Origin of the sequence: Streptomyces candidus, assembly GCF_014207445.1 — a bacterium.
In the GTDB taxonomy this organism is placed as follows: Bacteria; Actinomycetota; Actinomycetes; order Streptomycetales; family Streptomycetaceae; genus Streptomyces; species Streptomyces candidus.
On record NZ_JACHEM010000017.1, the window covers coordinates 55,967 to 96,440 of the forward strand.

Annotated in this window: 43 protein-coding genes and 2 pseudogenes (1 of these 45 only partly in view); 32 read left to right on the top strand and 13 right to left on the bottom strand. The window is 68.5% G+C overall.

The window, feature by feature from the left end; translation table 11 throughout:
• From HNQ79_RS27555 to HNQ79_RS34075, 14 genes and pseudogenes are all read left to right on the top strand, one after another.
• Positions 1-413, top strand: partial view of a DUF6919 family putative SAM-binding protein gene (locus HNQ79_RS27555; RefSeq protein WP_185035584.1) — the 3' portion only. It extends 187 nt beyond the left edge of the window; the window shows 413 of its 600 coding nt (coding positions 188-600); the start codon falls outside the window, past its left edge; its stop codon occupies positions 411-413.
• A 96-nt stretch (positions 414-509) separates the two neighbouring features.
• Complete coding sequence (locus HNQ79_RS27560) at positions 510-1,199, top strand: hypothetical protein (protein WP_185035585.1); 690 nt, start codon at positions 510-512, stop codon at positions 1,197-1,199.
• A 91-nt stretch (positions 1,200-1,290) separates the two neighbouring features.
• Positions 1,291-1,860: a hypothetical protein gene (locus HNQ79_RS27565; RefSeq protein ID WP_185035586.1), complete on the top strand. Its 570-nt coding sequence runs from the start codon at positions 1,291-1,293 to the stop codon at positions 1,858-1,860.
• 89 nt (positions 1,861-1,949) lie between these two features.
• Entirely contained in the window at positions 1,950-2,252 is a 303-nt protein-coding gene (locus HNQ79_RS27570; protein ID WP_185035587.1) for a hypothetical protein, read from the top strand.
• 88 nt (positions 2,253-2,340) lie between these two features.
• Positions 2,341-3,018: a GGDEF domain-containing protein gene (locus tag HNQ79_RS27575; RefSeq protein ID WP_185035588.1), complete on the top strand. Its 678-nt coding sequence runs from the start codon at positions 2,341-2,343 to the stop codon at positions 3,016-3,018.
• Complete coding sequence (locus tag HNQ79_RS27580; RefSeq protein ID WP_185035589.1) at positions 3,015-3,470, top strand: ASCH domain-containing protein; 456 nt, start codon at positions 3,015-3,017, stop codon at positions 3,468-3,470. Before HNQ79_RS27575 ends, HNQ79_RS27580 begins: the two co-directional genes overlap by 4 nt.
• Positions 3,467-4,027, top strand: a complete 561-nt coding sequence (locus HNQ79_RS27585) for a WhiB family transcriptional regulator (RefSeq protein ID WP_185035590.1) — start codon at positions 3,467-3,469, stop codon at positions 4,025-4,027. The genes HNQ79_RS27580 and HNQ79_RS27585 overlap by 4 nt, the downstream gene beginning before the upstream one ends.
• A gap of 4 nt (positions 4,028-4,031) precedes the next feature.
• Positions 4,032-4,871 carry an Lsr2 family DNA-binding protein gene (locus tag HNQ79_RS27590; protein WP_185035591.1) on the top strand — a complete coding sequence of 280 codons (840 nt, stop codon included), beginning with the start codon at positions 4,032-4,034 and terminating at the stop codon, positions 4,869-4,871.
• A gap of 3 nt (positions 4,872-4,874) precedes the next feature.
• The gene (locus HNQ79_RS27595) at positions 4,875-5,354 is read left to right on the top strand and encodes a hypothetical protein (RefSeq protein WP_185035592.1); all 480 of its coding nucleotides are present in this window, start codon (positions 4,875-4,877) and stop codon (positions 5,352-5,354) included.
• Positions 5,355-5,361: 7 nt separating this feature from the next.
• Complete coding sequence (locus HNQ79_RS34070; protein ID WP_229923746.1) at positions 5,362-6,078, top strand: hypothetical protein; 717 nt, start codon at positions 5,362-5,364, stop codon at positions 6,076-6,078.
• 64 nt (positions 6,079-6,142) lie between these two features.
• Positions 6,143-6,733, top strand: coding sequence for a hypothetical protein (locus HNQ79_RS27605; protein ID WP_185035593.1), 591 nt, complete (start codon positions 6,143-6,145; stop codon positions 6,731-6,733).
• A 439-nt stretch (positions 6,734-7,172) separates the two neighbouring features.
• A complete protein-coding gene (locus HNQ79_RS27610; protein ID WP_185035594.1) occupies positions 7,173-7,826 on the top strand; it encodes a hypothetical protein in 654 nt (217 codons plus the stop codon).
• 31 nt (positions 7,827-7,857) lie between these two features.
• The gene (locus HNQ79_RS27615) at positions 7,858-8,445 is read left to right on the top strand and encodes a hypothetical protein (protein ID WP_185035595.1); all 588 of its coding nucleotides are present in this window, start codon (positions 7,858-7,860) and stop codon (positions 8,443-8,445) included.
• A gap of 706 nt (positions 8,446-9,151) precedes the next feature.
• Positions 9,152-9,325, top strand: a pseudogene (locus tag HNQ79_RS34075) (IS256 family transposase); the annotation flags it as partial.
• Between the two features lie 192 nt (positions 9,326-9,517).
• On the opposite strand, the gene HNQ79_RS27620 reads toward HNQ79_RS34075, so the two are convergent.
• Genes HNQ79_RS27620 through HNQ79_RS27630 form a run of 3 tightly spaced genes read right to left on the bottom strand, consistent with a single transcriptional unit; the run spans position 9,518 to position 12,051 of the window.
• Complete coding sequence (locus HNQ79_RS27620) at positions 9,518-10,522, bottom strand: ParB/RepB/Spo0J family partition protein (RefSeq protein WP_185035596.1); 1,005 nt, start codon at positions 10,520-10,522, stop codon at positions 9,518-9,520.
• Positions 10,519-11,667, bottom strand: a complete 1,149-nt coding sequence (locus HNQ79_RS27625; protein ID WP_185035597.1) for a ParA family protein — start codon at positions 11,665-11,667, stop codon at positions 10,519-10,521. The genes HNQ79_RS27620 and HNQ79_RS27625 overlap by 4 nt, the downstream gene beginning before the upstream one ends.
• Before the next feature lie 51 nt (positions 11,668-11,718).
• Positions 11,719-12,051 (bottom strand): hypothetical protein, encoded by a 333-nt coding sequence (locus HNQ79_RS27630; RefSeq protein WP_185035598.1) that lies wholly within the window; start codon positions 12,049-12,051, stop codon positions 11,719-11,721.
• Between the two features lie 531 nt (positions 12,052-12,582).
• On the opposite strand from HNQ79_RS27630, the gene HNQ79_RS27635 reads away from it, so the two are divergent.
• The 4 genes from HNQ79_RS27635 to HNQ79_RS27650 all read left to right on the top strand — a co-directional run bounded on the left by HNQ79_RS27635 (position 12,583) and on the right by HNQ79_RS27650 (position 15,184).
• On the top strand, positions 12,583-12,729 hold the full coding sequence (locus HNQ79_RS27635) for a hypothetical protein (RefSeq protein WP_185035634.1): 147 nt from the start codon (positions 12,583-12,585) through the stop codon (positions 12,727-12,729).
• A gap of 560 nt (positions 12,730-13,289) precedes the next feature.
• Positions 13,290-13,520 (top strand): hypothetical protein, encoded by a 231-nt coding sequence (locus tag HNQ79_RS27640; protein ID WP_185035599.1) that lies wholly within the window; start codon positions 13,290-13,292, stop codon positions 13,518-13,520.
• The gene (locus tag HNQ79_RS27645; RefSeq protein ID WP_185035627.1) at positions 13,513-14,637 is read left to right on the top strand and encodes a response regulator; all 1,125 of its coding nucleotides are present in this window, start codon (positions 13,513-13,515) and stop codon (positions 14,635-14,637) included. Before HNQ79_RS27640 ends, HNQ79_RS27645 begins: the two co-directional genes overlap by 8 nt.
• Before the next feature lie 352 nt (positions 14,638-14,989).
• Complete coding sequence (locus tag HNQ79_RS27650; protein WP_185035600.1) at positions 14,990-15,184, top strand: hypothetical protein; 195 nt, start codon at positions 14,990-14,992, stop codon at positions 15,182-15,184.
• Between the two features lie 53 nt (positions 15,185-15,237).
• On the opposite strand, the gene HNQ79_RS27655 is transcribed toward HNQ79_RS27650, so the two are convergent.
• Both HNQ79_RS27655 and HNQ79_RS27660 read right to left on the bottom strand, forming a co-directional pair.
• A complete protein-coding gene (locus tag HNQ79_RS27655) occupies positions 15,238-15,585 on the bottom strand; it encodes a DUF6233 domain-containing protein (protein ID WP_229923747.1) in 348 nt (115 codons plus the stop codon).
• A gap of 4 nt (positions 15,586-15,589) precedes the next feature.
• The gene (locus HNQ79_RS27660; protein WP_185035601.1) at positions 15,590-15,952 is read right to left on the bottom strand and encodes a DUF8825 domain-containing protein; all 363 of its coding nucleotides are present in this window, start codon (positions 15,950-15,952) and stop codon (positions 15,590-15,592) included.
• 182 nt (positions 15,953-16,134) lie between these two features.
• On the opposite strand from HNQ79_RS27660, the gene HNQ79_RS27665 reads away from it, so the two are divergent.
• From HNQ79_RS27665 to HNQ79_RS27680, 4 genes are all read left to right on the top strand, one after another.
• Positions 16,135-16,383: a hypothetical protein gene (locus tag HNQ79_RS27665; RefSeq protein WP_185035602.1), complete on the top strand. Its 249-nt coding sequence runs from the start codon at positions 16,135-16,137 to the stop codon at positions 16,381-16,383.
• Between the two features lie 29 nt (positions 16,384-16,412).
• Positions 16,413-17,345 carry a non-homologous end-joining DNA ligase gene (gene ligD, locus HNQ79_RS27670; RefSeq protein ID WP_185035603.1) on the top strand — a complete coding sequence of 311 codons (933 nt, stop codon included), beginning with the start codon at positions 16,413-16,415 and terminating at the stop codon, positions 17,343-17,345.
• A 720-nt stretch (positions 17,346-18,065) separates the two neighbouring features.
• Positions 18,066-18,566 (top strand): hypothetical protein, encoded by a 501-nt coding sequence (locus HNQ79_RS27675; protein WP_185035604.1) that lies wholly within the window; start codon positions 18,066-18,068, stop codon positions 18,564-18,566.
• Positions 18,567-19,324: 758 nt separating this feature from the next.
• The gene (locus HNQ79_RS27680) at positions 19,325-20,968 is read left to right on the top strand and encodes a replication-relaxation family protein (protein WP_185035605.1); all 1,644 of its coding nucleotides are present in this window, start codon (positions 19,325-19,327) and stop codon (positions 20,966-20,968) included.
• A gap of 209 nt (positions 20,969-21,177) precedes the next feature.
• Here the strand turns inward: HNQ79_RS27680 and HNQ79_RS27685 are convergent, their stop codons facing one another.
• The 3 genes from HNQ79_RS27685 to HNQ79_RS27695 form a co-directional block, all read right to left on the bottom strand.
• Positions 21,178-22,548: a hypothetical protein gene (locus tag HNQ79_RS27685; RefSeq protein WP_185035606.1), complete on the bottom strand. Its 1,371-nt coding sequence runs from the start codon at positions 22,546-22,548 to the stop codon at positions 21,178-21,180.
• Positions 22,549-23,269: 721 nt separating this feature from the next.
• Positions 23,270-23,686: an ester cyclase gene (locus HNQ79_RS27690; RefSeq protein WP_185035607.1), complete on the bottom strand. Its 417-nt coding sequence runs from the start codon at positions 23,684-23,686 to the stop codon at positions 23,270-23,272.
• Positions 23,687-23,817: 131 nt separating this feature from the next.
• Entirely contained in the window at positions 23,818-24,609 is a 792-nt protein-coding gene (locus tag HNQ79_RS27695; protein WP_185035608.1) for an MBL fold metallo-hydrolase, read from the bottom strand.
• 93 nt (positions 24,610-24,702) lie between these two features.
• Here HNQ79_RS27695 and HNQ79_RS27700 point away from each other — a divergent pair, with 93 nt between their 5' ends.
• From HNQ79_RS27700 to HNQ79_RS27730, 7 genes and pseudogenes are all read left to right on the top strand, one after another.
• A complete protein-coding gene (locus HNQ79_RS27700; protein ID WP_185035609.1) occupies positions 24,703-25,311 on the top strand; it encodes an ABATE domain-containing protein in 609 nt (202 codons plus the stop codon).
• Between the two features lie 817 nt (positions 25,312-26,128).
• The gene (locus HNQ79_RS27705; protein WP_376699999.1) at positions 26,129-29,500 is read left to right on the top strand and encodes an RHS repeat-associated core domain-containing protein; all 3,372 of its coding nucleotides are present in this window, start codon (positions 26,129-26,131) and stop codon (positions 29,498-29,500) included.
• 745 nt (positions 29,501-30,245) lie between these two features.
• Complete coding sequence (locus HNQ79_RS27710) at positions 30,246-30,575, top strand: hypothetical protein (protein WP_185035610.1); 330 nt, start codon at positions 30,246-30,248, stop codon at positions 30,573-30,575.
• Between the two features lie 250 nt (positions 30,576-30,825).
• Positions 30,826-31,029: pseudogene (locus HNQ79_RS34840) on the top strand (TIGR02391 family protein); the annotation flags it as partial.
• Between the two features lie 74 nt (positions 31,030-31,103).
• Entirely contained in the window at positions 31,104-31,361 is a 258-nt protein-coding gene (locus HNQ79_RS27720; protein WP_185035611.1) for a hypothetical protein, read from the top strand.
• Between the two features lie 8 nt (positions 31,362-31,369).
• Complete coding sequence (locus HNQ79_RS27725; protein WP_185035630.1) at positions 31,370-31,738, top strand: hypothetical protein; 369 nt, start codon at positions 31,370-31,372, stop codon at positions 31,736-31,738.
• A 160-nt stretch (positions 31,739-31,898) separates the two neighbouring features.
• Positions 31,899-33,026, top strand: coding sequence for a hypothetical protein (locus HNQ79_RS27730; RefSeq protein ID WP_185035612.1), 1,128 nt, complete (start codon positions 31,899-31,901; stop codon positions 33,024-33,026).
• A 34-nt stretch (positions 33,027-33,060) separates the two neighbouring features.
• On the opposite strand, the gene ku is transcribed toward HNQ79_RS27730, so the two are convergent.
• Entirely contained in the window at positions 33,061-33,996 is a 936-nt protein-coding gene (gene ku, locus HNQ79_RS27735; protein WP_185035613.1) for a non-homologous end joining protein Ku, read from the bottom strand.
• A 299-nt stretch (positions 33,997-34,295) separates the two neighbouring features.
• On the opposite strand from ku, the gene HNQ79_RS27740 reads away from it, so the two are divergent.
• The 3 genes from HNQ79_RS27740 to HNQ79_RS27750 all read left to right on the top strand — a co-directional run bounded on the left by HNQ79_RS27740 (position 34,296) and on the right by HNQ79_RS27750 (position 36,594).
• Positions 34,296-35,414 carry a DNA polymerase Y family protein gene (locus tag HNQ79_RS27740; RefSeq protein ID WP_185035614.1) on the top strand — a complete coding sequence of 373 codons (1,119 nt, stop codon included), beginning with the start codon at positions 34,296-34,298 and terminating at the stop codon, positions 35,412-35,414.
• On the top strand, positions 35,411-35,617 hold the full coding sequence (locus HNQ79_RS27745) for a hypothetical protein (protein ID WP_185035615.1): 207 nt from the start codon (positions 35,411-35,413) through the stop codon (positions 35,615-35,617). The genes HNQ79_RS27740 and HNQ79_RS27745 overlap by 4 nt, the downstream gene beginning before the upstream one ends.
• A gap of 302 nt (positions 35,618-35,919) precedes the next feature.
• A complete protein-coding gene (locus HNQ79_RS27750; protein WP_185035616.1) occupies positions 35,920-36,594 on the top strand; it encodes a hypothetical protein in 675 nt (224 codons plus the stop codon).
• Between the two features lie 146 nt (positions 36,595-36,740).
• Here the strand turns inward: HNQ79_RS27750 and HNQ79_RS34615 are convergent, their stop codons facing one another.
• From HNQ79_RS34615 to HNQ79_RS27775, 4 genes are all read right to left on the bottom strand, one after another.
• A complete protein-coding gene (locus HNQ79_RS34615) occupies positions 36,741-37,484 on the bottom strand; it encodes a DUF6193 family natural product biosynthesis protein (RefSeq protein WP_185035617.1) in 744 nt (247 codons plus the stop codon).
• Positions 37,485-37,656: 172 nt separating this feature from the next.
• Positions 37,657-38,400: a MucR family transcriptional regulator gene (locus HNQ79_RS27765; protein WP_229923801.1), complete on the bottom strand. Its 744-nt coding sequence runs from the start codon at positions 38,398-38,400 to the stop codon at positions 37,657-37,659.
• A complete protein-coding gene (locus tag HNQ79_RS27770; protein ID WP_185035618.1) occupies positions 38,397-38,813 on the bottom strand; it encodes a hypothetical protein in 417 nt (138 codons plus the stop codon). The genes HNQ79_RS27765 and HNQ79_RS27770 overlap by 4 nt, the downstream gene beginning before the upstream one ends.
• A gap of 202 nt (positions 38,814-39,015) precedes the next feature.
• On the bottom strand, positions 39,016-40,380 hold the full coding sequence (locus HNQ79_RS27775; RefSeq protein ID WP_229923800.1) for a tetratricopeptide repeat protein: 1,365 nt from the start codon (positions 40,378-40,380) through the stop codon (positions 39,016-39,018).
• Positions 40,381-40,474 lie beyond the last annotated feature (94 nt).

Consider the following 40,474-nt stretch of genomic DNA (forward strand, 5'->3'; position numbering starts at 1 on the left):
TCAACCGGGCCGGGTTCCTCACCGGTTTCTCCCAGCCCGGACTCACCAGCGCGGACGGCACCTGGTTACAGGCCGCCGCGGTGGAGGGAGTCGTCGCCGACTCCGCACTGCTGGAGCAGCTGACCGAGTCGGCCCGCCGGGCCGGACTGCAGGTCATCCTCAGCAACCTCCGGGACGGCGGCGAAGACTACGGGCCCGGCGTCGTCGTCACCTTCCGGGACGGCGACCCCTTCACCCGCGTCGGCCGCGCCCTCTCGCTCCAGGACCTGGACGTGCTGTGGCACGGCGTCCCCGTCGCCCGCGACATCGTCGCCCGCGCCAGGCAAGTCACGGTCATCGAACCGGACTTCGGACCGAGCACCCGCCTGTGGGACGTCCTCGCTGAAGCCGCCGCACATCCGGTCGGCCGCTGAACGCCCGGGGCGGCCGCAGGCATCGAACCCGGCCGCCCCGGAGCAACACCCCCTCCCCTCCCAGAGCGCACTGACAGAAGAAGGAGCTCCCCCATCATGACCGCAACCCTGCGCCAGACGGCCAACACCGTCGCCAACTCGATGATCGAAGGCGCCAGCATGGCGTCCGCGCTGATCGGCGGCGCGGCCGGTGCCTACCTCGGCTACCAGCTCGCCCCCGCCGCATGGTCGGACGGAGCCCGCATCCTGTTCGCCGGGGCGGTCGCCGTCGTCGGGGCCGTCGCCATCGACGGGCTTGCCGAACTCGTCCTCGCCCCGATGCGCCGACTGATGCGGCGCACTCCGTTCCATGTCACCCGCGCATCGGCCCCGGCCCCGGCCGACAACCTGGACGACGCCCTCGCCCAGGTCGCCACCGCCACCGAGGCCGACGCCGCGTACCGCGCTGCCGGTGCCGCCTTCTCCATTGACCAGGGCGACAACTTCCTGCGGGACGAGGACCGGTGGCGCGGCTACGAGGACGGCGAGGCGTCCTTCTACCTCGCTCCCGGCGTCTGGCTCCACCACCGCAGCGAGCTGGGCACGTACGGGCGAGAGCACCACTTCACGCTGCTGACCGGCGACGGCGAGCAGCCGGTGACCATCACCGGCATGGAGCAGATCCGCCACCACCTCGCCGCCCGCGCCGCCGGCCTTCCCGCCGCCCCGGTGACCGCCGACCGGGACATCGACGGTGACAAGGACGACGTCCTGGACGACGACCTCACCGGCATCCACGCGGTCTGACGGACTGCCCGTTCCGCCCCGGCCCACGCGGCCGGGGCGGTGCGGTGGCCAATCAGCCCACCCCGTGATCCGCGAGAGGACCGCATCGACCATGCCCGCGACCAAGAACAAGCCCTCCCAGCTCAGCGTCCTGCGCTACGGCGCGTTCGTCTCCCGCACCGCCGAACAGCGCGTCACCTCCTACGCGCCGACCGTCCGTAACCTGGTCCACGACCACTTCGGACGCCGCCCGCTGGGCTCGGTCACGATCATCCTGACCAAGCCGCGCCTGCTGCTCCCTCTCGCCAACGAGGCGCAGGGCGAGGCCGCCGGCGTCCCGGAGAACACGTGGAAGTCCGTCGGCGTGCAGCAGAGCATCATCGACAAGCCCCACACCGTCCGCGTTGCCACGGTGATCGCCCCCAAAGGCGCGATGTGGATGCTGATCAGCGTTCCGAAGGTGCGGGACTCCAAGCAGCTCAAGCTGAGCCTGCTGCGCGGCTTCGTCGAGGTCGACCAGCTCATCCGCTCCGGCGCCCGCGAGAACCGCGTCACCTGGGTCCGCCACGAGATGAACGTCAACCCGCTCAGCAAGCGGCAGGCGAACAAGCTGAAGGCGCAGATCCTCGCCGACGAAGCCGAAGCCGAACGCATCACCGCGGACCTCGCCCGGCGCCTGTGACCTGACGCGCCGCCGTGCCGCCCCGGCCTCACCCGGCCGGGGCGGTCGCGGTGTTCCGCCCCGACCAGCAACAGAAAGGAGTGGGCGTCATGCGCCGCACCGAACAGTACGAAGTGGACGTCCCCATACACACCTACGACCGCGCTCTGCACGGAGTGCACGTGTTCACCGGCAGGGCGACCTCGGTGACCGAGGCCGTGCAGCGCGCTCACGAGGCCGTTGACGCTGCGTTCGCCGCGCGGCAGGCCGGACGTGAAATCCCCGGACAGCAGGACGGCGGCTGGGGCGCGCGGGGGGTCCGCGACGGCTGGGAGCTGGACTGGGCGGCGGCGAAGGCCGGCCCCTGGTCCAACCCGTTCAGCTGGACCCGCAAGGAGCTCTACGAGCTGTAGATACGCCCCGAGGCAGACGCACACGGCCTGGTAACCGACGCCTGCCTCGGGCCACCCATCCCGTACAAGACGAGAGGGAGAGACCAGTATGGCCTCCACCGTGCGCGTACAGGCCCCGTTCGGGCAACGTGCCTTGTTCTTCACCACCCTCGTGCCGCTGACCGGCTGGACCGTGCACGCGCTCACGCTGCACCGGAAGCTGTCTGCCGCCCGCCGCGACCCGCTGACGGGCCTGCTCGGACGCGACGGCTTCACCTCCCGGGCCCGGCAGATCACCGACCGGTACGGCAACAGCGCCCTGGTGGTCCTGGTGGACCTGGACCACTTCAAGCAGATCAATGACGGGCCCGGCGGTCACGCCGCCGGCGACCGGGTCCTTGCCGCCACCGCGACCCGGCTTACCGCCTGGGCGGGCAGCCGCGGAGCGGTCGGCCGGCTCGGAGGCGACGAATTCGCCGTCGCAGCCCGGATCGGGACCACCCGCCGTGAACTGCGGCTCGCCCAGCTCACGCGGCTGCTCGCGCAGCCCGTCCAGGTCGACGACGGCGCCCTGGTCGACGTCGCGGCATCGGTCGGCGCCGCCTCCCCCGACGTCCTCGGCACGACGGACCTGGGACTGCTGCTGCGGGCAGCCGACGCCGCGATGTACGCCGGCAAGCACACCGGCCGTGCGGTCCTCGCCGCACCGCAGCACACCGCGGTGCCCTCCATCAACGGCCGTCGCGTCGGACGGCCGGGCACCAGCACCCTGGGGCGGGCGGCATGAGCGAGGCCACCGCCGACCCGGGCACCTGGATCCGGGGCATCACGATCCGCCAGCCCTGGGCGGCCTGCATCCTCGCCGGGAAAGACGTGGAGAACAGGCCGGCCCCCTGGTCCTGGCGCGGCTGGCTGCTGCTGCACGCCGGACGTACCACCGAACGGGCCCCGATGCGCGACCCGCTGGTCGCCACCGCGATCCGCGGCCGCGCCCTGCACACCCGGGCCGTCATCGGCGTCGCCCGCCTCACCGACTGCCACCAGGACCCCGCCCACGCCGCCCTCTGCTCCCGCTGGGCACAGCCCGACACGCACCACCTGGTCCTCGCCGACGTCTACGAACTCGCGCTCCCCATCCCGTGGCTGCACGGACAACTCGGGCCCTGGCGCCCGACCCAGGACCTCGTGGACCAGGTCCTCCTCCAGCTCCCCCACCTCGCCCCGGAGGGCACCTCATGAATGGCAACCGCACCGGCGTCCCCAACCCGCCGGTCATCATTGCGGCCGACAACCGGGTTCCCTTCCCCCACACCGACCAGAAGCTGCGCTGCCGCACGGAACCCGTCCTGTTCGCCATCGAGGACATCCACGACTCGGACGCCGACCGGCGCACCCGGGAGAAGGCGATCGCCGAGGCCCGGCGCGACTGCTCCGGCTGCCCGATCGTCGTCGGCTGCCTCAAGTGGGCGCTCGCCAACCCCGACCTCACCCCACACGGCATCTGGGCGCCGACCATGCCACGCGAACGCACAGAGCTGCGCGAGAAGCTCGTGGCCCGCCTCGGAGAGGACTGGGTCGGCGTCGTCGCCGCACAGGAGCGCCGCCGCAAGGATCAGGAGCGGGCCGCCCGGTTCGCCCCGCCGACCGTGCGCGATCCCGCGCTGGCCCGCCTCGAGCGGGAAGCCATCCCCACCCGGCCCACCCCGTACAACCGCTGGAAGCAGCCCATCACCCCGGCGCAGGCGGCGTCCCACCGCCACGTGCTGGAGCTGGTCGCCAGCGGCAAGGCGGCGTAAAGCCGTGTTCACCGACTGGACCGAAGCACTCGAAGCCGAGTCGCTGCCCCTGGAACCGACCCCGGCACAGGAACTCGCCGCCGCGGCCCGGGTCACCGCCCGCAGCTCCCGCGACAAGAACGACCTCGGACTGCTCCTGGACGTCCTCGCTCTACCCACCGACCCAGACACCCTCACCGCCCTGCTCCCCCTCCTCCCGGAAACCGGAGACGCACCCACCATGACGCACACTCCCGCCGCCCCGGCCCTGTCCGCGCACGAGGCCATGGCAATCTCCATGCACCACAACGGCGACAGCCAGCAGACCATCCGCGAGGCCACCGGCCTGAGCGAGACCGAACTCAGCGACCTCATCGCCGACCAGGCCCTCGGACTGCCACGCACGGCCGCCACCGCCCCGACCATCGACGTCCCCGTCATCTCGCTGCCCCTCTCCAACGAGGTGCAGCAGCTACTCGACTGGGCGACCGCGCACCCGGCCGCCTCGGTCCGCAGCCGCGCCGCCCGCATCACCGCCGACCTCTCCGAGCTCTCCGAGCGCCGCGGCAGCGAGGCCGCGCAGCGCGAGGCCGAAGAGAAAGTCGCCAAGGCCAAGGCCGAACTCGAACGCGCGCAGGAGGAACTGCGCACCGTGAAGGCCGGCACCCGCACGACGGCGGCCGCGACCGCGCCCACCCCGATCCGTACGGGCCTGGGCAGCGGCCGCACCCGCGAGGAACTCGCCGCCATCAGGACGTGGGCGCGGGCCAATGGCCACCAGGTCGCCGACGCGGGCATGGTGCCCAAGCGGGTGCTGGAGGCGTACGACGCCGCGCACCAGGCGCCGGTCCGGAAGGCCGGCTGACCCATGGCCGACGCGATAGCCCTGGACGGCTTTCTGTACGAAGAGACCATGCCCGGCGACGTGCACGAGTCGACGGCGCGGTTCCGGGTCATCGTCTCCCCGACGGACGAGCGGACGGACGAAATGATCCTGCCGTGCAGCGTCGCCGACCCCGCGCTGGCACATACCGTCATCCACGACCTGGTCCCCGGCGACAAGCTCCGCGTCACCGGCTGCCTGCGGCTCCCCCGCACCCCGGGCGAGCCGATGCAGTTCGTCGTCAACGCGCTGACGGTCCTGCAGACAGCCCTCCAGCTCACCGATGGTGCCTACGAATCGGTACTTGAACGGTGCGGCACCTACCTGCACTACATCGACGGCGATACCGGCCAGGTGCAGGTGTGGACCGAGCACGGCAGTTGGGTCGGCTGGGCAGAGCAGCCCGATGAACTGGCCGCCCTGGTCGCCGCGTTCGAGCACGGCCAAGCCCCTGGCGGCGAGTGACACCGCCGTGCCCATCCGTCCCGAGAACCTCCACCGGTACCCGCGCGACTGGCCCCAGATCAGTGCCCGGATCCGGTTCCAGCGGGCGGGCGGCCGTTGCGAGTGCACGGGCCACTGCGGCCTGACGCACCCCGGCGGCCGCTGCCCCGCTGTCCACGACCAGATCCACCCCGACACCGGCTCCGTGGTCTGCCTCACCACCGCCCACCTCAACCACACCCCAGAAGACGTGCGAGACGAGAACCTGCTCGCCGCCTGCCAGCTCTGCCACCTGCGGATCGACCACGGACACCACCGGGTCACCCGCTCCCTCACCCTCGCCGCCCGCGCGGCCGCCGCCGGACAGCTCGGACTCCTCCCCGAGACCACGCTCACCCGCACAGAGCCACCCACCCCACCGCGCCCCACCCGGGACCGCGCCCCCGCGGCCGCGCTCCACCAGTTGCCCTTCCCCGAACCCGAACAGGAGACGACACCCATGGCCCGCATCAGCGTGAAGATCACCCCGCTCCACCCGGACGGCACCGAATGCACCCACGCCGTCCGGCCCTCCGGCAAACCCCGCGACGCCGACTCCGGTTGCGCCGGGCGCCGCAACTACGCCGTGGTGTGCAACGCCTGCGGCCCGGTCGGCGAACCGCACGGCCTGCGCGTCCTGGCCGAACCGGCGCAGAGCGCGCACCGCGACCACCACAAGGCCGCCCTCGCCCCGGCCTCCCGCTGACCCCCACCCGCTCCGGCCGCCGGGACCACCACGGTCCCGGCGGCCCCGTCGAATGGGAGGGCCGATGCCCACCACCGTCTTCGACCAGTTCACCCGCCGCACCGCCGACGTCACCGCCCAGCTCACCGCCCTCGGCATCCCGCTCACCGCACCGCCGCTGCCGCCCGCCGCTGACCCCGCCGACCTGTGGGCCAGCAACTACCCCATCCCGGTCGACCGCTCCACCCTCGCCTGGTGCACCGCCGCCCGGATGCTCGCCGACCACCACCACACCGGCATCGACCGCCAGGTCCTCGCCGCCGACGCCCTGCTGCGCGAGCTCGGAGTCCGCGGCCTCGCCCAGCTCCACTCCGACCTCCACGCAGGCGCCCCCGTCGACTACCGCTTCACCCGCTGCCCGTACTGCTCCGGCATCGGCGTGGACCCCACCCAGCCGACGTGCGCAGAGGTCGGCTGCGCGCCGTGGCTCGAGTTCGCCGGCCACGACCACCCGTGCCCGGTCTGCCCCGGCGACTACCAGCCCGAGTGGTTCGCCGAAGAGCGGTTGACCGTCCTCGATGAGCTGCTCGCCGACGCCATTGAGGAGCGCGAGGAGCGCGCCTCGCTCCGCTACCGGCTCGGGACGCTGCTGCGTCGCCGGGGGATGCGCTCGTGACGGCCCGCGTCGTCGACGGCAAACCCTGGACCGGGCGCATGCGCACTGCGGCGCTCCGGCAGGGCCTGGTCCGGCCTGCCGAGTTCTCCACGTGGGCCGGTGCCCGCCGGTACCACGAGCGGCACAGGCGGGACCGCCAGGTGCTGGAGAAGCTTCCATGGGGGCGGCCGTTGCCGAGCGGCGAGCATGGCCCGGAAACAGGCCGCTGCGAGCGCCGCAGCGTGTGCACTGCGGCATCGAAAATCAGGGTGGTGCTCGTACGTGCTGCTGCGCCCGCGGGTGCTGCTGATTGTTACTCAGACTGGCCTGAGTCGAAGCGCGTTCAACCTGCGTTAGATGGGTTGGATTGGGCTGCGGTTGCTCACACCTAAGGTGATGATTGCCATGCCATGCACTCCAGCGATCGCCAGCCCAACTAAGCGAAGATGACCCCACTCTGATGACATCGGTGGTCATCCACCCGTATCGATTTGCTGGGGGAATCTTGAAGATACGTAAGGTCACGCGTTCGTTGTCGCGGGCAGCCGCAGCCGGTTCGCTCCTGAGCGCGGGGTTGCTGCTGGGGGCACCTGTGGCTACTGCAGCGCAGCTCTCCGACGCGCAGTCCGTCCCGACGGTCAATATTCCTCGTGATGACGATCTTCCGGCTGACGCATTCTTCCAGGACGCGCCCCTTGACGGTTCGGTGCCCGAAAGTCAGGATGCGAGGCTGGCTCCAGCCGCTGTCGCCGGTGGCAACAACAAGTGGGGGTGCGGTGCCACCGTCGGCAGTCCGCACCCCTCTGGCGGAGCGGTGAAGGTGCACGGGACCATCAAGTGCAAGGCCGCGGTTCCCAGTGGCAAGGTGAGCAATGTGCAACTGTGGCGAAGCCGGTGGTGGGGCTGGGAGAAGGTCGGTCCGGCCAAGAGCTACAGCAACACCAACGCCAAGTACATCGATGCTTCCACCACCTACAAGCCGGGAAGTAAGGAGTGCCACTACTACCGTGGGACCGCTACCTTCACTATCACCGGCGTTTCGCCGAACGAGGTCTTCAACTACGACCAGCACTACCTGAAGGGGAAGAAGGAGCCGTGCGGAGTGAACTGGTGACCCTTCCGCCAAACGGGAACAAGGCGGGGCGTTGACTACGCTCTTCCACTGGCGAAAGTCGGGGTGGCTCGATGACATCGGGGACCCCGACTTCTCCGCCTACGTCCACGTAGCCGACAGATCGGCCGGTACAGCGCCCTTCTCGCTCCACACGCGACCCAGGAGTGCGGTCTGGGCGGCCCTCCTCTCCGATCTCGGTGGCCCCTGGATCGCGGAGTACTCGCAGAACGGTCCCTGGTGCCGCCAGGAAGCCGACGGATCGTATGAACCTGCGGAGGAACTCACGCTCGCATCAGAGTCCTTGATCGAGCTGTGGCGCCTCCGGTTCCCCGACGCCTCGGACGCCGCACGCGAGCCGAACCCTCAGTTCCTTGCGCTGAACGACGATTATGGCCAGGACATCCGCTCTGGGATTCTCGCTACTCCCGAAGACGCAGAGGTTCTATTCCGCGTGCCGCAGTACCGTCACGCGCCCGGTAACCACATGCGCCCCTTTACGGCGGCTGCCGCGCGTTGCGACCAAGCTGAGATCCGTATGGGGAACGACCTCGCCTTGGTGCGTTCCCTCGTCGGAAATGAGCTGGTAGGCCTCAGCGTGATGATGCGAGAGAGCGGTTAGGTGCGAAGGAGTACGAAGGCGGGAATCGCTGCGGTGTTGATTGCTGTGCTGGCGGGCGGCTGTTCGTCATCGGAGGCCGGTTCATCCTCCGCAGCGCGTTCCGCTCACCCGTCCGATGCCTCGGCGAATCATGCGCCGCCCGTAGCCAGGTCATCTCCCGGCGGTGCCCGCCTGGCCACTGCGGTCGACGGATGGTCGGGAAGTCCCGCCCTGCCAGAACAACTCACCTGGCCCCAAAGCGACCAGAAAATATCGCGTATTTACATCGAGCACGAAACGTCGCCAACGTCATTGGTAATCAACCGATTTGCTGATGTGGATCGCGAGGGGATCCCTGAGGAACGAGGGCAGCAGTCATTCCCGTGTGCGACCGGCGAGACAAAAGTCGACGAGCACGCCTGCAGGGTGCACGAGGAGAGTCCGGGGTTGTGGGTCGTGGAGCTGGGAAAGCGTTCCGCGAACACACTTCGCTTCGGGGTCGTGAATGCCGAGTGGAGTGGTGAGAATGCGGCGAACTCCCGGTTCATGACATGGCAATTGCCGTAAGTTTGTCGTTTGGCCTCTGGCAACCACGTCCTGTGGGCGCGCATATGTCTGGGAGTGAAGCGCTCGATGAGAGGCGAGTAGCTGTCATTGGCATGGCCGTAATCCATGGCCTTGTCCACGAGGCCGGGGGTGTAGCCGGGAAACGCGAGGTCGATGGTCCGCGCCCCGCTGTCGCGGACCAGCTCCTCGACCGAGGGCCGGTGGCATTTACATGGCGCTGATGTCTCTGGACCCGCCCGGCAAGGGCCGCAAGCGGTGGACTATGCGCTGGAAGGCACCGCTGGACGCCTTCCCGATCAAGTTCGCAGGCCGACTCACCCCGGCCGCCAACTGAACGTCTCAACAACCACGATGAGCCGTTAACTTGGCACACCCGATAGCCGCCGACCCCACCCCCGAGATCCTCATCGACGACATCTTCACCACCAGGAAGCCGTGACCTGCGCACAAACGGGCCCGGCCACCCCCTTCCAAGGGGGTGGCCGGGCCCGTTTGTGCGTTCAGAACCGGTCAAGCTCCGTGCGGCTCAGCCGTCTTTGTTCGCCAGCAGAAGGATCGACGCGAGCCGCTTGCGGTGTACGAGCGTCATCCGGTCGCACACCAGCGCAGCCACCGCTTCGGGGTCACTCCAATCGATGGGCTCCGGCCGCATGCCTCGATCCGAGTCCGTTGTCTTGGCCGTCTGGGCCTGGGCGTTCCCGTCGCTGAACGCTGGCGTCGGGGCGGGCACTGCTGCCGGGGTATTAACGGCGTTAACGGTCTTAGCGGTTGCGGGTTCAGGAGAAGCCTTGCGGTCGGAGCGCTGCCGAGGGGTATTAACGGCGTTAACGGCCTTCGCTGCTTCGGCGGCTTGCTGTTCCTTCGGGAGGCGCCCGATACGGCGGGCCGGTTCGACCTTTAGCTCGCCCGCCTCCACCCGCTCCTGGAGTTCCGGGGTGAGCTCCAGGAGGGCGAGACGCTGGGACACCCAGGCTGGTGTCTTACCGAGGCGTTTTGCCACCTGGTTCTGGGAGCCGTGGACCTCCTTGAGTTGCTGGATTGCCTTTGCCTGGTCTATCGGCGGAACGTCCACGCGGTGGATGTTCGCGATCAGCGCTGACTCCAACATGTCGGCAGCAGAGACAGCGAGGTCGTCGTTGACGTCGATGCGGAGCTGGGGGAGTCCGACCGACCTGGCGCCTGCGAGGCGGCGGTTGCCGTCGATGACGACGTACTCCGCGTTGCCGATGGCGTCGGCCTGGTCGTTGTGCACGGCGAGGAAGGCTGCCCGCCGCACGACAGCGATGGGCTGGAGCTGCCCCCGCTCCTTCAGAGAAGCACCGGTCTCCTCGACGTCAGTCAGCTCGTCACGCGGATTGAACGGGTTGTGCGCAAGCTGCGCGAGATCCACGGCTGCCGGGGGGCGCTTTCCTTCACCAGCGATGATCTGCTGACGCGTACGGATACGTCGCGGGGGCGGGGGACTGGCACCGTTTTCCCCTTCCTCGTCCATGTCGAATCCGCGGGTGACGCGCTGCGGTGAGGAAGTCATACGGCGAGCTCCTTTGCCAGGTCGCGCATGGCCTGCGCGTGTTCACTGTCGGGGGCGTACTCAAGGAGCGGGATCTCTCCGTCTGCTGCCTCGCGGCCTTCCTTGAGGTCCCCGATGACGGCGAGGACAGCCGGGGAACTGCTCTTCTCCCACTGGTCCTTGTTCTCCTTGACGAGCCTGCCGCGTCGGCTGTCGTAGGCATTGATGACGAGCCCGAGGTAGTCGACCTGGACGCGGCCCTTCTTGCACAGGTCGTCCATCTGCGCCTTGAGGAGGCGGAACGCCCGATGGGACGCCTTGTTTGCCCACACCGGCGTGAGGACACCCGAGCGGTACCCGAGTTCACCGTCACGCCGGCGTACGTAGTACAGGGCGGTGTCCATGTTCGTGCCGAGGCTCGGAGGACCGTCGATGATGATGACGTCGTAGTCGGCTTCCAGGGGCTCGAGGGCGCGTTCCAGAGCTGCCTCGCTGAAGCTGACGTTGGAGAGCGTCACGTCCCGCATGAACGCGTCGTCGGAGGCAGGCAGCAGGTGAAGGCGGTCGCCGAACCGCGACTGGTCCAGGGCGACGAGGAGGTCGTGAATGTCGCCCTTGGCGGTGCCGTCCATGTGCATCAGCAGCGTCTCGACGTCGTCCTCGTACATGACGTCCTCGAAGCCCAGTTCAGCGGTGAGGTGCCCTTGTGGGTCGTAGTCGACCAGCAGAACGCGGTGGCCGGCCTCTGCCAGTGCCTGGGCAACGCCGGAGGCGATGAAGGTCTTGCCGACCCCGCCCTTCTGGTTGGCGACTATGACGCGCGTTACCGGCTGAGCGGTCAGCGGGGCGGAAGGGGACGGGTGGCTGTCGAGCCACATGGTCAACGCTTGGGCGAGGCCCTGGACGTAGGTGACTCCGCGCTCGGTGCAGGCGGCCTTGAAGCGGTCCGGCTCGCCAGCAGGCAGGAATGTGCCCCACGTCTTCGCGCCGTCAGTGTCTACCTCCGGCGGATTCTCAGCGGTGTACCAGGCGTTGATGGCGTGCTCGGTCGCATCCTGGATGTCCATACCGCACTCGAACGCGCGGATCTTCAGGAGACGCCGAAGCTCCGGAGTCAGTGAGCTGATTAGCTTTTCTCGCTCGCCGCGGGGAGTTGGGATACTCATGAGGCCGAACATTACTAGGTATCAGCGAGTTCTCTCCGCAACAGGCAGCCTTCACCCACGCGCCGCCAGTTCGTCGCCCCCGCTCCGATCGACACCGCACTCGGCGATCTGTCGGCCGATGAACTGCCAAGTAGTCTCCTGCTCGCCTTCGTTGACCGGCCTGCCCATGAGCCCCGCCAGGAGATCGAGTGCCTTCGGCGTGACGTAACGATCAGGGTCAGGCGACTGCGCGTGACGACAGAGCAGGTCCGCATCGACCTCCTGCTCCTGGAGGTAGCCGACGAGAACTCCCACCATGAGGAAGTTGTAGGCGAGGGCGTCAGTGAGTGCGTAGAGCACGAGGCGGTGCCACTCGCTCGGGTGGTCGCCGTATTGCTGAGCCACCCGGGCGGCTTCATCGAGATGCCGACCGCCCCATCGTGTGAAGTCTTGGACGAGAGCGACCAATTCAGCTGGCACGGCATCGGGAGCCACGACGGTGCCCGACTGCCCCTCCCTCCGGGCCTGCGAGGCCGGAGGGAGGGTATTTCGAATCTCTTGCAAAGCGGCCCGTCGGTTGAGTCCGGACAGCTCCTGCTTCCGACGAGCCGCGTTCTTACGTGCGTGCGATGCCATGGCGAGTCCTTCTGGCAGCTGCCCATGGCTGTGCGGTCCGTGGCTAGCCACGAGGGGCTCTGCTGCGAGGACGCGGTGCGTCTAGGGCCTACCAGTTCTCCGTCATGGGCCGGACGAACACTCAGCCGGGCACCGTCGCGGCAGTGAAAGGCGGCGCCAAAGATGCCAACGAACGATCGCCAAAGTGGTTACGAAGACCGCGACCACCGGCATGCCCAGCCGGTTCAGCCATGCTGGGCTACTCCGCGACTCCCCGAGCTGAAGCTGACCCGGGCGGTGCGTGGGCCCCTGGAGAAGCACATGACGAAGAACGGCTCCAACGGACATGACGACGGCGACCGGACCTTCCACGACGTGGTCGCGCAGGAAGTCGGGCAGATCAGCGTGCTCGCCCGCATCACCGACCCGACCGAGGGCCTGACGACGGCGGGTTCGGCATCGAGCTGACCCACTGGAGCACCACCGAGAGCTACCTCGCCAACCTCGCCCGCTGACGCCGCAGTCCAGGAGACCGACCGCAACGCGCGGCCGTACCTGACGCAATGCCGCTTGTACGAGACCCCTGGTCGACCCCGAAGCCTGGCGCCCTTGTACGTCACGTACCGATGACCGCATCCAGGAGCTGGGGCAGCTTCCGAAGGACCGCCTGAGGAAGGACGCAAGCACGATCAGGGACGAGCGCCCGCCCTTACCCGGGCTTGAGGCCGGGCCCCGCGGCATAAAGGTCTACTCCGCGAACAGATAAGGCACCGGTGTTGCCGATCCACCGGCTGCCGCAATACCGGTAGCCGTGGCAACACCCACCTGAGCTGGAGCGGCAACGTTGCAGCGAGGACGAGCAGGGCTAGGCAGGACGTTGCAACGTTGCAGCTGCTCAGTTCTCGGGGCGCAACACGTGCTGGACCCACCATGCTGTTCCACCTCCGGAGGTTCATCCGGAGTTTGGGACACGGCTGGATACCGGCCGCTGGCCGAAGAGGAATCTGGTGAAGCGTTCACTGTTATCGATGCGGGCTGCACTGGTACTGCTCCTGGCACTCCTGGCGGGGGCGGGCGCCGGAGCGCTCTGCCTCCTCGCAGACAAAACCCTCGCGGAAAGCATTCTGATCGGTGCAGGGGCGGCGGGACTGGCGGTCACGTTCTTCGACCGGCTCATCGCCGCTGAGAGCACCCCGGGCCACGCCACACCACCCAACAACCAGAGCCCGGCAGACGGGGCCGGTGCTGATAATGCGTGATCTCCAGCCACTGGCGGACAGTCTGAGCCCGGAGTCCAGGGCACTGGCACATGCCCTGCGGGAACTCTTCCGCGGACTCGACGTATCTGTGCGCCGGTACGCCAGCCGCCGATTCCGGGATGCCGGAACGTTGTCGCGCTACCTCAGCGGCACACGTATCCCCCCGTGGGAGGTAATCATGGATCTTTTCACCGACCTCGCCGAACACTGTGGCACTCCGCCCACCCCGGAGGCGATCGAGCTGGTACGACGCCTGCACAGCGCAGCCGTGGAAACCAGCGCGTCGCCTCGGCACGCAGTCGAGCTCCTGGAGGCCCAACTTGCGGACGCCGACCGCACTGCCCGCCGCTCCTCCACCCACGGCGACGTTCTCGGCGAAGCGCTCCTAGACCGCCAGCACCGTATCGCTGACCTCGAAGTCCGACTCAGCCAGCTCGAAGCGGAATGGAGCGCGGAGCGCGCCCGGGCCGACGCCCTGGCCGAGGCACTGGACGCCGGAGCCCAGGAACAGACGCCCGACGTTGCCGACCTCCTGCTCGAACGAGGAGTACTCCGCGATGAAGTCAGCCGACTGGCCGACGAGCTGGAGGAGGTGCAAAAGCGACGGGAGCTCGCCGAAGACCGCTGCGAGCTTCTGGAAAGGCAGCTGGAAACGATCGAGGAAGTCGAACTGTCCCCGTCGAAAGCTGCGGCTAACCCCGTGCCTGTACCGCAGTGCATGCCCAAGGTGCTCATCGTGGACGACCAGGCCGACAACCTGCTCGCGATGACCGCGGTGCTGTCCTCCCTCGACCAGGAGCTCGTCGCCGTGAGCAATGGACGGGACGCCCTGAAGGCCCTCCTCGACCACGACGACTTTGCGGTGATCATTCTGGACGTCCAGATGCCAGAGATGGATGGGTACGAGACAGCGGCCCACATCAAGCGGCGCACCCGCAACCGGGACATCCCCATCATCTTCCTCACTGCTATGGGCACCGACTCCGAACACTCCGCCCGTGGATACGCAGCAGGCGCAGTCGACTACATTGGCAAACCCTTCGACCCCTGGGCGCTCCGCGCCAAGGTTTCCGTGTTCACCGACATCTTCCTGGAACGTCGACTGCGCGCGGGATGAGTGCCCAGGTGGGTTCGTATGCACCGCGCCCGCTACACGAGGACGACCAGCGTGCACACCGTCCTCAACAGCCGGACCCGCACCGTGGACCGGAAGCCAGCCGCTGAGTGCACCCGATGCACCCCGATGCAGTGCATCCGAGCCAACGCGGCGTGCCACGTCGATGACGTCGTCCAAGTCGTGGGCTGGCCCGCGACCAGACCCAGAAGGGCAAGCCGGGAAGGCGAAGGGGGACCGTATCGCGAGCATATGAGGAAGCGCATACACCGCCGCAACAGAGCCTCGCCTTCAGTACAGACATGCGCCCGACGGTGTCCCTGTCCCGGGGGCACGAGGGTTTGGAGGAACGAACATGAAGTCACTTCTTCGGCCGACCGCCCGTCTGCTGGCCGCGGGCGGTGCCGCCGTGGCACTCCTCATCGGTTTCACCGCCACCGCCCAAGCCAGGGAACTGACACCACAGTGCTCCGGTGGTTGTACCCAGTGGGCACCGGCTGCCTCCATGGCAGAGGCTGCGGGCACCGACGGCAACTGGGAACCCAACTGAGGAGGTTCTCCTGCACGGTCGGCTTCCTCCTGCCCTGCTGACCCGGCTGTCAGCTATCCGAGGAAGCCCAGGGCGGTGTCCGGGCGGCAGGCAGGGCACGCGTTGAGTCCGTCGGTGAGCGCACGGCGCGCCTCGTCCACGGTGACAGCGCGGCCGCGTGGGGCGGCGAAGCAGTCACCGGTGTGGACGTCGGTGGGCAGACGGGCACCCGGGGATGTGGTCACCACCCAGTCCGGGGCCGGCGGCCGGACGGAGGCCGCGCGCTGCTGGGCGGCCTCCCGCTCCCGGGCGGCGGCGAGCGCACGGCGTATGCGCACCAGCGTGAGTTCGTGCCAGCGCTCCAGCACCAGCAGCCGGTCAACGTCGGGCGGCAGGTCGTCGTACGACGGCGGCAGACCCACCGCTCTACTCTCCTGAGAGAGCGCCGGCGGCGGCCGGTAGGTGCTTGGAGCGGGCGTCGACGAGGTGGGCCTTGTCCACTGACTCCCAGTACGGGTGGCTGTTCACCGCGTCCGACAACTCCAGGATCCGGGCCCGGAGCGCGGCGACCTGGCCGATCTGCTCCTCGGTCCAGCCGGGGGAGTCGGGGAAGACTTTGTGGCGCAGTTCCCCGGTCTCGGGGTCGACCGTGCGTGACTTGCTGGTGTACCCGTGCGTCGGTGTCACCGACCAGGGGAGCGCGCGGTAGAGAGCGGTGAGCTCTGCGTGTGCCTGGTTCAGCTGCTGTCGGGCGGTGAGCAGGTCGGCGGGAAAGTCGTGCGAGGCCATACCCGTATCGTATGCCTGTTCGATTCTTTCGATGGGTTGGGCGCGCAGGGCGTCCCCCGTACGGCGGCGCCCCCTTTCCTGTTCCGGGCGGCGGTTGAGCCCCTGGAATCCTCCTGGCGGTGGCGGGTCGCCACGCTGGTGCCGGAGTGCGGGAGGGGGAGAGGCGGTTCAGGCTGGGTGGCATGAGCGTGATCACCGTGCACCGGCTGGTCGACGATGCCCGCCGGGTTACCGTCCAGCAAGGCGGTGTCACCGCTGATCTCGGCCGGGTCTACAACGACGCCGACCTCGAAGAGGCACTCCGCCGGGCAGGCCTCGAGAACGCGTCAGAGGTGCTCGATGACCCCGAGGCAGTGAGCTGGGAAGGCGAAGGCCCGCACGTGTGGGGCGGTGGGCAGCCGCGGCCGCCGGGCACCCCTGTGAGGCCCTGAGCGTGGTCGGGCTTCCGCGGATCGCTCCGATGCTCGCCGTCCCGGGCGCCCTGCCTTCCCCGGCGCGGGAGCACCTGTATGCGGTGGAGACGAAGTACGACGGCATGCGGACAGTCGTGTACGCCCCGGGCGACGGCACCCTGGTGCTGCGCTCCCGGGCGGGCCTGGACGCCACCGCCGCCTACCCCGAACTCCATCCCCTGGCCGACGCCCTCGCCGGAATGCCGGCCGTTCTCGACGGCGAGATCGTTGTCTTCGATGAACAAGGCCGCCCGGACTTCGGCCGCCTCCAGACGCGGATGGGCCTGGCCTCGTCCCCGGCGAAGGCCGCCCGCCTCGCCGCCACCACGCCCGTGCACCTGATCCTCTTCGACGCCCTGCACGTGAACGGCAGAAGCCTCCTCACCCACGCGTACACCGACCGCCGCGCCGTCCTCGAAGACCTGGCGCTCGCCGCACCCCGCTGGTCCACCCCAGCCTCCGTGACCGGGCATGCGCGCGAGGCGTTTGAGGCGACCCGCGCCCACGGACTGGAGGGAATCATCTGCAAGCTGCTGCGGGCGCCGTACGAACCGGGCGTACGGTCCGCCGCGTGGCTGAAGGTGAAACACCTGCAGCTCGCCGACTGCGTGATCGGCGGCTGGGTGCCCGGCCGGGGCGCACTGGCCGGACGCCCCGGGGCGCTTCTCCTGGGCGAACCCCAGGACTCCGGCGGCCTGCGTTACGTCGGCAGTGTCGGCACCGGCTTCACCGACCGCGACCGCACCGTCCTCGCCCGCCTCCTGGCGGTGGCCGCCATCGATATCTGCCCCTTCACCGCCGCCCCCGCCGTGCCCGGCGCCCGCTGGGTTCTGCCCCGCCTGGTCGCCGAAATCCGCTACGCCACCCGCACCCGCGCCGGACTCCTCCGCCACCCCTCCTTCCACCGGCTGCGCCCCGACCTGGCACCCGAGAACCTCTGATCCATCCCACCCAGGCGGCGCACCGCCTACACCGCCGCCACGTCCTCTCGGCCCCGCCCCGCCACCAACGCGGCCACCGCCCGCAGCCGCAGGGCCTCCTGCGCCGACGGCGACAGATGTCGCGCGTCCCCCATCAGATCGCTCACACCCCACCAAGACCCAGAACCCCAACCTTTCGGACAAAAGGGCCAGGCGAGGGGGCCGTTTGTGACACGAGGGGTTGTGACGTAGCCCGGCCGGGAGTGGACGACACCGTGCTCACCGTCCACTCCACCGCGAGTGGAGCCCACCGAGTGGAGTGGACGACATTGGCGGGACGATTCCCCGCATCCACCCGTTGCGCACCCGCGGTGTTTCTCCTTGACCTCAGCTCAGGATCCTGTTGGCCAATTCCACTGAGTGGCTGTTGGGCGGCCGTGTGTGGTCAAGGGGAAACGCGGGAGGTCAAGGGGAAACGCTGTCCGGAATGTCTGCTCGGTGGTCCTTGGTCAAGGGGTTCGTGTGCACCGGTGCGGCCGGCAACGCGGGAGTGGTGCGCATCGAGTGGGCGGGTTCAGAGGCGGCGCACTTGCTCAATTGAGGGCACCGTGGTCTGAGGTGGCTGTGGAAATCACACTCTCCGGCCCCGGGACTCGCTCCGCCGACGATTGTCTCGCTTCTTTCTCCTAGGGTGTTCATCGGACGCCGAAGCCACCGGGCCCGGCCGCCTAAGGGGGGCGCATGAGCACACCCGAGTACGAGTTTTGGAATGACCTTGCTGTCCGCCGTCCGGACGACGTCCGCATGATCTCTGGTAGACGGGTTCCGCTTTCCTGGCAGATGGAGAAGCGCGTCGGGCATGTCGACCGGCTGATGAACAGGACTCTGCCTGCGGATTTCCCGGACCCGGTCGAGCGTGGAGGCACCGCCGACGTGTTGGCCGTGCTCGCGTTGTCGGAGTCGATCCGGCGCGATCTCATTGCCCGCCGCGCGGGCGACATCCGTGAGGCCATCCTGCTCGGCGCCACCTGGTCCGAGGTCGCAGCCGCGATCGACAGCACACCGGACGAGGCCCGCGCCATCCTGCGTGACTGGACGGAGCGTCAGCACGGCCTCCATCAGAGCGCTGCCGGGCCAGACGGCCACCACCGACTGGGCGACGAGGAGAACCGCCACGCCGCGGTGCTCGCCCTGATCCAGCTGGCAGACGACCAGCGCACGGAGACCGGCACACATGACTGATCACCTGTACCTACGCCGCTCCGCGGACATGTAGACCGACGCCCGCCAGCCGCCCACCTTGTCCAAAGCGGAATTGACCAACAGGGTCCTCAGCTCAGGTCAAGGAGAAATGCGCCGCCTCCACCCGGCCCACTCCACCGCACCGAGTCCACCCGATGCCCTACGGGATCGGGCGAATCGGGCGGCAAGGGCCGAACCCGGCCGCCTTGTCCACCTTCCGATGGGGGCGGTGAACCCGGCCGCCGACCCCTTGTCCGGGTCCGCCTCCCGACCGCGCACGCTGTATTTCTCCTTGACCACCCCGGCTACCGGCCGCCGTCAGACCGTGGACAAGGGGGTCTCCCGCACGCTGCTCCTTCGGACCAGGGCCCCGGACCGGGGCAGCGAAGGAGACGAATGATGGCGACCATCCACTCACGGACCGGGCGCAGGCAGCCCACCGGCCGACCGGGGCGGAGGGCCGGCCCGTGGCGGGCAAGCCGTGGCAGGTCCCTGCGGGCGCCCCTGCGGAGGGCCCTGGGGAACCCCCTTTGGTGCCCGGCACCCACGGGAGTGATAAAACCCCTCGTCAGGCCGGGTATCGGGGCGGATTTCGAACCGTCACAACCCTTTAATCCCCTCCATAGGTATGGAGTGGAGGAGATAGCCGCGTTGGGGGCGGCCCGGACATCCTCCCCGGCCGGGCGCGGCCAGCAGCAGCAGCGGCGGCGGCGGCGGTCGGCCGGCGGCCGGTCGCGAGCGATGAGGGGGCAGGACTGATGGCGGGGAAGCGGAAGACCAACCCGGCGGGGTCGACGAACAGTTACCGCGGGGATGTGCTGCGCGTGCTCGGGGCGCTGAAGGTGGCGACGGCTGATCAGATCCAGCGGATCGGCGCCCCGCACCTGAGCTTCCGGCACGCCGACAAGGAACCGCCCTCGAAGCGGAAGCAGACCCGTACCGCCTCGCATACCGGTGCGCTCTCCGACATGCGCAAGCACGGCCTGTCCGAGAACGGCGGCTCCACCGGGGGCGGCGACTCGCTGCGGAACCTGACCCCCAAGGGCCTGGAGGCCGCGTCCTACGAGCTGCGCCGCCCGGCGGGGGAGATGGGCTCCACCGCACGCGGCGCAGGCTCCAGCGGGGCCTCCCACCCGATGTCCGTCAACGAGACCGTCATCGCGCTGCTGCGCCCGAAGCCGAACCTGGCCCGTCTCGCCGACGACCCGCCGCACGTCCAGGCCGCCGCCCAGGCTGCCGTCGACTCACCGGACGGCATCGGCATCATCGCCTCGTTCTGGACCGAGGTCCCGCTGCCCGCCACCGGCACGTGGAACACACCCGGCAAGGGCGGCGCCCAGGCCGACCTCGTCCTCACCGCCCCGCAGGATGGGGTGCCGCTGCTGTTCATCGAGGTCGACAACTGCCACGAGACGCCGGAGGAGCTCGCCGACAAGCTGGAGAAGTACCACCGGTTCTTCCGGCGGAAGGTGAAGGACACCGACGGCCGTGAGCGTCCGATGTGGCGCACCCGCTGGAACGCTCCCGACACCTGGTCCGGCGACAGCGCACACCCGCCCGTCCTGCTGGTGTTCAACCGCCTTGGCGAGCGCAACCCCAACCTCACCGTCCCGAAGCTGAGCGAGCTCACCTCCCACCTGTGGCAGGGACAGCGCCACAAGGGCTACCACCTCTACGACGGGAGGATCCCGATCATCGCGACCGGCCTGAAGAATCTGCGCGAACACGGCCCGGACGGACCGGTGTTCCTCCGCTTCGGCCGCGACCGCATGCAGCCCCTGCGGGAGGCGATCGGCAACCCCCGCCGCGAGACGGCCGAAGCCCACGCCCGGGAAGAGGCCAGGACCCACCAAAAGGCGCACCAGGCGAAGATGCGGCGGGCAGCCGAAGAGCAGGCGGCGAAGAAGGCAGCCGAGCGTGAGGCCCGCCGCCCCGTCTGCACCGGCTGCGGGACGGAGTTCACCGACGAACGATGGGAGGCGGCACAGGGACAGGCAAAGGGCTGGGACACCCCGAAGGAATCCCACCCGCACCTGTGCGACGGCTGCAAGCACGCAGCCGTCGCCGCCGCTCACGAGGCCAACCGGCAGGAGCGCCCGGAGCCGCTCCCCGACTGGGCAAAGCGAAAGCACCGCCTGCGTTACGCCCGCCGTCCCCGCTGCGCCGAGTGCAGGGCGACGTTCACGGACGAGCGGTGGCAGGCGGTGGAGCGCACCGGCTGGGACGCCCTTCGTCCGGAGGCCCGTCCGACCCTGTGCGGGGACTGCGACCGGCGGTACGTCACCGACGTACGGGACGCATGGTCGGACGAGCCCCCGCATGGAGAGCAGGACCAGGCCGTGCCCGAGCAGAAAGGAGACCAGCACAAGGGCACCAGCTGGTTCTCACGTCTGCGCGGATGACTGTAGGTTCCGCGACTCCGTGGACACTTCCGCGTGATCATGGGCACGGTTTGGACATGTCCGCGTGATCATGGACAGTCACCCTCTTGGCCGTCGAGGTCGCACCGCAGACACAGCGCGGCCACTCACGACCGCCAACACCTTGCAGCTGGAGCGCTACCCACTCCCACGCCACAACCCTCAGGCCACGACAACCCACTACAAGATCATTATGAGAGGTCTTCGTCCGCATCGACGAAGACCGACTTGAACACGTCGGCCGCGTCGACGCAGGGCTCGGTGGGCACTCGAACCTCCCCTCTGCTCACCGTGTCGCTGCCGTCCTCGGTCAGTTCCCACGAGACCTCCACCGCACTGGCCTGAAGGTCCCTCGCGATGAGGACGTAGTCGTCTTGGTCGCTCGTCCAAACTACGCTCGGACGAAACGCCTCGGGAGTGAGCACAACTTGGACGTCCGAGCCGTGGGCGCTCCAGGTCACGGGATAATCCCGCAAGATGGGTCGAATAGCCGAGTGGTCGAAGATCGCCGGAAATGGCACGTGTGGCCCCAGCACTGGTTCGACGACCTTCTCGAAGTCTGCGTCGTCCGGATCGAGACAATCCAGCACCTCGCAGTTGTGGAACGTCAAGGTCAGGTGAGGCTTGGACACGAAACGATCGCGGCTGACCACCTGAACGCCGGCACCCGGAATCCCGACGCCTAGGAAATGTTCCCGGCCCTTGGCGATGTGCTCGGCCTTCTTGCTCCGCCATGCAGCAAGCGCCTTTTCCCTGTTCTCCATCGACAGCGGCTTCCGGTTGCCGAAGACGCTTGACGGCAATACCAGCAGCGCCGATCTCGAAGTGTCCTCAACTGGTGTCGGTTGCTTGCTGAACTGCTCTTCCTCGTAGCAGCGCAAGCTCTCCAAGACCTCGTCCACACGGTTGACCCTGCAGATCGGACCGACCACCTGCACCTCAAGGTCAATCGGTGGCCTCCCGCCCCGGCGAACACGCTCGACGAGGGCAAGGACCTCTCCGGAGCGCGCAGGCCGTGTGTTGCTGGTGCCTCGAACGTAGATCGCGCCATCCTCAAGGCTGTCCCGGCGATCGTCACTCTGATAGCTCTTGTGACACGGGAAGATCGTCTGGCCATCCTCCGGCGGCTGAGCAATGACGAACAGGACCTCGTGGTCGGAGTCGATGCCGACCCTGCCGAACTCGAAGGCTGGGAACTGGGGCCCGAGGTAGGGGCGGAGCCGGTCCTCAAGCTCATGTGCCTCGGTTCCGCGCAGCACTCCAGGAGCGCTGTTCTTCTGCACGCCGATCACCAGGACCGCGTAGCCGTGGAAGTGCCGGGCCGCCTCCCTCGGACGCCGGTTCGCTGCCCCCAGAAGGAACTTCGCGATCTTGGCCGCAGTCGCCTTGCTGTTCATGTCGAGAGGGCTCTTGACCTCGAGGTAGGTCGTCTCGGCCTCATCGCCAACAGCGACTACGTGCCCAAGAACGCCCCGCAGAGCGCGCTCACCGAGCGGGATGACGCTGGTGTCGAGAGCGGAGTTCTCGGCGTTCGAGTCATCTGAGGGCAAGAGATTCGCCATGGACCGATTCTCCCATTCATGACCGCGGGCGGAATCGAACGTCTGCCTTCGCGAAGGCCAGGCCGCGGTCACGGCGCAACTTAGCCGATGATCGCCGGTTACCCCAACCGGCGATCATCCCGACACTTGAAGCTTCCCTCCAGCCGCATGTCTCTGCGAGCCGAACACGCACGGCCTGCGAACCCAACCGACGAAGGGGCGGCCCTATCTCCTCCCCAAGGCCGCGAACCTGCCCGCACAAGGCACCCGTTACGTACTGCCACCACCCAAGCATCGACCGCAGAGGCGAGTGCTCATGATCGGGCGACGATCCCCCCGACCAAGAGTGCTCACTGCGGCTAACGCCCCTGGTAGCCGGACAGTCGGTGTCCACAAAATTGCGGAACCTACAATGACGCGGGCGAGCCCAGGCCCGGGTACTGGGGCCGGGTCACATGAGGACCGGACGGTCGGTCAGGGCCCACTGACCGGCCGCTGACCACCACCCGCTGGAGCAGTTCGCCCTGGACGCGGAGATTCCGCACCTGACAGATCTCCGCGCGCGCCTTTACGCACGGGTGCCCTGACGGGAGGCGGCCGGTCAGGGATCTGGGGGCGCCTCGTGTCCTGCCCAGGCGTCGTCCGCTTTGGCGTAGCGCGAGAACTCCTTCGTCGCGCCGAGAATCTCCAGGAGGCGGCCGATGAAGGGGTGCAGGGCGTGGGCCTGTCGAGGCCGGTGTCGTCAGGCGGCGGTGTCGGCCGTGAGCTGGTTCATGATGTCGGTCAGGTTGTAGTGGGCCCGCTTTTCGATGATCTTCCCGTCCTTGAACGTGAACAGGTTGAACATGGAAAACCGTACGTGCGCTCCGCGTGGGGGGATGCCGTAGTAGTCGCCGCCCTGGTCTCCTTCGACCACGACGTAGGCGCCGACCTTGTCGGCTTCGGCGACGGTGTGAAGGACCGTCAGGCGGTTGCCGGGGAAGGCGTCGAGGTGCTTCTTCTCCGCGTCGATGAACCCTGCGGCGCCGGGCCGGGGGCTGTCGATCTGGGGGTAGAAGACGAAGTCCGGGTGGAACATGCCGGTGAGCGTGGCGTAGTCGCCCTGCTGAAGGGCCTGGTAGAAGCGGTGCACGAGGTCGGCGTTGGTGTCGGTGGACATGTGATCGGGTCCTTCTTGGTCGTTCTGGCACGGCGCAGGATGCCGCGAAGGGTCGTGCCGGGGTAGGGGCTCGGCGTGCTGCGGGCCCCTACCCCGGCACGAGGTCTCGGTTTCTGAGGGGTGGTCCGGGCTCAGGCGCGCTGTGCCCAGTCCTGGTCCAGGCGGTCGGTCAGGCCCGCGGCGGCGAAGGCCGCCTCCAGCTCGTCGCGGCCCTCGGTGAAGTGGGCCCAGCTGTCGTGGTGGACCGGGACGACACGGCGGGCGTCAAGAATCCGGGTGGCCTCGACCGCCTGGGCGCTGTCCAGGACGATCAGGTTGCCGTCGAAGACCATGGGGAAGCGGGGGGCGCCGGCGAACAGGAGGGCGGTATCGATCGGGGCGAAGCGCTCAGCGATCTCCCTGACCGCGTCGAGCGAGGCATTGTCGCCGCTGACGTAGACCGTCGGCAGGCCCTCGCCCGTCAGGACGAAGCCGACGACCTGGCCGGCGAAGGGCTCGACCTCCTCACGCGGACCGGGGCCGTGGATGGCCGGGACGCCGGTCACCGTGATGGTGCCGCCGACCGGACGCTCCAGCTCGACCGTCTCCCAGTCGGCCAGGCCCTTGGCCTTCTCCCCGAGGCGCTTGCCGCCGGCGGGGGTGGTGAGGGTCAGGGGGACGTCGGCGAGCAGGGCGCGGCCGGAGGTGTCGAGGTTGTCGGCGTGCTCGTCGTGGGAGAGCAGGACCACGTCGACGGGGCCGACATCGGCGGGCGTAGCGGTGGAGGGCGCGGTCTTGACCAGGGTCGGGCCGCCGGGCGCGGGGTAGTCGCCGGGGCCGTCGAAGGTCGGGTCGGTCAGGAAGCGCAGGCCGCCGTACTCGAACAGGGCGGTCGGACCGCCGAACGTGCGGACCGGGAACTGGCTGGCGTTGAGCTGGGACATCACATCTCCGTTTCTCACGAAAAACACCTGCGTTTAACGTGACACCAGGCTAGGCGGGTGTCACGGAAAAACGCAAGCGCTACCATGAGAGGTATGGATGACACCCTGGCCGCCGACGTGGCACCGACCGCTCTGCCCCCGGCACCGGGTGCCGACCGGTACCGCTCCCTGGACTTCGCCGACACCGCCGCCACCCTGCCCGCCGACCAGAGCTACGACCTGCTCGCCGCCCCGGAAACCGCCATGCGCTGGCTCACCGCCCACGACCTGACCGCTCCGGACGTGCAGCTCTACGAGTTCTGCGCCCAGCGGATGCGCACCCTGCGCGGACACATCCGCGCCCTGTTCACCGCGCGCGTGGACGGCGCACCCCCGCCCGAGGAATCCCTGCACGCGGTGAACGAGGCCCTCACGGCCGTGCCCACCGCCCCCCTCCTCGCCTGGGACGGAGCCCAAGGACTGCGCCGCGTCCAGGCGCACCCCACCGACCAGGCCGTCAACCACGCCCTGGCGACCCTCGCCGCCGACGCCGCCGACCTGCTCACCGGCCCCGACGCCGACATCCTCGCCGCCTGCGGATCAGCCCCCTGCGACCGGTTCCTCCTGCGCACCCACGGCCGGCGCCACTGGTGCTCCACCCGCTGCGGCGACCGCGTCCGTGCCGCCCGCGCCTACGCCCGGCGCAGCGGCGCCTCGGACTGACACACCACCCCCTGGCCCCTCCTGCGGACCGCCCGGTGGTCACGCGAAACACCTCCAGCAGGCCGCTGCCGGATGCCAACCGACAGCCGGGTACTCGATCACTGAACGGGCTCTCTCACAAACGCGACCCTGGAAGGGCTGGAGGCCGCGGCCCGCAAGGGCAAGTACGGCGGCCGGCCCCCGGTCATCACCGACGACCTGCTGCACAACCGGCGCGGGCCCTGCCCGTCCAGGTCGGCCCGTCCCCTGACATCAAAGTGCATTGACATTGATCATGGCTGGCGAGCTCAAACGACTCCCGAAGTCACCGCCAACTCCCGCAGAAACTGACACAGCCAGCAACAACGGTGTGCTGACGTTCTCTTGGCATGGCATCTCTGGCTATGCCCGCCAGCAAATCGCAACCACATCAGGGCCTCGCATCGGCGGGCGGCCGTCCGGGGATCATGTTGTCTCGTCTGCCCCAGTGCGTGTGGCTTTCTCATCCTGCTGGCAGGGGTCAGCTCTGCTGAACAGGAATCTCAGCGGTCTGGCAAAGGCATATGTTGAAGTTCCCCTCAGCAAAGGATCATGACCCGGAGGAGCGCAAGGAACCGGCCACATCACCTCGGAGCAGCTCTCGCACTTCTTGGCGGAACCTCTGCCTCCTTCAGGAGGTGCCATCACATTTCCCCCCGAAACAGAGGGGCCTAATTTTGCGCGCATGGGTTCGATATTCAGGGGTACGGCCACCTCGCCATGGAGGAACTGTGTGAGCGTGTGCGCGTCCAGTGGCCACTGAGGTCACCGGCAACCGAACCTCCCTGGGGGGAAGTTGATGCAGAAGCACACGCAGATACGGGCGAGACGCTCGGTGGTAGTGGCGTTGTCGGTACTGGCGCTGGGGGCGGCCGCCCTGCCGACGGCGATGGCCGACCCGGTGGATCCGCCGCCGATGCCTGCGAACTCCGTATGGGGCAAGGACGACCCGAAGCTCCCGATCCCGCCGGTCAAGGTGGGCACGAACAAGGCGGTGGCCGCGGAGCCGGAGGCGGCCCCGTCGAAGGACCGGGCGGCCTGGCGCGCCGCGCAGAAGCAGCGCGCGCAGTCGTCGCAGAAGGCCCGCCTCGCCGCCCCGGCAGCACCCCTGCTGGCGGAGGCCCCGAAGGGTCAGGGCGCGGTTCCCTGGCACAGGATCTCCGACTTCCGGATCACGGACTCCCTCGTGGCGAGGGTGAATTACTCGACCGGCAACCTGATGCTCGCAGGCACGGACTTCGACGTGCCGGGTGTCGGCCAGAGCCTGCAGCTCACCCGGACGTACAACTCGATGGACGCGCCGTGGGGCAAGGTCTCCCAGCGCTGGTGGCAGGGCTGGGAGCGGTACGCCCAGATCACCGACACCGAGTTCGTGTGGTTCGACTCCACGGGCGCCTCGGTAAGTTTCGTGAAGAAGGCGGACGGGACGTACACCACCCCGGCCGGGTACTCCAAGGACCTGACGAAGAACGCGGACGGCACCTACACGCTGACCGACCGCAAGTCGGGCTCGAAGGACACGTACAACGCGGGCGGCACCCTGACGAAGGTCACCGACCGCAACAACGGCACGATCACCGTCACCCAGCACGATGCCGGTACGGAACACAAGGGCTTCAAGCTGACCGAGACCCGCTCGGGCCGCTTCGTCGACCTGGTGAAGACGGACGCCTCGCAGTGGCAGGCCAAGGACCACACCGGCCGCACCGCCGTCTTCGACCTCAACCCCGCGGGTGACCTCGCCAGGAGCACCGACACGGCCGGCAAGTCCACGGCCTTCGAGTACGACTCCTCGCGCCGCCTGACCCGGATCACCACCCCGGACGGCCGGGTCACCAACTTCGGCTACGACGCCCAGAACCGCGTCACCTCCATGCAGCGGGCCACCGCCTTCAACGGCAACGCCCACACCGGCCCGACCCACACCTACGCGTACGAGGCCGGCAAGACGAAGGTCACCGACCCCGAACAGCACACCACCACCTACGAGCTGAACGCGGACGGCGGCGTCACCAAGACCACCGACGCCCTCGGCCACTCGCGTTCCTCCACGTACGACGCGAACCACAACGTCAAGACCGCCACGGATGCGATGGGTGTGGGCACCACGCCGGGCAACGAGACGGCGTACGGCTGGGACGCCCGCAACAACCCCACCTCCGCCAAGCTCCCCACCGGAGCGACCTCGGCGGTCGGCGCGTACGCCACGAGGGCGGGCCGGGACGTTCCCGGCACGATGGAGTCCGCGGACGGCGAGAAAACCTCCTTCACCTACGACGCGGCGGGCAACACCGAATCGGTGGCCGTCTCGGGCACAGGCGGCGGCACGGAGAAGTTCACGTACAACAAAGCCACCCCGACCTGCGGCGGGTTCGAGGGCCAGCGGTGCACAGTCACCGACGCCCGCGGCAAGGTCACCAAGTTCCAGTACGACGCCAAGGGCAACCTCATCGAGGTCACCCCGCCCGCCCCGCTGGGCAAGACCACCTACACCTACGACGCACTCGGCCGCATCGAGACCTCGGTGGACGGCCGCGGCGTCAACTCCGTCTTCACCTACGACAACCGCGACCGCATCACGGAGGTCTCCTCCTCCACCACCACGGTCACCTACGTCTACGACGGCGACGGCAACCTCTCCCAGCGCACGGACGACGCCGGTCTGATCAAGTACGCCTTCGACCCGCTGTCCCGCGAGACGATCCGCACCCTCCAGAACGGCTCCCAGACCGAGCTGACCTACACCCCGGCAGGCAACGTCGACACCTACAAGGACCCCTCCGGCCTCACCGACTACACCTACGACGCCGCCAACCGTCTGACCGCGCTGAAGGACCCGTCGGGCAAGACCACGACGTACACCTACAACGCCAACGACGTCCGCACGAAAACCACTTACCCCGGCGGCACAGTCCAGGAGGTCACCCCGGACAAGTCCGGCCGCCCGACCACCATCAAGGCGACGTCGCCCAAGGGCACGCTGACGAACACCTCGTACACCTACTCCTACGTCTCCGGGACGGCGACGAAGGACGGCATGAAGATCCGCACCGCCACCGACGGCGTGATGGGCCTGAAGAAGACCTACGAGTACGACAGCGCGGGCCGCTTCTCCTACTCCACGGAGATGAAGGGCACCACCCTCGCCGCGTCCTACCAGTACTGCTACGACGCTGCGGGCAACCTCACCTCCCAGGGCTCGACGAAGGGCTGCCCCTCCGGCACCGCCCTCACCTACAACGACGCCTCCCAGCTCATCTCCCGCGCCGGCTCCACCGCCGGATGGGGTTACGACAAGGCGGGCAACGAAACCGACGGGGCCAGCGGCGCCGAACGCGCCCGCACAGGCGGCATCTGGTCCGACCACTCCCAGCAGACCTCGGTCACCGTCGCGGGCAAGAAGTACACCGGCCTCTACGGCTCCACCGACCAGTCCGAGCGCCTCTTCTACGGGGATACCACCCTGCACAACGGCCCGCTCGGCCTGGCTGGAAAGACCGACCCGACCGGCGACATGCGATTCAACCGGGAAGCCGGGGGCACCCTCAACTCCATGACGACCGGGGGCAAGTCGTACTACTACCTCACCGACGCACTGGGCTCCGTCCTGGCCATGGCCGACGAGACCGGCACCAAGGTGAACGAATACCGCTACAGCCCCCGCGGCGTCGACGGCACCTTCACCGAAAAGGTCCCCCAGCCCTACCGCTTCGCCGGCGGCTACCAGGACCCGACAGGTCTCTACCACCTCAAGGCCCGGTACTACGACCCGCGCATCGGACGCTTCACCAGCCCCGACCCCTCCGGCCAGGAGAAGAACCCTTACCTCTACGCCGAAGGCGACCCCGTCAACCGCATCGACCCCAACGGGACGTTGAGCGTAGGGGGAGTTCTTAAAGGCGCCACGAAAGCTGTAGGCCTCTATGACGACGTGAAGTCCGGCGCAGAGGCCGTGGGTGCGCTCGCGAACGGCGAATACGGGAAAGCCGCCGCCATCGGGGCGGGGATGGCAGCTGGTGCACTTACGGAATCCGCTTGCGGAACGGCTGCTGTTGCCGCTGGGGCGCCTACTGGTGGAGTAGGTGGCGCCGTGGTGGGGGCTGCGTGTTTCAAGGTCGGGGATTACGTGGGCGACAAGGTTGAGGAAGAAGGAATGGACGCCTGGACATAAACGGTAAGGGCCGGGGGAGGGCGATTCCGCCCTCCCCCGGTCAGCTAGTCACCCAATGAATAACCCTATACTCGGAGGCTGACATGGAAAACAATACGCTGGCCGCGTTGAGCGGTGCGTCCGGTGCAATCATCGCCACCGTGGTTGTGGTCATCGGTATAGCGGCGGCTTTGTACGTTCGATTGAAGAAATAGCAGGTCTTTGCGTATGAAGGCTGCCGTCGGGGAGGCCGCTCCGGCGGCGGTTCTGTAACGTCACGATCGAAAGGACATGCCGTGGTGACTGCAAGCGGGATCAACAGTGCGGGGCCCTACGGGACGGCTGTATTCATTGGGTGCCTCATCGTTCTGGTTGTTCTTATCCTGTGGAACAGGTCACGAAAGCGCTGAGCTTTCTACGTGACGGGAGATTGGTCGGCTGCGGCAAGGAGCGCCAAATGGCGGAATCCACCGTAACGGGGATAGTGGCAATCTCATGAGGGAGGGTTGATTGCTTACAGTTCCAAATTTACTAGAAGAGCCACCGAGGGTATTGGTTTTTTGCCCACACTAACGCGCGAGCGGGCAAGCCTACAGCCCGAATTGGGTCTATCCTGATCGGGCCTTGTTAATCATGAAGGTTCTCACGCTATTCGGTCTCATTAAGGCTAGGTAGCAGAAAGTTCGTAAGCCGTAAGGTTCAACTGACAGCAGCATCGGCAATGGATCGATTGCCTCTACCTGCTCTTTTGGAAAGGGATATTCACATGCCGGGCATCAAGCGCCCGTTCTCGAATCCGCAGAGCCCGGCAGAGTACGCCGCGAACCGACAGGCCGCCGACGCCTATGACCGCCAGGAGCAGAACGAAGGCCTCCCCTCCCCGCGGTACGAACCCGCTCGCGCCGACATCGCCGGCCGCCCGACCACGGCACAGCAAGTTGCGTACGCCGCCGACCGGCTGCTGTTCAGCGACCCGAGCGGCTCGGAGCGGGCCATAGCCGAACTCCTCAACTACGTGGCCGCGACCTGGGAACAGCAGGACCTTCCGCTACGCCAGCACGCCCAAGCCGTCGCGCGCGCCCTGCGCACCCAGTAGACCGGATTCCACGGCACCCGGCGCGCGTACCGTGAGGTGACGACCCGCCGAGAGGACCAGATGAGCGCGCAGCCTGACCACGCACCCCTCACGCCATAGGCCCCCGCATCCGTCGGGCCCGGTACGCACCGACTATGACCTGAGCGACTTCGAGATGGCGTGCCGCGATGAAGGCGGTTGAGATTGCCGCCCGGGATGCTGCCGGACTCGACAACTCCCCGGTCGGTGTAAAGCTGATGAGGGGGGCTTCCTGCCGCACCAGAGTGGCAAGGCCGGCGGGGCGCTCACGGATACGGGAGCTGAAGCAGGCGAGCAGGACGCCGCTTCCGCGCTGATCGCGGGAGCTATGGGCGTGTACAAGAACCCCGCCAGCCACCGCACGGTCGATTTCGAGAATCCGATCGAAGCAGCCGAAATCATTCAGCTCGCCGACCTCCTGCTGCGCAGGGTGGAGAGGGCCAAGAGACAGAAGAGCTTAAGGGTACGGGTACGTACCCGTACCCTTAAGGCATGGGAAGGAGTTCCACCATGTCTGATGCCAACGTCCGGATCCCCGAGGAAGCCAAGACCAGGCTTGCCGCGATCGCGGCCGCCGAAGGGCTCTCGCTGCGCGCCTACCTGGCCCGCCTCGCCGACACCCTCCTCACCCCGAAGGAGCGCGCCGACCGCGCCGCCGCAGCTCAGATCGCACTCCAGGAGTGGAACGGGTACGCCCCCACCAAAGGGGAGGAGCAGGATCTCGACAACGAGCTCGACCGGCGTCTCGCTCAGGTGCAGCCCCAGTGAGCGGGGCGATGCACATCGTCCTGGACGAGAGCGCGATGGCCGCCGTCGGCCAGGGCAACGTGCTGGCCTCCCGGCTCATCCACCGTGCGCATGCCGAAGCCGAGTGGTTTCTCTACGCCCCGGCCTGCGCCCTCGTCGAGGCCGACCGGGCCCGCCCCGGCACCGCCGAACACCTTGCCGCGATGCCAGGGATCACTGTCCTGGACCTTGACCTGGCCGCCGCACTGGCCGTCGCAAGAGGGAAGACGTGGGCGGCCGCGCACAGCCAGCACGCCGCACAGCCCACCCCCGACCGGCCCGACGGGGCGGTCATCGCCACCACCACCCCCAAGCGGTGGGAGAACGAGGCGGTCCGCGTCATCGACCTCACTCCTTGACAGGCCCCGGCCTGCAACCCGGGAGATCCGGGCGTCGACTCGTCCTTCCGGGGCCCCCGCTTTCACCCTGCGGGGCTGTTTGCCCGTCTTCAGGGGGTCGACGTCCTGGTGGCTGTGTGATCGGCTGGGCGCCGGAGTGTGCTGAAGGGGAGAGGTTCCGATGGGCGGGCAGGGAGAAGCGGAGGAGAGCTGGCGGGTGCCGCTGACGCGGGTGGCGGGCGGTCCGGCACGAGCAGGCGGCGTCGGCGCGGTGCCCGCAGTGTTCGTCATGCACTGCCCCTGGTCGGAGGAGGAGAGCCTGGTGGTGCCGGAGGGAGGCGGGGTGCTCCTTGCGGCCTCCGCACCGCCGGCACGCGACGTGGTCCTCGCCTGCTTGGAGGGCCTGCCGCAGGCCGAGGCGGAGCTGCTGTGGGAAGAGTACGAGCGGCAGCGCAGATTCATGCGGGAGGGGATGGTCGACAGCCTGGTCGTACTGCGCGACCCGCAGCTCACGGCTGACACCCAGCTTGCCGCCGTCCGGGCAGACGCACGCGATTGTTCCGCCATCACCCTCGTGGCAGGGGACGGGACGCCGCAGCTCATCGCCCTGTACCCGTGGGGAGATGCCCCGGCCAGGATGATTGGGGCGGAGGAGCTCGGGAGTGACGAGCAGGGGGAGCGGATGTCGCCGGCGCTGCCCGCATCGGCGCTGCTCGCCTGGTACTACGGCTGGGACACCGCCGCCGACGGGGACCCCAAACTCCGCGAGGGCGGCCCGTTCGAAGTGCCCTGGCCGGACATGCTGGAGGTGGTCGGCCCTCAAGGGAAGGGGGCCCGACGCTGGCTGCGGGTGCGGGCAGAGGAGCCGTTGCGGGTACCGGACTCGCTGTGGGAGTACGCCGCCTCGGCAGCAGACCAACTCATGCGATGGCACGCCCACGGCGTCCCGGGCCGCATGGAGGAGCCCCGGCACACCCGGGCGGTGGTCCTGCTGGCCGCCGCGATCACCGAGCAGGCCCGGTCCGCACACACGGACGTCGCACCCGCGAAGGCCGTCCTCGCCGTCGAACTCGGGGCCGCGGACCGGGTGATCGAGCACTACGGGGCGCCGGCACTCCAGGTGTGCCCGGCGGTACCGGGCGTCGGGCAGGAGGAGCGGGACGCGCTGCTCGCGGTGTACGGCACCACGGAGTACACCTCGGTGGAAAGCCACGTCCGTGCCGCACTGACAGCGCACCTGGCCGACGCCGACGATCCCCACGTCACCATCGCGGGGCGACGGGAGGCGATGATCTCGCGCCGACACTGACGCGAACCCCGGGACGCCGACCCAAGAGCGCTGGTCAGGCGCTCGTCCTGCGTGAACTCTTCTTCGGTGCGGCCTTGGTGGTCTTCTTCGCCGCGGCATTCTTCGCCGCATTCTTCGCCTTGGCGGTCTTCTTCTGGGCGTGGTCGCTGAGGTCGTGCACGCTCGCGTCACTGTCGCTGGCTTCTCCGCGGGAGGCGCGGGCCGACTCTACGGACTGCTGGAGGGCCGCCATCAGATCGACCACCTTCTCCTGCGGCTGCCCGTCCCCGACTTCCGGGGTGGTGGGCTGGTGGCCTTCTGCTTTCGCCGCGAGGAGTTCCTCCAGGGCTTCGCGGTAGTGGTCGCGGTAGCCCTCCAGCCCGTCGTCGGTGGTCATCTCCTCCATCAGGGAGATCGCCGCGTCGATTTCCTTGTCGTCGAGTTCGATCTTTTTCGGAGCGAGTTCGTCGGGGGAGCGGATCTCGTCGGGCCACTTCATCGCGTGCAGGACCAGGGCGTCCTCCATCACGCGCAGCAGCCCCAGTCGCTCACGGCCGTGCCACGCGAACTTCGCGACGGCCACCTTGGAACTGCGCTCCAGGGCCTTGCGGAGCAGGACGTACGGCTTTGCGGCGACGGCGCCGTCGGCGGAGAGGTAATAGCTGTCCCCGATCCGCACGGGGTCGATGGAGTCGGCGGGGACGAACGCCACAATCTCGATTGCCTTCGCGGTCGGCAGCGGCATGTTGTTCAGCTCTTCGTCGGTGATCTCCACGATGGTGTCCTTGGAGACCTCGTACCCGCGGCCGATCTCATCGGCGCTGAGGACCTCGCCGTCCAGGTCGCAGACCTTCTGGTAGCGGATCCGACCCATGTCCTCCACGTGGTACTGGTGGAAGCTGATCTGGTGGTTCTCCGTCGCGGGCAGCACCTTGATCGGGATCGTGACCAGGCCGAAGGAGACGGCACCGCTCCAGACAGGGCGTGGCATGGGAATCCTCCAGCATCCGGGGGATCCAGCCTAGGCGTCGAGCCCACGGGCGGCACGCGGAAGCCGGGCCGCCCGGTGCCGTGCGGCAGAGGGACGGTCCAGCCCTGGCGGCTGAGCCAGTCATGTGCGCGGGAGGCGTGCGATTTGATCGGTTCGGCCCCGGTTGGCCGACCGCGTCCAGTACCGCTGGGGAGATTGATCCATTCGCGAGGGGGTCTGTCGAACGCTAAGGTTCGAACAAAGATTCGAATGAGCGAAAGCGGAGATGGTGGCTACCCCCGGCAGGGAAGGGGTACGCCATGCCTGACGGCAGCCGCTCCATCCTTCGAATCCACTTCCATCTCCCGCACGGCGACGGGGCAGAAGACCGCTACGAAACCCTCTTGCAGCTCCTCCAGGACTTCACCCCCCTGGTGCAGCCACTGCCGCCGGACAGCGCCGAACTCGATGTCACCGGCGCGCTGCGCCATTTCGACATGGATACCCCTGCGCTCGCCACGATGATCCAGATGAGGGTGGTCGGGCTGCATGGCATCCCGACCAGCGTCGGGAGCGGCCCGACCCGCCTGATCGCCTCGATGGCCGCCGACATCTCCGCGCCCGGCCACGCCACCCACATCACACCCGGCCAAGTAGAGGCGTTCCTGCGGCCTCGGCCCATCGCCGCCCTGCCCGGCATCGGACCGTCGACCGCCCGCACCCTGACGCGGTACGGGCTGCACAGCATCGGCGCCCTCGCCGACACCCCGCTACTCACCCTCCAGCGCATGCTGGGCACCGCCACCGGCCGCCTCCTGCACGAGCGCGCCCACGGCCTCAACCCCCGCCCTGTCGCGCCCGGCGAACTGGCCAAATCGATCAGCGCCCGCCACGACTTCCCACACGACACCCTCGCGCCCGACGCCCAGCGCAAGGCACTCCTGGAAGTCACGGAGGAACTCGGGCTGCGCCTGCGCACCACCCGCCAGGTCGCCGGCACCCTCTCGGTGACCGTCCAATACGCGAACCGGAGCACCACCACCCGCAGCCGCACCCTCACCGAGCCCACCCACCACAGCCGGACCCTGGCCGCCACCGCCTACGAGATCCACACCCTGCTCGGACTCCAGCGGGCCCGCGTACGCGCCCTCACCCTCCGCGCCGAAGCACTGACCCCCGTCACCGACGCCTCCTACCAGCTCACCTTCGACCCCGTCGACGACGACGCCCGCACCGTCGAGGCAGTCGCCGACCGCCTCCGCGCCCGCTTCGGCAACACGGCCCTGATACCCGCCGCCCTGGCAGTATCGGACCGCACCCGCTCACCACGCGCACGCGCGGCCACACGGCCTCAGCACCCGTCCGCGGGCTCCGCTACGGCACAGCCCGCGGCCGGCATCAAGCACACCGGATTCGCACAGCACCAGGAGCTGCCATGAACGAGTCACCCACCCCCTACACGGGCTACGAGGAGGAATTCGCCTCGCTTGCCGCCACCCACCGCGGACGTCCACCGGCCAGCGTGGTCCCACTGCTGCGCCGTGCCGCACACCGAGCGCTCCTTGAATTCACGGAGAACGACCTCCAGGAGCAGGCCACAGCCATCAGCTCCGGCTACGGCCTGCGGGTAGCCGTCAGCTGACAGCCTGCAGGCACCGATAGGACGTACGGGACGGTGATGGTTTTGCCGGTCGCCGACAGCACACCTAGGGCCTGTCTGGAGGCTGCGTATCCAGATCAGGGCTCAAGAGTCATCGGCGTCGCGTTAAACGAGACGTTCCTCCAGCGCGGCGAGCATGTAGGCGAGTTGCGAGGCTGGTGCAGGAGCCCCGAGGGCCGGATCCGGCTTGGTCGGCCTACTCAAACGCCTCGGGGAAGATCACCCGGGGACAGTTGAGTACCCGTACTCACATGCCGTCGATCCGGCGCGCACAGGATGAGCACATGAAGCGAATCCTCGGCACGCACCGCTACCTCATCTCCGCAACTGCCCTGTGCGCACTGGCCCTCACCGCATGCGGCACCACCCAGGCCGACAACAGCGGCCCCGCGACGGCGGCCAAGCCCGCGAAGGGTGCCGACGCCGCGGCGGCTCCGAAGCCGGATGCCGAGCCCGGCCCCGAAGAATCCGCTCAGCTGCTCACCTTCATGACGTTCCTGAACAAGGTCGCCGAGCCCTGCTCCCTTGACCTCCCCAAGGAGCCGCCGCTCGCCGACGAAGCGCCCGCCACTCCGCCGGCCTCTCCGCCGCCGCCCATCTCCGACGGGCCGCCGCCCTCGCCCGACGAATTGAATCCGGGCTCGTACAAGGAGACCGAGGAAGACAAGAAGGCGGAGGCGCAGCTGGAGACCATGAACAAATGCGTCACCAAGGCGCACACCGACCGCGTCACCAAGGCAGTGAAGGGCCTCAAGGCACCTACACAGGTGCGCGGCTCGCTGAACCGCAGCGGATACGTGGACAGCGTGCTGAAGACGCGCGAGCAGCCCGGCACCGGGACGCGCTTCAGTCTGGACCTGGGCAGCCTGTGCCTGACCGGCACGGCCGACGGCAGCGCGTCCCCGTCCGTACAGGGCCACGAGGTGCTGGACCCGGAGAACCCCTGCCCCCGCCTCTGACTGGCCCCGGAAGAACCCCTGCCCCCGACCTCCGAACGGCCCAGCGGGACGTCAGCCTCCGACCGGCCCCGTCGAGGCCCGGATGACCAGTTCCGGGTCGAGCAGAAGCTCACCCGTGGGCACGTCCCAGTTGCCGACCAGCGCGATCACACTCCGACTGACCTCCAGGGCCCGGCGGTTCCCGCGACGGCCGGACCGAGATCGGTGGGGAGATGGCGCATTGCCAGGGCAACGGCCTCTTCGGCTGTGGCGGCCTTGCCGAGAACATCATCGGAGAGCGGATGCCTCTTCACGCGGAATGGGCTGCCACTGTGTGACGGGACGATGGCCACCTCAACGCGGAACGGGTATCCAGTGCAGGAGCTGAAGCCGAGCGTCCAATGGCTGGAGAATACATAGAGCTGTCGCAGCCGTGGTTCTGCATGAGCCGCTTCCACGAGTTCGCCGAACCCTGTGAAATCCGGTTCCTCGGCCGCCTGCTCCCGCATTGTGCGCCACTGCAGCTCCACCACCGCGGCCGACCCGCGTTCGTGAGCTTCGGCGCGCTTGCTGGAACGCAGAAACGACAGCTCAGCCCGCAGCTCCCGCAGGCTCCTGCCCTGCCCCCATGCCGCTCCGGCTCTGACGACATCCGCCAGGTCGGACGTGGCTCCGGTGATGAGTTCGACTCCGTGACTCCAGCCGGAGACACCGAACCAGCGGCTCTCCGCCCCGATGTGAACGGATAGCGGCTTGCGCTCAGGGACCGACGGGGCAATGCCCGCCGAAACGAGTGGGCCCCAATCGCCGGGTACCACCGTGAGATCGGCACCGAGTTCGGCCGCCAGCTGTTCCAGCGCTGCGGCCAGGCTGCCCGCAGCAGCCAGATCAGGGTAAAGGTCAGAGTCCACCTTCATAGTCTGCTGTCGCGCCGCCGCCAAGGGAACGGCGATCAGACGTCGCAGCGAAGCCGTGGGCACGTGACTCCGGCTGTCCGTTGCTCAGCCTGGAGAGCCAATGACGTCACGCTCAGTCAGCCTTCCACGGAAAGTGAGCCAGAACCCCAGAACGGGCGTCACTATCTCAACCGTGCCCGGAGAGCTGTCGCCAGCGTTTAACGGTGCTCGCGCCAACTCCGATTCGCGTTGCTGCTGCCCGGCTCGGCAGGTGCCGCGTCGCGTCGATCGCTGCGGCCATGGACTCGAATCCGGCGGTGTGCGCCTTGGCCTCTAGGGCGGCGCCGCGGGCTTGACGGGCTGCGGGAAGGGACCGGCGGGCGCCGGCGGCTCGTGCTGCCCGTACGGCGGGTAGGTCATCAGTGCCGGCCCGAGCCTCGGCGGAGCGCCGGGCCAGTTCCTGCTGGGAGGGCGTGGCGGCGCGCATCCGGGCGACGAACTCCGGGTCCTCGGACATCGCGGAGGCAGTGCTCTGGGCCAGGGCGGCGCGCACATCGGTGGCCATGAGCGCGGTGGTGGCAGGGAGACGGTGCTCCGCGCGGTACTCGGCGGCCGTCACCTGATGAGCGCGGGCAAGGTGCGGCCCGAGGGAGCGGAAGCGGTGTCCGCAGGACAGGCATGTGACAAGCCCGTCAGCATCGGCGCCGGACGGGCGGCGGGATCCCGTACCGCCGTGGCGAGCGACAGCGCGCAGAGCGTCCAAATCCCACAGCAGCGCCCGCCCTTTCGCGCGGCAGGCCACCGGGTCGGGCCAGCGTCCCCGCTGCTGCTGCATGACGGATTTGAGGCTGCCTCGGGCGTAGCCGAGAAGCGGTTCCGCCTCCCGCCGGGTGACCAGGCGGGAGGCGGAACCGTCGTCGTCGGTGCTCACCGGCGGCCGTCGCGGATCTGGTAGATACGTTCCCGGGACAGATCGGCAGCGGCGGCGATGGCGGTAACCGGGGCCTTCTTGCTCGCGACAGCCGCCCGGATCACCGTGTTGAACTGGTCGTCAGCCTCCGTCTTCACGCGGTCGCGTTCGGCGCGGGCGGCGCGGATCTCCTGAAGGAGGTCATCACCTGCGGTGGATGCGGGCTCGCCGGGAGTCACGCCGTTGAGGTGGTCGGCGATGATCTGCCACTGGTCATTCAGCGGGTATCCCTCATCGTCCGTGTCCAGACCGGACGCCAGGGCGCTGAGATCGTCCTTGCTCACGGGCTCGAAGTCGTCGCCACGGTCGATGGCGGCTTTCGGATTGGGGCTGTTCCACAGGGTGCGGATCTGCTCCACCGTGATGGTCGACATGGGCTCGCCCTTCGCTCAGCACCACTTGTGTAGCGCGCTTGACACTCATCTTCTCCGGCGACAGAGGTACTGTCAAGCGCGCTACACGGCGTGTGAAGTGACTCGTTCTCACGTACAGAGCCAGGTTCGCGTCCACGCAATACGCGGGTGCGTCACCGTCCGGACCATCGCCGTGCCGCCGTCCACCGGCCGCTGTCTTTGGTCACTCGTGGCCGTTCAGGTGTGCTCGGCGGGCGCTTACCAGGTTCCGCCATCGTCGCCGGGTGTGCTGTGCGCCGTCGATCCAGCGTGTGGGCGAGGTGTCCTCAAGCGGCAGGTCGGCCATGAAGGCGGCGATGTCGCTGTAGTAGGCGAAGTCGCCGTCGCGGGTGTTCTCACTCAGCCGGGCGATCGTCGCTGTCACTTGGTCGTGGTCGTTGCGAATGGCGTGGTGGAAGGCGAGGGCGAGGTCCAGGGCGAGTTCGGTGTACGTCACGCCCGCTGCGGTGATTTCGGCGCGCAGTACCTGGGCGCGGTCGTCGATGTCGGCGTCGGTGCGGCCGGCGTCGCGGGCGAGGGCTGCGATGTGGGTGCTCAGGGTGGTGGCGCGGAGGTCCACGCCGACCAGGAGCTGTTCAGCGAGGGCGAGTTCGCTGTCGGCGACGGACGGGTCGGTGAAGGCGAGGGCGAAGGCACGGTGGGCCTGGCTGTTGCTGCGTTCTCCGGTGACGCTGTGGGTTTCGGCTTCGTCGCGTGCTGCGGCGTACGCGGTGGCGGCGCGGTCCATGTCGCCGTGAGGCCACCAGATGTCGCCCTGGACGCGGTGGTGGCGACCGTCCCAGCCCAGGGTGCGGGCGGTGGTGAGGGCGGTGGGGAAGTCGCCGGCCATGCGGGCGAGATGGGCGAGTCCGCGTCGTGCGGCGGGAGCGAGGCGGCCCTGGCCGTCGGCGACGGCCTGCATACCGGTGCGTGAGGCGGGGCTGTCCCCGAGGTCGCGGTGGGCCTTGGCCCGGTAGTACAGGGCCATGTGGTGCAGGTCGTCGGGGAGCAGCTGGCTGTCGATGACCGCGGTGAGGCGGGCGACGGTGTGCGAGCGGTGCTGGTGCTGGCGGCGGGCGAGGGTGCTGAGGAGTTCGACCAGGGCGTCGGCGGCCGTCTCCAGCCGTGCCGGGCCGGGCCTGTGCGGGGCGGGCGGGGCGAGCGGCTCCCACACCGAGTCGCCGACGTACGCCCAGGCTCCGTCGGCGAGCCAGCCGAGGTCGAGGTGCAAGTCGCGGGCCAGGGCGAGACCTTGGCGCAGGGCGCCGACCAGAAGCCGACGGCCGCCTGGCCCGGTGTGGGCCTGCCACTGGGTGCCCAGCGCGGTGAGGGCACGGTCGGCGGCCTGCGCCCAGTCAGTGGGGGTCCAGGCGTCGTCGGTGGCGTCGGGGGCGGTGCGCAGGGTGGTGCGGATCAGGGCGTGCAGGTAGTACGGCCACAGGCCGAAGGGGTTGTCGCGGACGAAGGGCCGCTCGATGAGCCGGCGGGCAGCGCCCTCGTGGACGAGGGCGGCGGTACGCATCACGAGTTCGGTGTCGGTCCTGGACAAAGGGAACCTGTTCCCCCACTGAAGCTCCTAGCCGTAGTCGTGCGGTGATCGGTGCGGTACGCGGCGGACCTGGCCCGCTCAGCGGGCAACAACG

What these genes read in the sequence shown, in the direction of transcription:
- HNQ79_RS27720 (WP_185035611.1), top strand. Translation starts at nt 31,104, where the DNA reads ATGTCTGATGCCAACGTCCGGATCCCCGAGGAAGCCAAGACCAGGCTT.
- HNQ79_RS27730 (WP_185035612.1), top strand. Translation starts at nt 31,899, where the DNA reads ATGGGCGGGCAGGGAGAAGCGGAGGAGAGCTGGCGGGTGCCGCTGACG.
- ligD (WP_185035603.1), top strand. Translation starts at nt 16,413, where the DNA reads ATGCTCGCCGTCCCGGGCGCCCTGCCTTCCCCGGCGCGGGAGCACCTG.
- HNQ79_RS27575 (WP_185035588.1), top strand. Translation starts at nt 2,341, where the DNA reads ATGGCCTCCACCGTGCGCGTACAGGCCCCGTTCGGGCAACGTGCCTTG.
- HNQ79_RS27725 (WP_185035630.1), top strand. Translation starts at nt 31,370, where the DNA reads ATGCACATCGTCCTGGACGAGAGCGCGATGGCCGCCGTCGGCCAGGGC.
- ku (WP_185035613.1), bottom strand. Translation starts at nt 33,996, where the DNA reads ATGCCACGCCCTGTCTGGAGCGGTGCCGTCTCCTTCGGCCTGGTCACG.
- HNQ79_RS27685 (WP_185035606.1), bottom strand. Translation starts at nt 22,548, where the DNA reads ATGGCGAATCTCTTGCCCTCAGATGACTCGAACGCCGAGAACTCCGCT.
- HNQ79_RS27650 (WP_185035600.1), top strand. Translation starts at nt 14,990, where the DNA reads ATGAAGTCACTTCTTCGGCCGACCGCCCGTCTGCTGGCCGCGGGCGGT.
- HNQ79_RS27660 (WP_185035601.1), bottom strand. Translation starts at nt 15,952, where the DNA reads ATGGCCTCGCACGACTTTCCCGCCGACCTGCTCACCGCCCGACAGCAG.
- HNQ79_RS27740 (WP_185035614.1), top strand. Translation starts at nt 34,296, where the DNA reads ATGCCTGACGGCAGCCGCTCCATCCTTCGAATCCACTTCCATCTCCCG.
- HNQ79_RS27710 (WP_185035610.1), top strand. Translation starts at nt 30,246, where the DNA reads ATGCCGGGCATCAAGCGCCCGTTCTCGAATCCGCAGAGCCCGGCAGAG.
- HNQ79_RS27750 (WP_185035616.1), top strand. Translation starts at nt 35,920, where the DNA reads ATGAAGCGAATCCTCGGCACGCACCGCTACCTCATCTCCGCAACTGCC.
- HNQ79_RS27745 (WP_185035615.1), top strand. Translation starts at nt 35,411, where the DNA reads ATGAACGAGTCACCCACCCCCTACACGGGCTACGAGGAGGAATTCGCC.
- HNQ79_RS27695 (WP_185035608.1), bottom strand. Translation starts at nt 24,609, where the DNA reads ATGTCCCAGCTCAACGCCAGCCAGTTCCCGGTCCGCACGTTCGGCGGT.
- HNQ79_RS27580 (WP_185035589.1), top strand. Translation starts at nt 3,015, where the DNA reads ATGAGCGAGGCCACCGCCGACCCGGGCACCTGGATCCGGGGCATCACG.
- HNQ79_RS27620 (WP_185035596.1), bottom strand. Translation starts at nt 10,522, where the DNA reads ATGACTTCCTCACCGCAGCGCGTCACCCGCGGATTCGACATGGACGAG.
- HNQ79_RS27665 (WP_185035602.1), top strand. Translation starts at nt 16,135, where the DNA reads ATGAGCGTGATCACCGTGCACCGGCTGGTCGACGATGCCCGCCGGGTT.
- HNQ79_RS27595 (WP_185035592.1), top strand. Translation starts at nt 4,875, where the DNA reads ATGGCCGACGCGATAGCCCTGGACGGCTTTCTGTACGAAGAGACCATG.
- HNQ79_RS27560 (WP_185035585.1), top strand. Translation starts at nt 510, where the DNA reads ATGACCGCAACCCTGCGCCAGACGGCCAACACCGTCGCCAACTCGATG.
- HNQ79_RS27640 (WP_185035599.1), top strand. Translation starts at nt 13,290, where the DNA reads ATGCGGGCTGCACTGGTACTGCTCCTGGCACTCCTGGCGGGGGCGGGC.
- HNQ79_RS27680 (WP_185035605.1), top strand. Translation starts at nt 19,325, where the DNA reads ATGGCGGGGAAGCGGAAGACCAACCCGGCGGGGTCGACGAACAGTTAC.
- HNQ79_RS27605 (WP_185035593.1), top strand. Translation starts at nt 6,143, where the DNA reads ATGCCCACCACCGTCTTCGACCAGTTCACCCGCCGCACCGCCGACGTC.
- HNQ79_RS27565 (WP_185035586.1), top strand. Translation starts at nt 1,291, where the DNA reads ATGCCCGCGACCAAGAACAAGCCCTCCCAGCTCAGCGTCCTGCGCTAC.
- HNQ79_RS27690 (WP_185035607.1), bottom strand. Translation starts at nt 23,686, where the DNA reads ATGTCCACCGACACCAACGCCGACCTCGTGCACCGCTTCTACCAGGCC.
- HNQ79_RS27645 (WP_185035627.1), top strand. Translation starts at nt 13,513, where the DNA reads ATGCGTGATCTCCAGCCACTGGCGGACAGTCTGAGCCCGGAGTCCAGG.
- HNQ79_RS27700 (WP_185035609.1), top strand. Translation starts at nt 24,703, where the DNA reads ATGGATGACACCCTGGCCGCCGACGTGGCACCGACCGCTCTGCCCCCG.
- HNQ79_RS27610 (WP_185035594.1), top strand. Translation starts at nt 7,173, where the DNA reads ATGACATCGGTGGTCATCCACCCGTATCGATTTGCTGGGGGAATCTTG.
- HNQ79_RS27570 (WP_185035587.1), top strand. Translation starts at nt 1,950, where the DNA reads ATGCGCCGCACCGAACAGTACGAAGTGGACGTCCCCATACACACCTAC.
- HNQ79_RS27770 (WP_185035618.1), bottom strand. Translation starts at nt 38,813, where the DNA reads ATGTCGACCATCACGGTGGAGCAGATCCGCACCCTGTGGAACAGCCCC.
- HNQ79_RS27585 (WP_185035590.1), top strand. Translation starts at nt 3,467, where the DNA reads ATGAATGGCAACCGCACCGGCGTCCCCAACCCGCCGGTCATCATTGCG.
- HNQ79_RS27635 (WP_185035634.1), top strand. Translation starts at nt 12,583, where the DNA reads ATGACGAAGAACGGCTCCAACGGACATGACGACGGCGACCGGACCTTC.
- HNQ79_RS27675 (WP_185035604.1), top strand. Translation starts at nt 18,066, where the DNA reads ATGAGCACACCCGAGTACGAGTTTTGGAATGACCTTGCTGTCCGCCGT.
- HNQ79_RS27625 (WP_185035597.1), bottom strand. Translation starts at nt 11,667, where the DNA reads ATGAGTATCCCAACTCCCCGCGGCGAGCGAGAAAAGCTAATCAGCTCA.
- HNQ79_RS27705 (WP_376699999.1), top strand. Translation starts at nt 26,129, where the DNA reads ATGCAGAAGCACACGCAGATACGGGCGAGACGCTCGGTGGTAGTGGCG.